This is a genomic window from Zoogloea sp. 1C4, assembly GCF_009469605.1.
In the GTDB taxonomy this organism is placed as follows: domain Bacteria; phylum Pseudomonadota; class Gammaproteobacteria; order Burkholderiales; family Rhodocyclaceae; genus Zoogloea; species Zoogloea oryzae.
On the sequence record NZ_SSXU01000001.1, the window covers coordinates 173,015 to 228,399 of the forward strand.

Below are 55,385 nucleotides of genomic sequence, written 5' to 3' on the forward strand. Positions count from 1 at the left end.
CCAGCGCACCGCGTCGATGATGTTCGATTTGCCGCAGCCGTTCGGACCCACCACGCCCACCAGATTGCCGGGCGTGAGCACGGTCGTCGGATCGACGAAGGTCTTGAAACCGGCGAGCTTGAGTTTGGCGAGACGCACTGGAATTCGGAAAAAGGCTGGGGAAAACGGAGCTGCAAGCACTTGCGCAGCACGCTTGCTGCACTGCCACATAAACGGCGGACGCTATAATAGCATTCGTTAAAAATCAGGCCACAGGCTTTGTCTTGCCCTGTCCTGCACCACCGCAACACGGCGATTTATCCTCTGCGCCCCGCCATCCGCGCCGGGCCGCCCCCAGGACGAACACAGGAAATCCCCCGAACGTGAACCCGCACCTCCAGGATCTTCACCCCTATCCCTTCGAAAAACTGCGCGGCCTCTTCGAAGGCATCGTGCCGCCGGCTGGCTATTCGGCGATCCGCCTGTCCATCGGCGAGCCGCAGCACGCCACGCCCGAATTCATCAAGCAGTCGCTCATCGACAACCTCGGCGGCCTCGCCAACTACCCGACCACCCAGGGCTCCGACGCCCTGCGCCAGTCGATCGCCGGCTGGCTGGAGCGCCGCTACGGCCTGCCCAAGGTGAGCGCCGCCACCCAGGTGCTGCCGGTCAATGGCTCCCGCGAGGCACTGTTCGCCTTTGCCCAGTGCGTGATCGACGGCAGCAAGCCGGATGCGCTGGTGCTCTCGCCCAACCCGTTCTATCAGATCTACGAAGGCGCGGCCTACCTGGCCGGGGCCAAGCCTTACTTCGTCAACAACCTGCCGGACAACCGCTTCGCGTCGGATTTCGACGCCGTGCCCGAATCCGTCTGGCAGCGCGTGCAGCTGGTCTTCGTGTGCTCGCCGGGCAACCCCACCGGCAAGGTGCTCTCCCTCGACGAGTGGAAACAGCTTTTCGATCTGTCGGATCGCTACGGCTTCGTGATCGCCGCCGACGAGTGCTACTCCGAGATCTACTTCGACGACGCCCACCTGCCCATCGGCGGCCTCGAAGCCGCTCATCGCCTCGGCCGCACGGATTTCCGCAACGTGGTGATGTTCTCCAGCCTGTCCAAGCGCTCCAACGTGCCGGGCATGCGCTCCGGCTTCGTGGCCGGCGACGCGGAGATCCTCAAGCGCTTCCTGCTCTACCGCACCTACCACGGCTGCGCCATGAGCCCGTCGGTGCAGGCGGCCTCCGCCGCGGCCTGGAACGACGAGGCCCACGTGGCCGAAAACCGTCGTCAATATCGCGAGAAGTTCGCCGTTATCACCCCCATGCTGAAACCCTGGCTAGACGTGGACCTGCCCGACGCCGGCTTCTACCTGTGGGCCAACGTCACCCGCCTGGGGGTTTCCGACACCGAGTTCGCCCGCCGCCTGCAGGCTGAATATAATGTGACGGTTCTGCCTGGCAGCTTCCTCGCCCGCGAGGCTCACGGGATCAATCCCGGTGCCGGCTTCGTTCGTATCGCGCTGGTTGCCGACTTGGCAGAGTGCGTCGAAGCGGCCAATCGAATCGTCGCCTTCGCCCAACAACTTTCGAACAATCCATGACCGTATTCGTACATATCATGCCCCATCACGAAAACCCCTTTGCCGCCCTCATTGAAGACCTCTGGGAGCGTCGCACCGAGCTGTCGCCCGCCACCGCCACCAGCGAACAGCTGCGCGCCATCGAGCACGTCATCGACGAACTCGACCAGGGCAAGCTGCGCGTTGCCGAGAAGATCAACGGCGAGTGGGTGACCCACCAGTGGATCAAGAAGGCTGTGCTGCTGTACTTCCGCACCCACGACAACAAGGTGCTGTCCGGCGGCGACACCCGCTACTACGACAAGGTGCCCACCAAGTTCGACAACTACACCGAGCACGATTTCCAGCACGGTGGCTTCCGTGTGGTGCCCAACGCCGTCGCGCGCAAGGGCAGCTTCATCAGCAAGGGCGTGGTGCTGATGCCCTCCTACGTGAACATCGGCGCCTACGTCGGTGAAGGCACGATGGTCGACACTTGGGCCACCGTCGGCTCCTGCGCCCAGATCGGCAAGAACGTGCACCTTTCCGGCGGCGTCGGCATCGGTGGCGTGCTCGAGCCCCTCCAGGCCAACCCGACCATCATCGGCGACAACTGCTTCATCGGCGCCCGCTCCGAAGTCGTCGAAGGCGTCATCGTCGAAGACAACTGCGTGATCTCGATGGGCGTCTACATCGGCCAGAGCACCAAGATCTACGACCGCGCCACCGGCGAAGTCACGTACGGCCGCGTGCCCGAAGGCTCCGTGGTGGTGAGCGGCAACCTGCCCTCCGCCGACGGCAAGTACAGCCTGTACTGCGCCGTGATCGTGAAGAAGGTCGACGCCCAGACCCGCGCCAAGACCAGCATCAACGAACTGCTGCGCGACTGACCCCGCGCCCGGGGCCGCCCTCAGGAACCCTCCGGGGTAATCCTGAAGCGGCCCAGCCTGCCGCCGGAGCTGACTGATGATCATCGACAAGCTGTTCGCCCTGATGGCCGAGAAGAAAGCCTCGGACATCTTCATTACCGTCGGCACTCCGATCCACATCAAGATCGACGGAAACACCCTGCCCATCAACCAGCAGGCCATGGACCCGACAATGGTCCACCGCATGGCCTACGAGATGATGTCGCCCGAGCAGGTCGAGCGCTTCGAGCGCACCCGGGAGATGAACCTCTCCTTCGGCCGGCGCGACATGGGCAACTTCCGCGTCAATATCTTCTGGCAGCGCAACAGCGTCGCCATCGTCGTCCGCTACATCTCGGGCGACATCCCGCGCCTCGAAAGCCTCGGCCTGCCGCCGGTGCTGGCCGACATCATCATGGAGAAGCGCGGCCTCATCCTGGTCGTCGGCGCCACCGGCTCGGGCAAGTCCACCACCATCGCCTCGATGATCGACCACCGGAACGAGAACCGCTCGGGCCACATCCTGACCATCGAAGACCCGATCGAATATCTGTTCAAGCACAAGATGTCGATCGTGAACCAGCGCGAGATCGGCCAGGACACCAACGACTGGCAGCAGGCCCTCAAGAACGCCATGCGCCAGGCGCCCGACTGCATCCTGATCGGCGAAATCCGCGACCGCGAGACGATGCAGGCCGCCCTGTCGTATTCCCAGACCGGCCACCTGTGCCTCGCCACGCTGCACGCCAACAACGCCTACCACGCCCTCAACCGCATCTTCAGCTTCTTCCCGATGGACGGCCGCGCGCTGCTGGCCCTCGACCTCGCCGCGACGCTCAAGTGCATCGCCTCCCAGCGCCTCGTCAAGAAGCCCGACGGCGGGCGGATTCCGGCGGTCGAGATCCTGCTCAACTCCCGTCAGGTTGCCGAGCTCATCGAACGCAGCGAGATCTCCGCGATCCGCGAGGCCATGGAACAAAGCCTCGCCCAGGGCTCGCGCACCTTCGAGCAGGATCTCTTCCGGCTCTACAAGGAAAAGGTCATCACCCTCGAGGAAGCCCTCACCAACTCCGATTCGCCCACCAACCTGTCCTGGCTCATCAACAACGCCCAGTTTGGCAACACCAACGAAAAGACCAGCCGCAACCAGTCGGCCATCGACTTCGAAAGCACCCAGCCGGACGGCTCGTCCTTCCGCGAGTTCACCCTCGAACTCGACGACGACTGAGCCCAGCACCACCCACCCCGCCGTCCATCCGCCCAGCCCCGGGGCGACGGCGGGTGCATCGCCTGCCCCAACCAAATACAAGACAACGCATGAACCCCACGCTCGAACTCACCCGCAGCCTCATCGCGCGCCCGTCGGTCACCCCCGAGGACGCTGGCTGCCTCGATCTCATCGCCAGCCGCCTGGCGCCCCTCGGCTTCGTCTGCGAACGCATTGATGGCGGCGGCGTCAGCAACCTGTGGGCCCGTCGTGGCACCGCCCGTCCGCTGGTGGTGTTCGCCGGCCACACTGACGTCGTCCCCACCGGCCCACTGGAATCCTGGACGTCCCATCCCTTCGAGCCCACCGAGCGTGACGGCCTGCTGTTCGGCCGCGGCGCCGCCGACATGAAAGCCTCGCTGGCCGCCTTCGTCACCGGCATTGAAGCCTTCGTCGCCGCCCACCCGGACCACGCCGGCTCCATCGCCCTGCTGCTCACTTCGGATGAAGAAGGCGACGCCACCCACGGCACCACGCTGGTCGTAGAGACCCTGCGCGCCCGCGGCGAAGCCCTCGACTTCTGCATCGTCGGCGAGCCCACCTCCACCAACACCCTCGGCGACACCATCAAGAACGGCCGCCGCGGCAGCCTGTCGGGCAAGCTCACCGTCAAGGGCGTCCAGGGCCACATCGCCTACCCGCACCTCGCGAAGAACCCCATCCACCTCGCCGCCCCGGCCCTGGCCGAACTCGCCGCCGAGAAGTGGGACGAAGGCAACGAATACTTCCCGCCCACCTCCTGGCAGATGTCCAACATCAAGGCCGGCACCGGCGCCACCAACGTCATCCCGGGCACGCTCGAAGTGCTGTTCAACTTCCGCTTCGCCACCGTGCACACCGCCGACCAGCTCAAGGCCCGCGTGCACGCCGTCCTCGACCGTCACGGCCTTGATTACGACCTCGCCTGGACCCTCGGCGGCAAGCCCTTCCTCACGCCCCGCGGCAGCCTCGTCGGCGCGATGGAAGCCGCAATCCGCGACACCCTTGCGATCAGCCCCGAGCTATCCACCACCGGCGGCACCTCCGACGGCCGCTTCATCGCCGACATCTGCCCGCAGGTCGTCGAGTTCGGCCCGGTGAACGCCACCATCCACAAGCTCAACGAATGCATCGCGGTGGACGCCATCCAGCCCCTGTCGGACATCTACCGTCGCACCCTCGAAAACCTGCTCACCGCATCGGACAAGGCATGAACGACCACCACGACGACCACCTGGAAGAAGACGAGCACGATCACGAACACGAGCACGGCCCCCTGGCCGAGCTCGTCACCGTTCGCGACTGGCTGCGCTATGCCGTCACCCGCTTCAACCGGGCCGGCTGTTATTTCGGCCACGGCCTGCCGGATGCCTACGACGAAGCGGTGTACCTCGTCCTGCACACCCTCGCCCTGCCGCTGGATCGCCTCGAGCCCTTCCTCGACGCCTGCATCCCCGGCGACGAACGGGAAGCCATCTTCGAAGTCATCGAGAAGCGCGCGGTGGACAAGCTCCCGGCCGCCTACATCACCGGCGAAGCCTGGCTGGGGGATTTCCGCTTTGAAGTGGACCCGCGGGTGATCATCCCCCGCTCGTACTTTGCCGAGCTGCTCGAGGACGGCTTTGCGCCGTGGATTCAAGACGCGGAAGAAGTCACCGCGGCCATGGACATGTGCACCGGCTCCGGCTGTCTGGCCATCCTGATGGCCCACGCCTTCCCCAACGCCCACATCACGGCGGTGGACATCTCCCAGGACGCCCTCGACGTGGCCGCCGCCAACATCGCTGCCTACGGCCTGGAAGATCGCATCACGCTGGTGAAGTCCGACGGCTTTGCGTCGGTGCCCGAGCAGCGTTTCGACTTCATCCTCAGCAACCCGCCCTACGTCACCCGCGAATCGATGGAATCGCTGCCGGCCGAATACCTCCACGAGCCTGGCATCGCCCTCGGCTCAGGTGAAGATGGTCTCGACCTGGTGCGCAAGCTGCTCGCCGACGCACCCCGTTTCCTGCAGCCGGAAGGCCTGCTGGCGATCGAAGTGGGGCACAACCGGCACATCGTCGACGAAGCCTTCCCGGCCCTCGCACCTACATGGTTGTCGTCCCCCGGCGGCGAAGATAAGGTATTTATCCTCCAAGCCGGTCAATTGTTGTAAAACCAAGCGCTTTTTGAGAATTAGGTCAACCCGGTCGCCTGCCTGCCGTACTTATCATCTTGCCTGAGAGGGAAAAGCGTCTTTCCCTCTCATACAAAAAATCTGGCAAAAACGATAAATAAGGTCAAGGAGTAGCCATGGCGACCGATCGCCCCATCCTTCTCGTCGAGGACAATCCCGACGATGAGGCACTTACGCTCCGCGCATTCAGCAAGAACAAGATTGCCAACCAGGTCGTCGTGGCGAGGGACGGCGTCGAAGCGCTGGACTACCTTTTCTGCACCGGTCAGTACAGTTCCCGCGATAGCCTGGTCATGCCGGCTTTCGTGCTTCTGGATCTGAAGCTGCCGCGCATCGACGGTCTTGAGGTGCTCCGGCGCATCCGCGCCGACGAGCGCACCGCCCTCCTGCCGGTGGTCGTGCTGACCACCTCGAAGGAACACCAGGATATTTTTGAAGCCTACCGGCTGGGCGCCAACAGCTACATCCGCAAACCGGTGGATTTCGAGCGTTTTCTGCAGGCCGTCGGCCAGCTCGGGCTGTACTGGCTGTCCCTCAACGAACCCTCCGACCCGACCGCCCGCTGAAGGCTAGGCCTAGAGCAGCGCCTCGATGTCTGCCGCCAGGGCTTCTGGCGTCGTCGTCGGGGCGTAGCGGCGGACCGGCGTCCCGCTGCGGTCCACCAGGAATTTCGTGAAGTTCCACTTGATGGCGCGACTGCCGAGCACACCCGGCAGGGCCGCCGTGAGATACACGAACACCGGATGGGCATCCGGGCCGTTCACATTCACCTTTTCGGTGAGCAGGAAATCCACGCCGTAGTTGCGTTCGCAGAACGCCGCGATCTCGTCTTCCGTGCCCGGCTCCTGCGCGCCAAACTGATTGCACGGAAAACCCACCACCACCAGCCCGCGCGGCCCAAGCTGCTGGTGCAACTGCTCCAGGCCCTTGTACTGGGGCGTGAAGCCGCAACGGCTGGCGGTATTCACCACCAGCAGCGCCTTGCCGGCGAAATCCGCAAAACGGATCACGCCGCCGCCAAGACGGCCAACCTCGAAATCGTGGATGCCCGGCATGGCGCGCGTCGCCTTCTTCAGGCCACTTCGTCGATCCAGGCCTGCTGGATCGCCTCAAGCACCCGTTCGCCGCAGTGCTTGGGGTCGTCGTTGAACTCGGGCAGCGCCATGACCCAGCGCATCAGGTCAACAAAGTTGAGCTTTTCCGGATCCACATCGGGATGCGCTTCGGACAGCTGGATGCCGATTTCCTGAACGTCAGTCCACTTCATCAGTGCTTGCCCTCCCGGGCCATGTTGATCGAGTACTTGGGAATCTCGACGGTCAGCGGCGTGGTGCCGACCACCGCCTGACACGACAGGCGCGAGTTGGGCTCCAGGCCCCAGGCCTTGTCGAGCAGGTCTTCCTCGAGTTCCTCGGCCGGCTCGAGGCTGTTGAAGCCTTCCCGCACGATCACGTGGCAGGTGGTGCACGCACAGGATTTCTCGCAGGCGTGCTCGATCTCGATGTCGTTGGCGAGCAGGGTGTCGCAGATGGTCTGGCCGGGTTCGGCCTCCAGCACCGCGCCCTCGGGGCACAGCTCCACGTGGGGGAGCACAATCAGGGTCGTCATGTTCGGTCTTAAATCTTGATGTCGTCGATCTTGTGGCCGGCCAGGGCCTCGCGGATGCTCTTGTCCATCCGGCGCGATGCGAACTCGTTGGAGGCACGGTTGAAGGCTTCCAGCTGGATCTTGATCGCCCGCACGTCCTGCCCTTCGGCAGCGGCGCGCAGCGCAGCGATGGCCACGTCCAGCGACGCCCGTTCGGCGGCGTTGAGCAGCCCGCCATCAATGGCCAGGGCCTTTTCGGTGGCCTCGACGACGCGGGCCGCCTCGACCTGCTGTTCCTTCAGGCCGCGCAGTTCCATGTCGCGCTGGGCGTGCTCGAAACCGGCCTTCAGCATCTCGGCGATCTCGTCGTCGGCAAGGCCGTAGGACGGCTTCACCTCGACCCGCGCCTCGACACCGGTGGCCTGCTCCCGGGCGGTGACCGACAGGAGCCCGTCGGCGTCCACCTGGAAGGTCACGCGGATGCGCGCGGCGCCCGCCACCATCGGCGGAATGCCGCGCAGTTCGAAGCGGGCCAGCGAACGGCAGTCGGAAACCAGCTCGCGCTCGCCCTGCACCACATGGAAGGCCATGGCCGTCTGGCCGTCCTTGAAGGTGGTGAAATCCTGGGCGCGGGCAGTCGGGATGGTGGAATTGCGGGGGATGATCTTCTCGACCAGCCCGCCCATCGTCTCGATGCCGAGGGACAGCGGGATGACGTCGAGGAGCAGCCATTCGTCCTCGCCCGCCCTGTTGCCGGCCAGCACGTTGGCCTGCATCGCGGCGCCCACGGCGACGACGGTGTCGGGATCGAGGTTGGTGAGCGGCGTCTGGCCGAAGAATTCGCCGACGGCCTTCTGAACGTGGGGCATGCGCGTGGCGCCGCCCACCATCACCACGCCCTTCACGTCGGCGGGGTCGAGGCCGGCGTCGCGCAGGGCTTTCTTGAGCGGGCGAATGGTCTTGTCCACCAGCGGCCGGGTGATGTCCACGAACACGTCGCGGGAAATGACGAGGTCCACCTCGTCACCGCTGTCGAGGGTCATGCGGATCGGCACGGATTCGTCGAGGGTCAGGCGTTCCTTCACCTCGCGGGCCTTCATCAGCATGCGCCGGGAGTCCCGGTCGGACGGCAGCGAAATGCCGGCGTTGTCGAGCATCCAGCAGAACAGGCGATGGTCGAAGTCGTCGCCGCCCAGGGCCGCATCGCCGCTGGTGGCCACCACCTCGAACACCCCGCGGGAGAGCCGCAGGATGGAGATGTCGAAGGTGCCGCCACCCAGGTCGTACACCGCATAGACGCCTTCAGAGGCATTCTCGAGGCCATAGGCGATGGCTGCCGCGGTGGGCTCGTTGAGGAGGCGGAGCACGTTGAGCCCGGCGAGCCGGGCCGCATCCTTGGTGGCCTGGCGCTGGGCGTCATCGAAGTAGGCGGGCACGGTGATGACCGCGCCGGTGAGCTCTCCGCCCAAGCTGCGTTCGGCGCGGATGCGCAGATCCTTGAGGATTTCGGCGGAGACTTCGACCGGGCTCTTCACGCCCTGGATGGTGCGCAGGCGGACCATGCCTTCGGTGTCGACGAAGTCGTAGGGCATGGTCTCGACGTGGGCCACGTCCTTCAGGCCACGGCCCATGAAGCGCTTGACCGACACGATGGTGTTGCGCGGATCGACCGCCTGGGTCGCCATCGCCTTGCGACCGACGACGATCTGGCCGTCGGGCAGGTAGTGCACGATGGACGGCAGCAGCATCTTGCCGTCTTCGTCCTGCAGGCACTGGGGGATGCCGTTGCGCACGGTAGCCACCAGGGAGTTGGTCGTACCCAGATCGATCCCCACCGCCAGCCGGTGCTGGTGCGGCAGGGTGGACAGGCCCGGTTCGGAGATTTGCAGCAGAGCCATCAGGATTCCAGCGCCGTCAAGGCGTCATTGATTTCGTGTTGCAGCTTTTCGAGGAATTTCATGCGACGGATGGTATCGGCGGCGGCGTCGAGATCGACGGTGTCGTCGAGCTGCTGGCCGAGTTCTTCCACCAGCGCCCGGGTGTTGTGGCGGATGCGCCGGGCGAGCTCGTCGAGCACGTCCTCGTCGGCGGCCTCACGGGCCTCGCCGAGGGCCTCGCGCCATTCCATCTGCTCCATCAGGAACTCGGCGGACATGGCGGTGTTGGTGTCGAACGCAGGATCGACACCGCGCTGCTCAAGCAGGTAATGCCCGCGGGTGAGCGGGCCCTTGAGGGTGCGGAAGGCTTCGTTGACGTGGGTCGCCCACTGCATCGACTGACGCTTCTCGGCGTCGGACAGGTGGGCAAAGCGGTCGGGATGGACCCTGCCCTGCAGGTCGAGATAGGCCTGCTCCAGCCGCTCCTCGTCGATGCGGAAGGCCGGCGTCAGGCCGAAGAGCACAAAGTAATCCTGCTTGAGATCGAGCATCGTGGACGTTCGCGCCTCAGACCGTGAAGCTTTCGCCGCAGCCGCACTGGTCCTTCACGTTCGGGTTGTTGAACTTGAAACCCTCGTTGAGGCCCTCGCGCACGAAGTCGAGTTCGGTGCCATCCATGTAGGGCAGGCTCTTCGGGTCAATCAGCACCTTGAGACCGTGGCTTTCGAAGACGATGTCCTCGGGCAGCACCTCATCGGCAAACTCGAGCTTGTACGCCATGCCGGAACAGCCCGACGTACGCACGCCGAGGCGGATGCCGACCCCCTTGCCGCGCTTGGCGATGAAGTTGCCGATGTGGGTTGCTGCCTTGTCGGACAGGGTTACTGCCATGATCGAACTCCTTGTCAGCCGTTGTGCTTTTTCTTGTAATCCTCGACCGCCGCCTTGATGGCGTCTTCGGCCAGGATCGAGCAGTGGATCTTCACCGGCGGCAGGGCCAGTTCTTCGGCGATGGCCGTGTTCTTGATCTCCAGCGCCTGGTCGAGGGTCTTGCCCTTGACCCACTCGGTGACGAGGGAGCTGGAAGCGATCGCCGAGCCACAGCCGTAGGTCTTGAACTTGGCATCTTCGATGATGCCGTCCTTGCCGACCTTGATCTGCAGTTTCATCACGTCGCCACACGCCGGAGCGCCGACCATGCCGGTGCCCACGCCGTCGTCTTCCTTGCCGAATGCACCGACGTTACGGGGATTCTCGTAGTGGTCCAGAACCTTTTCGCTGTATGCCATTTTTGCTCTCCTGTCAGTGCGCTGCCCACTGCACGGTATCAAGATCGATGCCTTCCTTGAACATGTCCCACAGGGGCGACAGTTCGCGGAGCTTTCCGACCTTGCGCTGCAGCAAGTCGATTGTATAGTCGATTTCCTCGTCCGTCGTGAAGCGGCCGATGGTGAAACGGATGGAACTGTGGGCGAGCTCGTCGTTGCGGCCCAGGGCGCGCAGCACGTACGACGGCTCGAGGCTCGCCGAGGTGCAGGCCGAACCGCTCGACACGGCGATGTCCTTGATCGCCATGATCAGGGATTCGCCTTCCACGTAGGCGAAGCTGATGTTCAGGTTGTGGGGCACGCGATGGACCATGTCGCCATTGACGAAGGTTTCCTCGATCTGACTGAGGCCCTTCAGCAGGCGGTCACGCAGGGCGCCGACGCGCTTGTTTTCTTCGGCCATCTCGAGGCGGGCCAGGCGGAACGCCTCACCCATGCCGACGATCTGGTGGGTGGCCAGGGTGCCGGAGCGCAGGCCGCGCTCGTGGCCGCCACCGTGCATCTGGGCTTCGAGACGCACGCGCGGCTTGCGACGCACGTACAGGGCGCCGATGCCCTTCGGCCCGTAGGTTTTGTGGGCAGAGAAGGACATCAGATCGACCTTCAGCTTCGAGAGGTCGATCTCGACCTTGCCGGTGGCCTGGGCCGCATCCACATGGAAGATGATGCCCTTCTCACGGCAGATCTCGCCGATCTCGGCGATGGGCTGGATCACCCCGACTTCGTTATTCACGAACATCACCGACACCAGGACGGTGTCCGGGCGGATCGCCGCCTTCAGCACGTCCAGATCGATCAGGCCGTCTTCCTTCACATCGAGGTAGGTGGCCTCGAAGCCGACGCGCTCAAGCTCGCGCACGGTGTCGAGCACGGCCTTGTGTTCGGTCTTGAGGGTGATGATGTGCTTGCCCTTGCCGGAATAGAAATGGGCTGCACCCTTGATCGCCAGGTTGTTCGATTCGGTTGCCCCGGAGGTCCAGATGATTTCCTTCGAGTCGGCACCCACCAGCGCCGCGACGTCCTCGCGGGCTTCCTCGACGGCCTTCTCGGCGGTCCAGCCGAAGGCGTGGCTGCGGGATGCCGGGTTGCCGAACAGCTCGGTGAGGTAGGGGATCATTTTTTCCGCAACGCGGGGATCCACCGGCGTGGTCGCCGAATAATCGAGGTAGATCGGAAACTTGAGCATCTTCATCTTCTCCGTACAGCAAAAATTTTAAACCGTTCAGAAACTTAGACCGCCATCGCGGCAAGCGTTCGGAGGCCGGCGAGGTTCTCGCCCAGGGCCGTCAAAAAGTCATCCACGTCGCGCCCGGTGCTGCCGGCGCCAAAGCTCACCCGCACCGCCGAGCGGGCAAGGCCTGCCTCAACGCCCATCGCCATCAGCGTGTGAGACGGCTCGGGATTGGCGCTGGAGCAGGCCGAGCCGCTCGCCACCGCAAATCCGGCCCGGTCGAGCTTGCCGACCAGGGTCTCGCCATCCACGCCGCCGATCGCGAAGAACGTGGTGTTGGGCAGGCGCCGTGCATCTGCCGCGAAAATCTGTGCGCCCATGCTGGCGAGCCCAGCTTCGAGCCGCTGCTGGAGCGCGGCCATCTGCATCGCGCGGGTTTCGACCGCCGCCGCGGCCAGCTCACAGGCCTTGCCGAAGCCGACGATGGCCATCACGTTTTCGGTGCCGGAGCGCAGGTTGCGCTCCTGGCCGCCCCCGGCCACCAGTGGCGCGAGTTCGACACGTTTGTCGATCACCAGCGCCCCGGCGCCCAGCGGGCCGTAAATCTTGTGGGCTGACAGCGTCAGGCCCTGCACGCCCAGGGCGCGAAAATCCACCTTCACCTTGCCCAGCGCCTGCACCGCGTCGCAGTGCATCCAGCCACCGGCAGCGCGCACTGCCCTGGCGTGCGCGGCGACATCCTGGATCACGCCGGTTTCATTGTTGGCAAGCATGATCGACACCAGCTTCGGCTTGCCGGCGAGGCAGGCCTCGAAAGCTACCGGGTCGATTCGCCCTGCCCCATCCACCGCGATCTCGTCAAACTGCCAGCCCTGGCGCACCAGCTGCCGGGCGGGCTCACGCACGCAGGGGTGCTCGATGGCACTCACCGCGATGCGGCCCGGTTTCATCAGCGCCGCAGCGCCCTTGATGAACAGGTTGTTGGCTTCGGAGCCGCCGCTGGTAAACAGCACCTCGGTCGGATGCGCACCCACGGCAGCGGCCACCTGGGCCCGCGCCTCGTCGATCGCCTTGCGCGCCGCACGGCCGTATTCGTGGCGGCTCGACGCGTTGCCGAAGCGCTCGCCGAACCACGGCCGCATGGCCTCACGCACCGCCGGATCGAGGGGCGTGGTGGCGTTGTGATCGAGGTAAACCGGCGCAAACACCGATCGCTCCTGTGAAATCAGGCCGTTGCCGGAACAACGCCCTTGGCGGACGCAGCCGAGCGCTCATCGTGAAGCACCGATACCTGTGCCGCCTTGGCCCGCTGCTGCTCGACGAGGTTGGCCAGCGTCACCGAGTGCAGGTATTCATACATGCGACGGTTGAGGTTGGTCCACAGCTCGTGGGTCATGCAGCGGTGCTCGTCCTTGCAGTTTTCCTTGCCACCGCAGGAGGTGGCATCCAGCGGCTCATCCACCGCGGCGATGATGTCGGCGACGGTGATCGACGCCATATCCCGGGCCAGCGCGTAACCGCCTCCGGGGCCGCGGACGCTGCTGACCAGCTCGAAGCGGCGCAGCTTGCCAAACAGCTGCTCGAGGTAGGAGAGGGAAATCTTCTGGCGATCGGCGATGCCCGCCAGCGTCACGGGGCCCTCGGCACAACGCAGCGCCAGATCAATCATTGCCGTGACGGCAAAACGACCTTTGGTGGTGAGTCTCATGGTGGCTCCTGGGGGCGGGCAAATTAATAGTTGAACGTTTCAGTCAAGAATACCAAACCCGACAAAAACGATCAACTATTTTCACACCCGCAACACAGGCCGCTCAATCCACCATCTTGCCGAGCCCTTGCGGGTCGAAGGCGTCTTCGGACTTGGCCGCTTCCTCCACCGAAATCCCGGCCTCGGCGAGCTTGTCGAGCAGCACGCGGATGCGCCGGTCGGTCTCGACGGCGTGGTCGAGCAGGCCGTGCAGCGCCTTTGAAACCGGGTCGTCCAGATCGCGGGTGACGCCGTAAGCGGTGAAGCCCATCTGCTCCGCCTTGGCCTCGCGGGCCCGGGCAGCGTCATCCTTGCCGGCCTCGATGACGCGGGCCGGATTGCCGACCGCGGTCGCCCCTGCCGGCACCGGCTTGACCACCACCGCATTGGAACCCACCTTGGCCCCGTCGCCCACCTCGAAGCCGCCCAGCACCTTGGCGCCAGCGCCGATCACGACGCCGCGCCCCAGCGTGGGATGGCGCTTGGTGCCACGGTAGAGCGAGGTGCCGCCGAGGGTCACGCCCTGATAGATGGTGCAGTCGTCGCCGATCTCGGCGGTCTCGCCGATCACCACGCCCATGCCGTGGTCGATGAACACACGCCGGCCGATGGTCGCACCGGGATGGATCTCGATGCCGGTGAGCATCCGCCCCACATGGCTGCTGAAGCGCCCGACCCAGCGAAAACCGTTGGTCCAGGCAAGATGGGCAAAACGATGCAGCCACAGGGCGTGCATCCCGGGATAGCAGGTGAGCACTTCCCACCTGGAGCGTGCGGCCGGATCTCGCTCAAGCACATTGGCGATGTCCTCACGCAGACGACTGAACATGAAAGGGAACTCCCGAAACGAATCGCGCTGTTTTCCGCCCCCGCCGGCCCGGGATGGAACCGGGCGGGAGATTTTTATTTCCGACTATTTTAGTCTACTTTTTTTCAAAGGCGGTCAGCATTCCACGCAGAATGTTGATTTCGTCCTTCTCGAGCTGGATCCGCCCGAACAGCCGGCGCAGGCGCGGCCACAGGCGCTTGGAGTTGCTCGGATGGAAGAAACCGCTGGCGGTGATCGCCCGGTCGAGGTGGCTGAAGAAGCCCTCCACCTGCTCGAAGGTCGCCAGCTCGGATTCGAGATTCGGCGGTTCGCCCGGATCGAGGGCCGCCATCCGCAGCTCGTAGCACAGCACCTGCACCGCCGCCCCCAGGTTGAGCGACGAGTATTCGGCGCTCACCGGGATCTTCACCGGCATGTGGCACAGGGCCACGTCCTCGTTCGAGAGCCCGACCGTCTCGTTGCCGAAGACCAGCGCCACGTCACCGAAGCTGGTGCGCGAAACGATGTCGCCGGCAGCGTCCCGGGCCCACTTCATGGGCACCGCGAGCTCGCGCCGGCGCGCGGTGAGCGCGGCGGCGAACACCGTGCCCTCCAGCGCCTCGGCCAGGCTGCCGACCACCCGCGCGTTGGCGAGGATGTCGTCGGCGCCCGCCGCACGGGCCGTGGCCACCGGATCGGGGAAGGAATGGGGTGAGACGAGCACCAGTTGCGACAGACCCATGGTTTTCATGGCCCTGGCCGCGGCTCCGATATTGCCCGGATGACTGGTACGGGAAAGTACGACTCGCACGCGCTCAAGCGCGCCATCGTGGTTCATATTAAAATGTGGGGTTTCCGAATTAGTGTCGACCGGTGGGGGCAATCCTGCCCGGGCCGGCCAACCTTGCCAGACACCCATGCATCCCACTCTGAACATCGCCATCAAGGCCGCACGCCGTGCCGCCGCCGTCATCAACCGGGCTTCGAACGACGTCGAACTCCTGCGGGTCGAATCCAAGTCGCCCAACGACTTCGTCACCGAAGTCGACCGGGCTGCCGAAGAAGCCATCATTCAAGTGCTGCGCGATGCTTATCCGACCCACGCCATTTTAGCAGAAGAGTCCGGCGAGACCGGTCCGGAGGCCGAGACCGAGTACCAGTGGATCATCGACCCCCTCGACGGCACCACCAACTTCATCCACGGTTTCCCGCAGTACGCGATCTCCATCGCCCTGGCCCGCCGCGGCGTGGTGGAGCAGGCGGTCGTCTATGACCCGAACCGCAACGAGATGTTCACCGCCTCCAAGGGCGCCGGCGCCTTCCTGAACGACCGCCGCATCCGCGTATCCAAGCGCCTGCGCCTGCAGGAAGCCCTGGTCGGCACCGGCTTCCCGTACCGCCAGTTCGGCAACGTCGACACCTACCTCGCCATCTTCAAGGAACTCACCCAGAAGACCGCCGGCCTGCGCCGCCCGGGCGCCGCGTCGCTGGATCTGGCCTACGTGGCCGCCGGCCGTCTCGACGCCTTCTGGGAATTCGGCCTGTCCCCGTGGGACATGGCTGCCGGCAGCCTGCTGATCAGCGAGGCGGGCGGTCTGGTGAGCGATCTGGCCGGTGAATCCGACTACCTCACCACCGGCAACATCGTCGCCGGCACGCCCAAGGTGTTCCCGCCGCTGATGCAGATCATCCAGGGCCACTGCGCCGACAAGATCTCCGCCTGATGCGCGCCGTCGCCCTCCTCCGCACCCTGCTGGCGAGCCTGCTGCTGATGGCGGCGCCCGCCTTTGCCGGCACGGTGCTGGTGTGGGGTGACAGCCTCTCGGCGGGCTACGGCCTGCGCCCGACCGAGGCCTGGCCGGCGCTGCTCGACAAGCGCCTCCACGAATCAAAGCCGCCCCACAAGGTGGTGAACGCCAGCATCAGCGGCGAGACCACTGCTGGCGGGCGCAGCCGGCTTCCTGCCGCGCTGCAGACCCACCGGCCTTCGGTGGTGGTGATCGAACTGGGCGCCAACGACGGCCTGCGCGGCCTGCCCATCCCGGCCATGAACGCCAACCTGCAGGCAATGATCGACGCCAGCCGCCAGGCCGGCGCCCGGGTGCTGCTGGTGGGCATGCAGATGCCGCCCAACTACGGCCCCGACTACACCGCGCGGTTCGCCAGGACGTATCAGGATCTCGCCCGGACCAACAAGGTCCGGCTCGTGCCTTTCATGATGGCCGGCTTCGCCGACAAGCCGGATCACTTCCAGCAGGACGGCATTCACCCCACCGCCGAGGCTCAGCCGAAGATCCTCGACACCATCTGGCGCGAACTCAAGCCGCTGCTGCGCTAGGTTCGCAAAGCCCGCTCAGGGCAGGCGCAGCGACGGATTGTGCCCCTTCACCGCGCAGATGCGCTGGATCACCGCCGGCTTAGGCTCGGCCACCTCGCCCTGCTCGTAGGCCAGCACCGTGCAGGTGTCGGCCACCCGTTCGAACAGCTCGTGGGAGCGCAACAGGAAATCCGGATTGCTCGGCTTGCCGAAGCGCTCGTTGCCCACCATGAAGGTCTCGTAGATCAGCACCCCGCCATGATTGAGCGCCGTCAGCAGCAAGGGCAGCCGCGGGCGGAAGAGGTAATTGGTGACGATGATCGCGTCGAAGTGACGCCCGGCGTAGGGCCACGGCCCTTCCTCGATGTCGGCCTCGCGGGTGGTGAGGTGCGGCACCCCGGCCAGCAGCTCGAGCGCCACGGCGTCCCGATCCACCGCCTCGACCCGAAACCCCCGACCCGCCAGCCAGCGCGCATGACGACCGCTCCCGCAGGCGAAGTCGAGCACTTCGCCGCCGGAGGTGATCAGTGAAGCAAAACGGGTGACCCACGGCGACGGGGTCAGAGAGGCAGCATGGCGCATCGGCAATCGGGCTCCCGAATCAGTATTGGAATGGCGTTCATTCTGTCAGATGGGCGCCGCGTCCGGCAGTTCCCGTGCGTTGCCGCCCGGCAGTTACGGGTAATTTAGTAAATCACCAGATTCTGATAGTCTTTCCCCGACCTAAAACCAGAACGAGGAGACATACATGAAAGGGAGATTCATCGCCGCCGGACTGGGGCTTCTGCTGGCCGCCGGCGGCGCGCTGGCCGCCGACCTGAAACGTGCCGAAGAGATCGTCGGCGGGCGCTGCTTCATCTGCCACGGCATGGAAGGCGAGGCCGCTTCGGCGCTCTACCCGCGCCTCGCCAGCCAGCACGCCGACTACATCGCCCGGCAGCTCGCCGACTTCAAGAGCGGCAAGCGCAAGAGCGAGACCATGGCCGGCATGGCCGCCGACCTGACCCCGGAAGAGATGAAGGCCCTGGGCGAGTTCTTCCAGAAGAAACCCGCCACCCACAGCCAGAGCGCCGATCCGGACCTCTCCGGCGTGGGCCGCTACATCTTCACCAAGGGCAACCAGTATTCCGGCGTGGCCGCCTGCGTGTCGTGCCACGGGCCCAAGGGTTACGGCACGCCGCAGCTGCCGCGCCTCGCCGGCCAGCAGGCGCTGTACATCGAGAACCAGCTCAAGCAGTTCAACACCCGCGAGCGCAACAACGACAACGCGGTGATGCACTCCATCGCCTCGAAGCTCTCCGAGCTCGAAGTCAAAGCCGTCGCAAGCTTCATCTCGACGCTGGAATAGGTGCCCAACGGTGGCCGGCAAGCCACGTGGGGAGCCTGCCACCACGGCAGCGTTTGACCTTGATCAGAACGCTGCCGATTAGTCCGACCGCCCCCGCGTAATCGCGCGAAAATCAATCGGGTATCTGCACCCAGGCCAGCCGGGGGCCATTTCAAGCCCGGCGCCCGAAGTTCACGATTGGAGACGTCCATGAAGCTCCACCGAACGCTTGCACTTGCTGCCGCCATCGCAACCCTTGGTCTGATCTCTGCCCTCCCCGCACACACGGCCGAAACACCCGTTGCAACGGCATCCAGGGAAGGCTGGTATCACCAGCTCGTGGATGCCGGCTTCGTCGCCGGCTATGCCGTCCTCCCAAAACCGGATGGCGTCCTGATCGTCGATTCACGCCCCACCGCCCGCAAGTACGATCCGGGGCACATCCCGACCGCCGTCAACATTCCGGACAGCCAGTTCGAGAAGCTCATCGACAAGCTCCCGGCCGACAAGCAAACCCTGCTGATCTTCTACTGCGACGGCTTTGAATGCCTGCTCAGTCACAACTCCGCCTTCAAGGCCGAGAAGCTCGGCTACACCCGGATTCACGTGTACGCCGCGGGCTACCCCGACTGGATCAAGCAGGGCCACATCGGTGCCGTCTCCGTCCCCTTCATCAAGAAGCTCCAGGACGAAGGCGCGCCCATGACGCTCATCGACTCTCGCCCCAAGGAGCGCAAGTACGACAAGGGGCACATCCCCGGCGCAATCAGCATCCCGGATCTGCAGTTCGACAAGCTCATCGACCGACTGCCCACCGACAAGACCAGTCCCCTGTACTTCTACTGCGAAGGCCTCGCCTGCACGCTGAGTTCAGACTCGGCCGCACGCGCGGTGAAACTGGGCTACACGCGAGTCAAGGTGGTGCCCGAAGGCTACCCCGAGTGGGTTCGCCTCTACGGCCCGGGCCCGACGTCCGAGACACCCGCCAGGCCCGCGATCCAGGTCGGGCGTGACACCAGCACGATCACCGTTGCGTCCTTCGAGCGGATATACCGACAGGCACCCGACACCATCCACCTGATCGACGTGCGTGATCCCGCGGAATTCGCCAAAGGCAGCTTCAAGGGCGCCATCAACTTCCCGATCAAGACCCTCGAAAGCCGGATCGCCGAACTGCCGTCCGACAAACCCATCGTGTTCTTCTGCGGTGCCGGCGGGCGCAGTGGCGACGCCCACGATCTGGCCAAGCAGTTGCGGCCCCAGCTGCAAACCTACTTCATCGACGCCGAGATCAAATGGACCGCCGACGGCGGTTACACCATCACGGAGTGATCTCCGCCAGCCCGGCGAAAAAAATCCGGCCACCTGGATCAGGTGGCCGGATTTTTCGTCGTGACTGCGGGTGAGGCTTACACCAGCATGTCGGCCCAGATGTTGCGGGCCCAGGCCATCGCGGCCTTGCCCTCGATCTCGTTGGCCGCCGCCGACACACCACCGGAGCCCGGCACCGGCAGCACCGTCTTCTTCTCTGCGTCGTACTGATGCACCGAGGTCACGTGGATCACGTTCTTCGAATCCACGAAGCTGTAGCAGGTGTTCATCACCACGGGCGCCGGGTTGGGCGCTTCGCCCGCCAGCAGGTTGAGGATCGCTGCCGCCGTCACTTTGGCGTGCTGGTTGGCCATGTGGCCAGACTTGGGCATGGTCGGCGCCGGGAAGATCGCGTCGCCGATCACATGCACGCCCGGGGTGTTCACCGATTCAAAGGTCTGCCAGTTGATGTCCACCCAGCGGCCGTTGATGAGCTTCACGCCAGACTTCGCCGCGATGTCGCCCGCGCGCTGGGGCGGCACCACGTTGAGCACGTCGGCCTTCACCTTGTCGAACTCGAGGATCGCGGTGCGGTTGGCGGCGTCCACCTCGCGCAGCTCGCTGTTCGGGCGGTATTCGAGGATGCCCGCGTACTTCTCGAAGGCCTTGGTGAACAACCCCTTCTTGGAGGTGATCTCCTCGTTTGCGTCGAGCACCAGCACCTTGGATTTCGGCTTCTTCTGCTTGAGGTAGTTGGCCACCAGGCACGCCCGCTCGTAGGGCCCGGGCGGGCAGCGGTACGGCGCCTTGGGGATCGACAGCGCGTACACGCCGCCGTCCTTCATGTCTTCCAGCTGCTTGCGCAGGGCGACGGTCTGGGCGCCCGCCTTCCAGGCGTGGAGCACCACCGCCTGGGCCGCCTCGGTCTCGAGGCCCGGCACTTGATCGAACATGAAGTCCACCCCCGGCGACATCACCAGCCGGTCGTAGCTCAGCACGCCGCCCGAGGCCAGCGTCACCTTGCGGCCGGCGGCGTCGATGGCGGTGACGCTGTCCTGCAGCACCTTCACACCCCAGGTGCTGCGCAGGCCGTCATAGCTCATCGTGATGTCGGCCATGGTCTTGTCGCCGCCGATCACCAGGTTGGAGATCGGGCACGAGATGAACTGCGGGTTACGCTCGACGAGGGTCACATCCACGCCCCGCTCGCTCCACATACGCAGGTATTTGGCCACCGTGGCCCCGCCGTAGCCGCCGCCCACCACCACCACATGGCCGCGGGGCCGGCTTCCGCCGAGCGCGCAGCCACCGAGCATCGGCACTGCGAGCGCTCCGCCAGCAAGGGCGGCCGTCTTCAGGAAATCGCGTCGATTCTGCATGGTTCCGGGCCCCCTCATTTCTGGGCGGCGAAGTACGCCGCGATCAGCTCGAGCTGGGCTTCGGTATAGCCCTTCGAGATCTGGTGCATGATCGTCGCGGGCTTGGCGCCGGACCGGAAGTCACGCAGCTTCTGCATGAGCTTGTCCTTGTCGACGCCGGCCAGCGCGTCATTGCCGGCGCCAGCCACCGCACGGCCGTTGGTGCCGTGGCAGTTGGCGCAGGTGGCGGCCAGATTGCGGGCCAGGTTCGGGTCGGGCTGGCCCGCGGCCTGGGCCGCACCGACCGCGCCGACCAGGCACAGGGCCGAAATCCATCGAAGCAGTTTCATCACTTCTCCTCCTTGAAGCCGCGGGCGCGGCGAGCAGTTGAGCCAGCTTATTGTTCTCCGTGACAGCCTGCATCGGCAAGCTGCCATGACCGTCGTGGTGCGGCCTTTCGTCAAAGCTTGTATCGCCGCGCGCGCTTCTGCACTGCAACAATATTAGCAATTGACTATATTAGTTTATGGTTATAAATTGTTTGAGATCAAGGGAGAAAAAAACTTAATGGCGCACGCCCCGATGCCCGCCTCCCTCGACACCGACCACTGGAACAAGGGAGAGACACACCCATGGCAGACCAGCCAACCCAGCGCGGACGCGTGCGCCCGGCGCCCGAGCACTTCCTGACCGAAGCGGACATCGCCGAGGTCAAGGACGGGCGCCGCGACTTCCTGCGCAAAGCCTTCCTCACCGCCTCCGCCGCCATGGCCGCCCCGGCCATCGTGCGCGCCGAGGACGGCGATCCCAACATCCTGACCCTACCGCCCTGGACCACCAGCCTCGGCCAGCCTGTCGCCGCCCGTCCCTACGGCCTGCCCTCGCAGTACGAGAAAGGCCTTCAGCGTCGGGAATCGCCGGGCCTCACGCGGATGTCGCAGGTGTCGGTGGCCTTCACGCCGCTGCAGGGCCTGTTCGGCATCATCACCCCGTCGGGCCTGCACTTCGAGCGCCACCACCAGGGCTGGAGCGACATCGATCCGTCGAAGCATCGCCTGATGGTGCACGGCACCGACGACGGCTTCGTGAAGCAGCCCAAGGTCTACACCGTCGATGACATCCTGCGCCTGCCGCCGGTGTCGCGGATGCACTTCATCGAATGCGGCGCCAACACCGGCATGGAATGGGGCAACGTGGCGGTGCCCACCGTGCAGTACAGCCACGGCATGCTCAGCTGCTCCGAATTCACCGGCGTGCCCCTGCGGCTGATCCTCGAAGACTGCGGCATCGACTGGAAGAAGGCGAAGTACGTGCTCGCCGAGGGCGCCGACGGCTCGTCGATGACCCGAACCATCCCCATCGAACTCGTGCAGTCCGACGAAGTGCTGGTCGCCTACGGCCAGAACGGCGAGATGCTGCGCCCCGAAAACGGCTACCCGCTGCGCCTCGTGGTGCCCGGCGTGCAGGGCGTGAGCTGGGTGAAGTGGCTGCGCCGCATCGAGGTGGGCGACAAGCCCTGGGCCACCAAGGACGAGGCGATCCACTACATCGACCTGATGCCCGACGGCCAGCACCGGCAATACACCTCCACCCAGGAGTGCAAGTCGGTCATCACCACCCCGTCCGGCGGGCAGATCCTGCTGGATAAAGGCTTCTACAACATCTCGGGGCTGGCGTGGTCCGGGCGCGGAAAGGTCAAGCAGGTTGACGTATCCACCGACGGCGGCATCAACTGGCGCCGGGCGCGGATCGAAGGGCCGGTCAATTCCAAGTGCCTGACCCGCTTCAACATCGACTGGGTGTGGGACGGCAAGCCCGCCATCCTGCAATCCCGCGCGATGGACGAGACCGGCTATGTCCAGCCGTCGTACGGCCAGCTGCGCGCGGTGCGCGGCACCAAGTCGATCTACCACAACAACGCCATCCAGTCTTGGAAGGTGGCTGAAAGCGGGGAGGTGAGCAATGTCCAGGTTCTCTAAATCGCTCACCCGCGTTGCGATGATCGCCCTGGCCGCCTGCGCCACTGGCGCGCTGGCCGATGGCAAATACGCCGGCGTCGGCCGGGCTGCCAAGCCGGCCGAGATCCACGCCTGGGACATCGACGTGCGCCCCGACTTCAAGGGCTTGCGCCCCGGCAGCGGCAGCGTCGATCAGGGCCAGGAAACCTGGGAGGCCAAGTGCGCGTCCTGCCACGGCAGCTTCGGCGAATCCAACGAGGTGCACACCCCGCTGATCGGCGGCACCACCAAGGACGACGTGAAGACCGGCCACGTGCTGTCGTTGGTCAAGGGCGACGCCCCCCAGCGCAGCGCGATCATGAAGGTCGCCACCGTCTCCACGTTGTTCGACTACATCAACCGGGCGATGCCCCTCACGACGCCCAAGTCGCTCACCAACGACGAGGTGTACGGGCTGGTGGCCTATCTGCTCAACCTGGCCGAGATCGTCCCGGGTGATTTCGTGCTGTCCGACAAGAACATCGCCGAAGCCCAGGCCCGCATGCCCAACCGCAATGGCATGACCACCAACCACGGCATGTGGCCCGGTGCGCCCGCCAGCAAGGGCGGCATCGGCAACGGCGGCAAGCCCGATGTGAAGAACACGGCCTGCATGAGCAACTGCAAGACCGAGGTGAAGGTCGGCTCCCTGCTCCCGGTGTATGCCGAGACCGCCCACGGCAACCTGGCCGAGCAGAACCGCCCGGTGGGCCCGGTGCGCGGCAAGGATACGTCGGGCAAGGCGCCGGCCGAGGTCAAGCCCGCGGCCCAGAGCGACAACGCCGCCGCGACCAAGCTCGCCAACGACAACGGCTGCATGGCCTGCCACGGGGTGGCGAACAAGATCGTCGGCCCCGGCTACAACGAGGTCGCGGCCCGCTACAAGGGCCAGGCCGACGCCGAGGCCAAACTGGCTGCAAAGGTGCGAGCAGGCGGCCAGGGCGCATGGGGGGCGATCCCCATGCCGCCCCAGAGCCAGCTCAAGGACGAGGACATCCGCCGCCTCGTGAAGTGGATCATGTCTGGCGCCAAGGCGCAGTAACCCAGGATCAACCAAGGAGAGAGACCCATGAACAACCAACGCCGTGAAATCCTGAAGGCAGGCGGCGGGCTCGGCCTGTTCGGCCTGCTGGCCGCCGCCGGCCTGATCACCCCGGGCGAGGCCCGCGCCGAATGGAACAAGGCCGCCTTCGACGCCAAGACCATCGACGAGACCCTCAAGGCCCTGGGCGCCACCGCGCCGGCCAACTCGGCAGACGTGCAGCTCACCGCGCCGGACATCGCCGAAAACGGCGCCGTGGTCCCGGTGGGCGTGGTGTCGACGCTGGCCGGTGTCGAGGCCATCGCCATCCTCGTCGAGAAGAACCCCAACCCGCTCGCCGCGAGCTTCATGCTCCCCGTCGGCACCGAGCCTTCGGTGCAGACGCGCGTGAAGATGGGCCAGACCTCCGACGTGTACGCACTCGTCAAGGCTGGCGGCAAGTTCTTCATCGCCAAGAAGGAAATCAAGGTCACCCTCGGCGGCTGCGGCGGCTGAGCCCTGCGCGCTTCATTACAGAAAGGAATCGAAATGGCAGATCCGATGAAGATTCGCGCAAGCGCGAAAGACGGCATCACCGAAGTGAAGGTGCTCATGAGCCACGAAATGGAGACCGGCCAGCGCAAGGATTCGTCCGGCAACCTGGTCCCGGCCCATTTCATCACCGAGATCACCGCCGAACACAACGGCCGCCAGGTGCTGGCCGGCCAGTTTGGCACCGCGATCTCGAAGAACCCCTACCTCGCCTTCAAGTTCAAGGGCGGCGCCAAGGGCGACAAGCTCAGCGTGAGCTGGGTGGATAGCAAGGGCGACAAGCGCACCGACGAAGTGCAGATCGCCTGAGGCGTCATTTCGCCCGCTGCCGCCGGCCACCGGGCGGCAGCGCCCCCGCAAGCTGACCACAGACCGCCCCAAGGCGGCAGGCCCCCCACCAGAAGGAGGAAGACACATGCAGCCCAACCTGCGCACCGCGCTGGCCACCGCCGCCCTCGCCCTCGCCGGCCCGGCCTTCGGGCAAGGCTCGACGATGGACGAGATCGCCCGATACCGGGAGATGCTGGCCGACGGCAACCCCGCCGAGCTCCTCGAAGCCAAGGGCGAAGAGCTCTGGAAGAAACCGCGCGGCCCCAAGAACGCCAGCCTCGAGCAATGCGACATGGGCCTCGGCCCCGGCAAGCTCGACGGCGCCTATGCCCAGCTCCCGCGCTACTTTGCCGACACCAAAAAGGTGATGGACGCCGAGTCCCGACTCGTCCATTGCATGGTGAGCCTGCAGGGCTTCACTGAAGCCGAGGCCACCAAACGCTGGTTCTCCAAGCCCGGCCAGGATTCCGACATCGAGGCGCTGGTCACCTACATCGGCGGCAAATCCAACGGCGCGAAGATCAACGTGCCGGCGCGCCACCCGGAAGAAGCGCGCATGGCGAAGGTGGGCGAGTACATCTTCTACCGCCGCAGCGGCCCCCAGGATTTCTCCTGCGCCATCTGCCACGGCCAGGAAGGCAAGCGCATCCGCCTGCAGGAGCTGGGCAACCTCACCACCCAGGCCGGCGCCGGCACCGCCATGAGCACCTGGCCGTCGTACCGCGTATCCCAGGGCGCGGTGTGGACCATGCAGCGCCGCCTGATCGACTGCATGCGTCAGGCCCGCTGGCCCGAGCCCAAGTACCTCGCCGATTCCGTCATCGCGCTGGAAGTCTTCCTCCAGAAGACCGCCAGCGGCACCGTGATGCAGACCCCCGGCATCAAGCGCTGAGCCCCGGAGACGACCATGAAAAACACCTTCATCGCCGCCCTCCTCGCCCTGGGCGCCACGGGCATCCACGCCGCCGATCCGATCGCCTTCCAGGCCGAACAGATCTTCCGCAGCAGCTTTCGCGCCGACAACCCCAGATACTGGATGACCCGCCTCGACCAGGACGAGGCCATGCGCCTGTGCAGCCAGTACAAGGACAACCCGCCCGCCAAGGTGCGCGCCCTCATTGAAAAGACCCAGCAGGCCACCATCCGCTACCCGGTCGAGGGCAAGCTGATCGGTGACTGGAAGGAAGGCGAGAAGCTCGCCGCGGTGGGCACCGGCGGCCACATCGGCTTCATCCAGCCCGACCCGCCCGGCCGCGTGCGTGGCGGCAACTGCTACGCCTGCCACCAGCTGGCCAAGAAGGAAGTCGCCTACGGCACCATCGGCCCGAGCCTCCAGCACTTCGGCAAGCTGCGCGGCAACAGCGACGAGATCGTCAAGTACACCTACGACAAGATCTACAACTCCAACGCCTTCACCGCGTGCACCAACATGCCGCGCTTCGGGCTGCACAACTGGCTGACGCCGGAGCAGATCACCCACATCGTCGCCTTCCTGGTCGATCCCGAATCGCCCGTGAACAAAGATTGAGAACGGAGTCCACCGCATGTCCATGAACCGTCGGGATTTCCTCCAGGTGCTGGCCGTCGCCGCGGCCGGCGGCCTGGCGCTGCACAGCAATCCGTCCGAAGCCGCCAAGGCCGCCGGGCGGATGTACGACCTGCCGCGCTTCGGCTCGGTGAGCCTGCTCCACATGACCGACTGCCACGCGCAGCTCCTGCCGATCCACTTCCGCGAGCCCGACGTGAACCTCGGCATCGGCCCGATGGCCGGCCAGGTGCCGCACCTGATCGGCGAGAACCTGCTGCGCCACTTCGGCATCCGCCCCGGCACGCCGGAGGCCCACGCCTTCACCTATCTGGATTTCGTGAAGGCCGCCAAGACGTATGGCAAGGTCGGCGGCTTTGCCCACCTCGCCACGCTGGTCAAACAGCTCAAGGCCAGCCGCCCCGGCGCGCTGCTGCTCGATGGCGGTGACACCTGGCAGGGCTCCGGCCTCAGCCTGTGGACCAACGCCCAGGACATGGTCGACGCCTGCAAGGCGCTGGGCGTGGACGTGATGACGCTCCACTGGGAAGCCACCTACGGCGAAGCCCGCGTGAAGGAGATCGAGGAAAAGGACTTCGCCGGCAAGGTGGATATCGTGGCCCAGAACATCAAGACCGCCGACTTCGGCGACCCGGTGTTCAAACCCTACGTGATCCGCAACATCAACGGCGTGCCGGTGGCCATCGTCGGCCAGGCCTTCCCCTACACGCCCATCGCCAACCCCCGCTGGCAGGTGCCCAACTGGAGCTATGGCATCCAGGACGACAACCTGCAGAAGGTGGTCGACGAAGCCCGCGCCGCCGGCGCCCAGGTGGTCGTCGTGCTGTCTCATAACGGCATGGACGTGGACCTGAAGATGGCGAGCCGGGTGCGCGGCGTCGACGCCATCCTCGGCGGCCACACCCACGACGGCGTGCCGGCCCCGGTGATCGTCAAGAACGCCGGCGGCCAGACACTCGTCACCAACGCCGGCTCCAACGGCAAGTACCTGGGCGTGCTCGATCTCGACGTGAAGGCCGGCAAGGTGGTGGACTTCCGCTACAAGCTGCTGCCCGTCTTCGCCAACCTGATCCCCGCCGACCCCACGATGGACGCCCTCATCAAGAAGATGCGCGCACCGTATGAGGGCAAGCTCGCCGAGAAGCTCGCGGTGAGCGAAGGCCTGCTGTATCGCCGCGGCAACTTCAACGGCTCGTGGGACCAGCTCATCCTCGACGCGCTGCTCGCCGAGAAGAACGCCGAGATCGCGTTTTCGCCCGGCTTCCGCTGGGGCACCAGCCTGCTGCCCGGCGACACCATCCGGATGGAGCACCTGCTCGACCAGACCGCCATCACCTACCCGTGGACCACCGTCACGATGATGAGCGGCGAGCAGATCAAGACCGTGCTCGAAGACGTCTGCGACAACCTCTTCAACCCCGACCCGTATTACCAGCAGGGCGGCGACATGGTGCGCGTGGGCGGTCTGCAGTACGCCTGCGATCCCAATGCCGCGATGGGCAAACGCATCACCGACATGCGCCTCGGCGGCAAGCCCATCGACGCCGGCAAGACCTACAAGGTCGCCGGCTGGGCGCCGGTGTCGGAAGACGCGAAGAACGCCGGCGGCGAAGCGGTGTGGGATCTGGTCGCTCGCTACCTCAAGGGCCAGAAGGTGATCCGCGCCCGGCCCCTCAACCTGCCCACCCTCAAGGGCATGGCCGGCAACCCCGGCATGGCCTGAAGGCCCGCGCAAACCCGATCAAGGAGACGACGATGAGCCGCGCCCACGCATCCCTCCCCGCCTGGCTGCGGGTCATCGTCGCCGTCCTTGTCCCGCTGCTCGCCGGGCTGGCCGCGGCGGCCGAACTCAAGCCCATCCGCGTCTCCGAACACGCCTGGTACGTGCTCGGCGATTCGGGCATGGCATCCGGCGCCAATCAGGGCTTCAACAGCAACGCCGGCTTCGTTGTCACCCGCGACAGCGTGGTGGTCATCGACGCCCTCGGCACCCCGCCCCTGGGCGAGGCGCTCCTCGCCGCGATCCGCAAGATCAGCGACAAGCCGATCCGCCGCGTGATCCTCACCCACTTCCACGCCGACCACTTCTACGGCCTGCCCGCTTTCAAGGCCGCGGGCGCACAGGTATGGGCCCACCGGGCCGGGCGCGACTACTTCACCAGCGGCGAAGCCGCCGCCCGCCTCGCCCAGCGCCGGCAGGATCTCTTTCCGTGGGTGGATGAATCCACCCGCCTCGTCGAGGCCGACCACTGGCTCGACGGCGACACCCGCTTCGAGGAAGGCGGGCTGCACTTCCGGGTGAGCTTTCTTGGCCCGGCCCATTCGTCCGAAGACCTGATGGTCAGCGTGGACGAAGACGGCGTGGTTTTCTGCGGCGACATCCTCTTCGCCGGGCGGATTCCCTTTGTGGGCAGCGCCGACAGCCGCCGCTGGCTCGTCGCCATCGACCAGCTCGCCGCGCTCAAGCCGAAGATCCTCGTCACCGGCCACGGCCGCCACTCCACCAACGCCGCCGCCGACCTCACCCTCACCCGCGACTACCTCACCTACCTGCGCGAGCAGATGGGCCGGGCGGTGGATGAGATGGTCCCCTTCGACGAAGCCTATGCCCGCACCGACTGGCGGCGCTTCAGCAATCTCCCCGCCTTCGAAGCCGCCAACCGCATCAACGCTTACGGCACCTATCTCACCCTGGAGCGCGAATCCCTCGCCCGCTGACCTGATGCGCGCCGGCCTGCTCGCCCTGATCCTCGCCTTCGGCCTCGGCCTGGCCGGCTCGCCCGCTTCCGCCAAGGGCCCGCTTGACTCGCGCCTGCACGATCCGGCCGCCCGGCCCGACGTGCTCTACGTCGTCCTCTTCAGCCTGCCCGACTGCCCCTACTGCGTGGCGATCCGCGACGCCTACCTGCCGGCCCTGCCCGACGACCCGCGCTTTCGCGAGCGGGTGCGCATCCGCGAGGTATCCATCAGCAGCCCCCGCCCGATTACCGATTTCGATGGCACCCCAGCGCGCCAGGCCGACATCGCCCGCCGCTACGGCGTCAAGTTTGCGCCGACGGTGCTCTTTCTCGACAAGGGTGGACAGGTGCGCGCCGAAGCGCTGCTGGGTGGCGACAGCGTGGGGCTATACGGCGGCTATCTGGAGAAGCGGGTGCTTCAGGGGCTCGATGCAGCGGCGGCCCACTGAAGCAGGCGCCGCTTTGGCGGCCTACTTGAACTGGTAGTAGCGGTGATTGAGCCAGGCGACCACGTCTTCCTCATCCTCGGGAAACCAGCCGGTCTTGAGCTGGCTGCTGCAAAAGCTCACCTGGGCGTGGAGCTGGGACAGGCTCTTCACCTTGCGGTCGCTGCGCAGGTAAAGCTTAGAGCCATCACCACCAATCAGGCGCTGGTGGCACGCGGCACAGTTTTTTTCGGTCACCAGCTTTTCGCCCGCGGCCGGACTGCCGGCCCAGGCGCCCGCGGCCACCGTAAGGCCGGCCGCCAGCATCAGGATTTGCGTTGCGTTCATGGTCTGCCTCTCCGGAGGTTGATCGGATGAAATCCACGGAGGAAGTATGAAACATTTTGCCGCCAGCGCCATGATCGCGCTGCTTGTCATCGGTCTTCCCCTGCCGGGCACGGCCCAGGTGGACCCCGCCAGTGTGCCCGAGATCAAGCGTAGCCGGCTCCAGCTCTACCTCACCGCCCGCGAAGCCCACGACATCTATTCCCGCGAACCGGCCCGAACCCTCTTCCTCGACGTCCGCACCCGCGCCGAAGCCATGTACGTAGGCATGCCCAGTGATGCCGACGCCCTCGTGCCCTACGTCGAACACCAGGAGCTGATGACCGACTGGGACGACCGCCGGGGCATGTACCAGCTGATGGCCAACAGTGATTTCCTGACCGAAGCCGAGACCCGCCTCAAGCAGAAAGGGCTCACCAGGACCGACCGGGTGATCCTCATCTGCCGCTCGGGTGACCGCAGCGCCCACGCCGCCGACCTCCTCGCCAACGCCGGCTACACCCGTGTTTACAGCGTGGTGGATGGCTTCGAGGGCGACGCCGCCAAGGACGGCCCGAAGGCCGGCCAGCGCATCGTGAATGGCTGGAAGAACGCCGGCCTGCCCTGGTCGTACAAGCTCGACAAGGCCAAGATGTACTTCCCGCGCTGATCGCCGCCGGCTCGGGCCGCTTGGCACCGCCGGCCCCGCGCCCGTAAGCTACGGGGCTCCGGCCTCTCCGCGTCCCCTGCCATGTTCCGAATCCGCACCCTTGCCGCGGCCACCGCCGCGCTCCTCGCCACCTTCGTCACGCCAGCCCACGCCGGCAAGACCCTCGACGCCATCAAGGCCAAGGGGCAGCTCGCCTGCGGCGTGAGCACCGGCGTGATCGGCTTCTCCGCCGCCGACAGCCAGGGCCAGTGGCGCGGGCTCGACGTGGACGTGTGCCGGGCGCTCGCCGCGGCGGTGCTGGGCGACCCGAACAAGGTGCGCTGGGTGCCCCTCAACTCCCAGCAGCGCTTCACCGCCATCCAGTCGGGCGAGGTGGACATCCTCTCCCGCAACACAACCTGGAGCCTGACCCGCGACGCCGGCCTGGGCCTGCACTTCACCGCCGTCACCTACTACGACGGCCAGGGCTTCCTGGTGGCGAAGAAGTCCAAAGTCACCAGCGCAAAGCAGCTCAAGAACGCCGAGATCTGTGTGCAGTCCGGCACCACCACCGAACGCAACCTCGCCGACTGGTTCCGCGCCCAGGGCATCAAGGTCAAGCCGGTGGTCTTCGAGAAGTTCGAGCCGTCCATCAAGGCCTTCTTCAGCGGCCGCTGCCAGGCCTACACCACCGACGCCTCGGCGCTGGCCTTCATCCGCACCAAGGAAGCCCCCAATCCGGACGACTACCTGGTGCTGCCCGAGATCATCTCCAAGGAGCCCCTCGGCCCGGCCGTCCGCCGCGGCGACGACGAGTGGTTTGCCGTCGTCAAATGGGTAGTCCAGGCGCTCGTCGAAGCTGAAGAGCTGGGCATCACCCAGGCAAAGGTGGACGCCCTCAAGGCCTCGCCCGACCCGGCCATCCAGCGCTTCCTGGGTGTGGGCGAAGACCTGGGCAAGAGCCTCGGCCTCGACCGGGAATGGGCCGCCCGGGCCGTCAAGGCCGGCGGCAACTACGGCGAACTCTTCGAGCGCAACGTGGGCGCCGGCTCGCCCCTCAAGCTGCCCCGCGGCCTCAACGCCCAGTGGAACAAGGGCGGCCTGATGTACGGCCTGCCGCTGCGCTGATTCCATCGCGGGCCCCGCGCCCGCGACACCTGCAATGCACGCAAAACAGCTCTCCCGCATCGCCGTCCAGGCGCTGATCGTCCTCGCCGTCGCCGGCCTGCTGGCGCTGCTCGCCACGACCACCGCCAGCCACCTCGCCCAGCGCGGCATCCGCAGCGGCTTCGATTTCCTGCTCGAGCCCGCCGGCTTCACCCTGGGCGAGAGCGCGATCCCGCTGGACGCCGGCGATTCGACCCTGCTGGCCTTCGCCGCCGGCCTCGCCAACACCCTGCGCCTGGCCCTGCCCGGCGCCGCGCTGGCCCTGGGGCTGGGCGTGCTGGTGGGCTTCGGCCGGCTCGCCGAGCATCCGCTCGTGCGCGGCCTCGCCCGCGCCTTCGTGAATGCCTTCCGTAACATCCCGCTGCTGCTCCAGCTGCTGGCGTGGTATTTCATCCTCACCGACCTGTTGCCCGCCTCCGACGCCGCGCTGCGCCTCGCACCCGGCGTGTTCCTCAGCAAATCCGGGCTGGCCCTGCCCTGGTGGGGCGAGGCCGGCTTCGAGATCCCCGAGCCCGCCGGCTTCGGCATCGATGGCGGCGCCCGCCTCACGCCGGAATACCTGGCGATGCTGATTGGCCTGGTGATCTACACCGCCGCCTACATCGCCGAGATTCTGCGCGCGGCGGTCGAGGCCCTGCCCCCCGGCCAGCGCCTCGCCGCGCTGGCGATGGGCATGACGCCGCGCCAGACCTTCCGCCTCGTGCTGCTGCCCCAGGCCTGGCGCGCCGCGCTGCCGCCCGTCACCAGCCAGCTCCTCAACCTGTTCAAGAATGCCTCCCTGGCGGTGGCCATCGGCTATCCCGATCTGGTCTCGGTGGCCGGCACCAGCCTCAACCAGACCGGCCGCGCCATCGAATGCCTCTCCATCGTGATCGCGGTGTACCTGCTGCTGTCGCTGGCGGGCGCGGCGGTGAGCCACCGGCTCGAACGGCACGTGCTGCGGGGCGGTGTCGCGTGATGGGCACCGTGCTCGCTCCGATCCGCCGCCGGCTGTTCGGCGACGCCCTCAGCACGGCGCTCACGCTGCTCGTGGTCGCCGCCGCCCTCGTGGCCTTGCCGCCGCTGCTGCGCTGGGCGGTGCTGAACGCCGTGTTCAGGCCCGACGCCGCCGCCTGCACCGCCCTCGACCACGCCGGCGCCTGCTGGGGCGTGGTGGCCGAAAAAGCACGCTTCATCCTGCTCGGTCGCTACCCCGGCGACGAAAGCTGGCGGCCCATCGCCGCCGCCGGGCTGATCGTCGCCAGCTGGCTGGCGGTCGCCTTCGGGCGCATCGGCGGACGCGCGGCATTGGTGGCGCTGGCACTCCCGCCCGTCGTCGCCGTGCCGCTACTGGGCGGCGGTTTTGCCGGCCTCGCCCCGGTGCCAACCGAACTTTGGGGCGGCCTGCCGCTGACCCTGCTCCTCACCGCCGGCGGCATGGCCGGCGCGCTGCCGCTGGGCATTGCGGTGGCTTACGGACGACGCTCGAAGCTGCCGGTGCTGCGCGGTCTGCTCACGGCCTATGTGGAACTCGCGCGGGGGATTCCGCTCATCGCCGCGCTGTTCGTGGCGTCGTTCCTGCTGCCGCTGTTCTTTCCGGACGGCGTGGCCCTCGACATGCTGTGGCGGGTGCTGATCGCCATCGTGCTGTTCGCCGCGGCCTATCTGTCGGAGATCATCCGCGGCGGCCTGCAGGCGATCCGCCCCGGCCAGCTCGACGCCGCCGCCGCGCTGGGCCTCTCGCCGTGGCAGACCCAGCGCTGGATCGTGCTGCCCCAGGTGCTGCGGGCCGCCGCGCCGTCGCTGGCCAACAGCGCCATCGCCCTGTTCAAGGACACGTCCCTGGTCACCGTGGTGAGCCTGTACGAGCTCACCGGCTCGCTGGGCCTCGCCCTCGCCGGCGATGGCGAATGGCGGCCGTTCTACCTGGAAGCCTGGCTCTTCATCGCCGCCATCTACTGGCTGGGCTGCGCGCTGCTGGCGCGGATCAGCGCCGCAATACCGCGACAGCCTTGATCTCGATGATGTAGCCCGGCGGGTCGCACCGATGGTGCTCCGCTGCAGCGGAGCACAGGCTCCCCTAAGCCGCAGCCCCCGTCGCCACCTCGGTCAGAATCTCCGCCAGCCGCCGTACGCCCGGGCCGGCAAAATCCGGATCGGCGATCACCAGGTACAGCGTCACCCGCCGCAGCTCGGCGCCGCCGAGGGGCAGCGGCTTGAGCCGCCCGTCGCCCAGCTCGCGCAGGATGTGGGCCTCCGGATACCACGCAAAGCCGTGGCCGGCGCAGGCCGCGGCGATCGACATGGCCATGCTGCCAAAGGTCCAGCGCTGCTCCACCTCCACGGTGGTGCTGCGCCGGTCGCGCACCGAGCCCGTGGCCCTCACCTGCAGGTGCCGCCACGGGCGCAGATCCTTCTCGCCCAGCTCGCGCCCCAGCCGATGGAGCGGATGATCCGGCGAGGCCACCGCCAGCAGCGGCATGTCGAGGAGCGGCGTACCCAGAAAGCCCGGCGGGATGTGGGGCGTCACCGCCACGTCGGCCTGCCCGCCCAGCAGCGCCTCGGCGGTGCCGCCCAGCACCGATTCGATCACCTCGATGCGCGTCCGCGGCGCCTCGGCGCCAAAGCGCGCCAGGGCCTCCAGCAGCAGATCCGGCGGAAAGAGCACCTCCGCCGCCAGCCCGATCTCCGCCTCCCAGCCCGCCGACAGCTTGCGCGCCGCCTGCTCCAGATCGCCCGCCTCGGCCACCAGCGCCAGCGCCCGGCGATACAGCATGTGGCCGGTGGGCGTGAGCACCGCCTTGCGCCCGTGGATCTCGAAGGCCTTCACGCCCAGCACGGTTTCGATCTTCTGCACCGCGTAGGTGACGGCCGACTGGCTCTTGAACAACGCCTCGGCCGCCTGGGCGTAGCCGCCGGCATCCACCACGGCGATGAGGGCCCGCCACTGGTCGAGGCTGAGATGGGGGGTGACGGTCATTGATCAGATCATTAGATATATTTAAACGAAATCTTCTACTTTTTTATCGCTCCGGTAAATCATTAAATAGACACATCCCAACACCACCGGAGCTCTCAAAATGACCACCCTGCTCAAGATCAACGCCAGCCTGTTCTCCAACCAGGGCCAGTCCAGCCAACTCGCCGACCGCTTCGTCGCCGCCTACGTGGCCGCACACCCCGGCGCCACCGTGATCGACCGCGACCTGGCCGCCAACCCCGTGCCGCACCTGGACGCCGAGCGCTTCCTGTCCTTCCTGGCCAAGCCCGAAGCACGCAGCGAAGCACAGCAAGCCGTCGTCGCCTTCTCCGACGCGCTGATCGACGAACTCCGCCGGGCCGACCAGATCGTGATCGGGCTGCCCATGTACAACTTTGGCGTGCCTTCCACGCTCAAAGCCTATTTCGACCACATCGCCCGCGCCGGCGTCACCTTCCGCTACACCGAGAACGGCCCCGAAGGCCTGCTCACCGGCAAGAAGGCGACCGTGCTCGCCGCCCGCGGTGGCAAGTACGCCGGCACCCCGAAGGACAGCCAGACCACCTACGTCCGCGACTTCCTCGCCTTCATCGGGATCACCGACGTGGAATTTGTGTACGCCGAAGGCCTCAACATGGGTGAGGAAAGCAAGTCCGCCGCCCTCGCCGCCGCCCACGCCCAGGTCGCCGAACTGGCCGCCTGAAAACCGGAGACCGCCATGACCACCCGCAGCCTGACCGCCATCATCCCCTCCATCCCGGTGTCCGACGGCGCCGGCGTCAAGCTGCGGCGCAGCCTCGGCCACAGCCAGCGCCTCGACCCCTTCCTGATGCTCGACGAGTTCGCCTCGGAGAACCCGGACGACTACATCGCCGGCTTTCCGCCGCACCCGCACCGGGGATTCGAGACCGTCACCTACATGCTCGCCGGGGATTTCGAACACCGCGACCACCTGGGCCACACCGGCCACCTGCGCGGCGGCGGCGCCCAGTGGATGACCGCCGGGCGCGGCATCATCCACTCGGAGATGCCGCTCCAGGACAGCGGGCGGCTCCACGGCTTCCAGTTCTGGATCAACCTGCCCGCCGCCGAGAAGATGAAGCCCGCCGGCTACCGGGACATCCAGCCCGAGGAAATCCCCGAGGTCGCGATCCCCGGCGGCAGCGTGAAGGTCGTCGCCGGCACCCTCGACGGCGTGGGCCACGCGCCGGTGCCGGGCCCGATCCAGGGCCTGTCCACCGCGCCGCTGTTCCTCGACGTGCGCCTTGAAGCCGGCGCGGCCTTCGCCCAGTCGGTCGAAGCCGGCCACACCGCCTTCCTCTACCCCTACGCCGGCAGCCTGCAGGTGGGCGACGAAGGCCGCACGCTGCCCGCCCGCCAGGCCGGCGTGCTGTCGGCGGGCGAGCGCATCGCGGTGACGGCCGGCAACGAGGGCGCGAGCTTCCTGCTGCTGGCTGCCCGGCCCCTGGGCGAGCCGGTGGTGCAGTACGGCCCCTTCGTGATGAACACCCGCGAAGAGATCGAGCAGGCCCTGGCCGACTACCGGGACGGCACCCTGGCCTGAAACATCGGCACACCAAAATCCCGAACACGGCGCTACGGCGCCGTGTCACATTCGGGAGATCGAAAACAGGAGCACACCATGGCCGGCTTTGAAAACTACGCCCAGGACACCCACGACATCGAACTCGAGATCGAACGCAAGGGCGTCGCCCTGGGCATCGACTGGACCAACGAAGACGCCGTGCGCGCCCTCGCCCGGGAGGCGCTGGATTTTGCCGGCGCCGCCGAGAAGGACAAGGAGCTCGACGCCAACCACCTCGACTACGCCCGCCTCGCCAAGCTGGAGCTCTTCGGCCTCGCCGGGCTGATGCTGCGCACGATGCAGGAGAGCGCATCCGCCGCCGGCTTCGAGAGCCACGGCGGCGACGCCTGGAAGGCCTTCGCCCGCGCCCTGTGGGCTGAGAAGAACCTCCGTCGCCCTGACTGACCGCTACCGCCCGCAAACTGTCGGATACCGTTCGTCGGTCTGCCAGAGCACGCCTTGATTTGCCAAATTGCATGTGCTTGACTGCACTGGCAGAGGCAGTCGATACAAGTGTTTTCCACCATCATCCTGACATGAGGGCATTGGTTTGCGCCTTGCCGGGCCGTGTTCCGCACGCGCCTCTCCGACGGCAGGGGCGCGACATGTTACCAAGCTGTTTCATCTCGTCGCCGAGGGTTTACGTTTCATCCGAATGGTGTAGATTGCATACGTAAACGCGGTGATCGGCAGCACGCAAGGCAAACCCCCAACTTTGCATCAATGGCCCAGTCAGGGAAGGCGATGAAATGTTTATAGCCGGAACAAGCGCCACCCTCCGACGCCTGATCGAGGATCAGCTCGTGGCCTCTGGTGGGCTCGACGGCTACGATGTCCAGCTGTTCTCCACCCGCAATTTCACCGGCACCATCACCAACAAGGTTGCGCTCTTCCTGTACCGCGTCGAGGTGGATGAATCCCGGCGCAACGTCGATCTCCCCCGCCTCGCCCCCAACGCGCCCCGCCGCCAGGCCCTCGGGCTCGAACTGCACTACCTGCTCACCGTGTGGGGCCAGCGCAACGCCGAAGGCGAGCAGGTGATGCTGGCGCGCTGCATGGACATCCTCGACCGCCACGCGCTCATCACCGGCCCGCTCCTCGACCCGGCCTACCCGTGGGAGCCCGAAGACAGCCTGCGGGTGGCCATCAATCACCTCTCCACCGAAGACATGCTGCGCCTGTGGGACAGCCTCGAGCCGCCCTACCAGCTGTCGGTGCCCTACGTCGTGCGTACCGCCCGGCTCGCCGCCCGCGACCGGCCCGACCCGGCCATCGCCGATTCGCGCACGCTGGTCTTCACGCCCCAGGTGCCGTGATGCTCGCCGCCTCCGATACGCCCCTCGGCTGGGCCGCCCGCCACTCGCCAGACCGCATCACCGCGGTCGGCGTGCTGGCCGTGAAGGTACGGCGCCACCTCACCGACGGCACCGACCCCGGCCTCACCCCCATCCCGGGCCTGCGGGTGCGCGTCGCCGGCCAGGCCGAACAGCCCCTGTGGCACCAATCCACCGGCCTCTATGGTTTCCTAGACATCCCGGCCGGCGAAGCCCGCGTCGAGATCGACGACCCCACCGGCCGCTACCAGCCCCAGGCCATCACCGCCACCGTGCCCGACCGGGCCGATCTCAAAGCCGCCCTCGAAGCCGGCGAAGCGCCCCCCGCCGTGCCCGCCCCGGCCTACCCGGAAGTCTCCCTGCGCCCCGGCCTGACCATGGCCCTGCCCCCCGGCACCAGCGCCCTGTGGGGCGTGCTGCGGGATGCCGGCCGGCCGATGCCCGGCGCGCTGCTCACCATCGCCACCGTGCAGGGCGGCGCCGCCGACAGCGTGACCGCCCTCAGCGGCCCCGACGGCAGCTACCTGCTGGTGCTGCCCTTCGAGGTCATCGACCGCAGCGTGACCCCGCCGCTGCGCGCCTTCGAACGCGCCCTCACCGTGTTCGCCCCGCGCCCGGCCCTGGCCACCGCGCTCGCGACCAAAGGTTTTCTGGCCGGACAACCGGCCAATGTCTTCGGACTCACCGCGGCCGCGCGCAATGCGCTGTTCCTGCCGCGCGACTTCCAACTGCGTGAAGCTGGCGGCACCCTGCACCCGCAGGTCGGCGGCCAGAATCCGCCCGCTTCGGTTTCGGTCGGCGCACGGGTCCGGCTGGATATCGAGTTGTTACCCTAGCCAAGATGGAGGCTCGAAATGCCTGAATACCTAGCCCCGGGAGTTTACGTCGAAGAAACCAGCTTCCGCGCCAAGTCCATCGAGGGCGTGGCGACCTCCACCGCCGGCTTCGTCGGCCAGGCCCGCTTCGGCCCCACCGCCGGCCTGCCGACCCTCGTCACCGGCTTCGAGGAATTCCAGCGCCACTTCGGCGATGGCAATGACCTGCTGCTGGGCGGCGTGCCCACCACCAACCAGCTCGCCCACGCGGTGCGCCTGTTCTTCGAGAACGGCGGCAAGCGGGTGTATGTGTCGCGCATCTTCGTTCCCACCGGCGGTGGCTCCGTCGAGGCCAGCCGCTCGGTCAGCAGCGCGATCTCGGTGCTCGGCACCGACCGCTTCCTGCGCGCCCGCTTCCCCGGCCGGGCCGGCAACGTGGTGGTCAAGATCGCCGCCACCCGCAGCGGCAACCTGCTCACCGGCACCGCCGGCAGCCGCCGTGTGATGGGCCTGCGTCTGGGCGACGTGGTCGAGGCCGGCGCGCTGAAGGAGAGCACCGTCACCGCCGCCGGCCCCAACGCCGTCACGGGCGCCAACATCTACAGCGTCAGCTTCGACGCAGCGGGCAGCCCGCTCCTCACCAACGCCGGCGGCACGCTTGACCTCAACGGCGCCGCCCTCGCCGCGGTGCAGAAGATCACCCTCGACATCAGCGTCGGCCCCAATCTGGATGGCTCCACCGGCAGTCGCAGCGAGCAGATCCAGCGCCTGTCGCCCCACCCGGATTCCGACCAGTTCGTCGGCCGCGTGCTGCGCCACGAAGACCCGGACGCCGGCATCGAACCGCCCGCCGACCGCAGCCAGCGCATCTACTTCGATGCCATGGTCGACCTGCCCAGCGTCGCCGCCCAGCGCACCACCTTCGCTCGCGATCTGCTCACCGGCCTCGTCGCCGCCTCGCCGATCACCCTCTCCGGCGGTAGCGACGGCATCGGGCCCGATGCGGCCGCCTTTTCCGGCGGCGGCAGCGGCCACGACGCCACAGGCCTTGCCGCGCTGGCCGAGATCGAGGACATCGCCATCGTCGCCGCGCCGGGCTCGGCGGCCCTCGCCTCGCCCATCGACCAGGCCGTACGCGACGCGCTCGTCAGCCATTGCGAAAACCTGCGCTACCGCTTCGCCATCCTCGCCGGCCCGCAGGACGCCGATCAGGCCACCATCCGCCAGGTTCGCGGCCAGCACGACTCCAAATACGCCGCCATGTACTACCCCTGGCTCGTCGCCAGCACCCCCGGCAGCGCCCGCGAAACCGTGCTCTACTCGCCCGAAGGCGCGATGGCCGGCGTCTACGCCCGCAGCGACATCGAGCGCGGCGTGCACAAGGCCCCGGCCAACGAAACCGTGCGCGGCGTGCTGCGCTTCTCGCGCAATGTGAACAAGGGCGAGCAGGACGTGCTCAACCCCGAAGGCATCAACTGCCTGCGCTTCTTCGAAGGCCGCGGCTACCGCGTGTGGGGCGCCCGCACCATCAGCTCCGATCCGGAATGGACCTACATCAACGTCCGCCGGCTGTTCATCTACCTGGAACACTCCATCGACCGCTCCACCCAGTGGGCGGTGTTCGAGCCGAACAACGAAGAACTGTGGCTGAAGATCCGCCTCACCATCGAAGGCTTCCTGTACGACGTGTGGCGCACCGGCGCCCTGCTCGGCGCCAAGCCCGAAGACGCCTACTTCGTGCGCTGCGACCGCACCACCATGAGCCAGTCCGACCTCGACAACGGCCGCCTCGTCTGCCTGATCGGCGTCGCGCCCACCAAGCCGGCCGAGTTCGTGATCTTCCGCATCGGCCAATGGACCGCCGACGCGTCCATCGTCTGAGCACCGATAACCGAAGCTTCAAAGGAGACCGGCAATGGCCACCCTGCGTGAAGACCCCTACGGCCCGTTCAACTTCAAGGTCACCATCAACCCGGCGAGCGGCGGCGAGTTTCGCGGCGGCTTCTCGGATGTCTCGGGGCTGAATACCGAGATCACCCACGCCGACTACCGCGAAGGCACCGACGCCTTCAACCGGCCCCGCAAGGTGCCGCTGATGTACAAGGCGGGCGACGTGACCCTCAAGCGCGGCATGATCGCCTCGCTCGATCTGTGGAACTGGGTCAATCAGGTTCGCCGCGGCAACATGGACGCCCGCGCCACCGTCGTGATCGAACTGATGAGCGAAGACCGGGGCAGCACCGTCGCCCAGTGGAAGCTCATCAACGCCCGCCCGTCCAAATGGACTGGCCCGACCCTGGCCGCCAAGGGCGCCTCCGACGTGGCGATGGAAGAGCTCACCCTGGTCTGCGAAGACCTGGAGTTCGAATAAGCCGCAGCCAGAACCGACCTGACCTGAGGCCCTTCTCATGACCGTCGCGCTGCTGGGCAGCCTGTGGCGTCCCGGGCTGCCGCCCGGCATCTACGAGGAACGCCCCGCCGTGGCCACCCGCCCGCGGGTGCGCCTGGATGTCGCCGCCCTGATCGGGCTCGCCGAACGGGGGCCGGTGAACACCCCGGTCGTCATCGACGACGCCCGCCAGTTCGAGGCGATCTTCGGTCGTGCCCTGCCCGGCCTGCAGCTGCCCCTGGCGGTACGTCTGTTCTTCGCCAATGGCGGCCGGCGCTGCGTGGTCGTGCGCTGTGTCGATCATGTGAACATCCGCACCACCCGCCTGCTGGTGCCCGGCTTCAAGGCCGTGCGCGGCAGCTCCCGCCGGCAGGTGCGCCTTGCCGCCCGCAACCCGGGTAGCTGGGGAAACCGGCTGCAGGTACGCGCCCAGCTCATCCAGCGCCCGGTGGCGCTCGGCTTCGATCCCATTACCCACGCCATCCGCATTCCGCCCGACCGCCCGGCCGTCGGCGCCACCCTGCGCCTCACCGGCCGGCCGACGAGCCCCGGCGCCGCGCCGCGCAGCCGCTTCTTCCGGGTTGCCCTCGACGCCGCCCGCCAGCCCATTCTGGTGCCGCCCCCCACCGCGCCCTTCCTCGACGCCGAACTGCTCACCGCCGCCGTCGAGCTCACCCTGCGGCTCGATGTCTTCCACGACGGCAAGCGCGTCGAAACCTGGGATGACGCCGCCCTCCACCCCAGCCACCCGCGCTTCCTGCCGCGCCTGCTGGGCCGCCGGGCCGCCAGCGAAGCCCTGCTGCCGCCCCGCACCGACACGCCCAACCCCGAAGACCCGGCCGCCGAGCCCGACCGCCTGTGGGGCAGCGCCGACGAGCCCTGGGGTTCCGACTACCTGCGCCCCAGCGCGCTCCTCGCCGACGCCTGGTTGCTGCCCACCAAGGCCCTGTTCGCCGCGCCCACCGGCACCCTGCTCTCGGCTGCCGAGATGCCCGCCTCCCGCCACGGCCGCGACGCCACCGCCAGCACCGGGCGCCATCATTTCTTCGAGGGCACCTCGATGGCGCTGGCCGACCTCATCGAGGATTCCGACCACCGTTTCGTCGCCTTCAACGCCCGCCCGCCGGCCCTCGACACCCTCGCCATGTGGGATCAGACGCACCCCTTCGAGCCGGTCGCGCTCGTCACCATGCCGGATCTGCTCCACCCCACGCCGCCCGATGCCGTGAGCGTGCCGCCGGCCCTGCCCGACGAGCTGTGCTTTGGCGCCCAGTGCAGCCGCGGCAAGGCCGACACCACCGCCAACGCCCTCGACTACCCGCTGCTCGGTTTTGATGCCAGCGCGCTGCAGGCCAGCCAGCTTGCCCTCGTCCAGCACTGCGAAGCCCTCGGCGCCCGCATCGCCCTGCTCGACCTGCCGCCGGGCCTGCGCGCGGGCGACATCGTGCAGTGGCGCCACGCCCTGGCTAGCCCCCGCGCGGCCCTCTACACCCCGTGGCTGCGGGTCGATGCCGACGGCACCGCCGCCACCGTGCCGCCTTCCGGCGCCGCCTGCGGCATCACCGCCCAGGTCGAGAACGACACCGGCGTGTGGGGCGCGCCCGCCAACCGCAACGTGCAGGGTGCCTTCGCCCGCGCCGACGACGCAGGCCTGCCCGAACCCGGCTTCCTGTTCGAAGAGCGCATCGACGAGATCCGCCGCACCGAGCGCGGGCTGATGCTCCTCGGCGCCCGCACCACCGCCACCGACCCAGACTGGACCCACATCCCGGTGCGCCGCCTGATCGACTGGCTCAAGGCCCAGCTCGCCGCCGATCTGGCCTGGGCGCCCTTCGAGCCCAACGACGCCGTGCTGTGGTCGGCCATGGCCGGCACCGCCCGCCGGCGCCTCAAGGCCCTGTTCAACGCCGGCGCCCTGGCCGGCCGCACCGACACCGACAGCTACTTCATCCGCTGCGACGCCACCACCCACACCCAGGGCGATCTCGATTCCGGGCGGGCGATCATGCAGGTCGGCGTTGCCCCCGCCGTACCGGCCGAATTCATCGTCTTCCGCCTGGTGCGCAGCGGCGCGGACGATCCCCGCATCGAGGTGTTCTGATGCCCGCCCAGGCCATGCTCACCCACTTCAACTTCGCCGTGCAGATCGAGCTCTCGGGCCTCGGCGGCGACGAAGGGCTCGCGCTTGGCGGGCGCAAGGGCGCCTTCTCCGAGGTGCAGGGCCTGGAGATCACCATGGAGCCGGTCAGCTTCCGCGAAGGCGGCTACAACCGCGGCGCCCGCCAGCTCGTCGGCAAAACCACCAACCCGCCGCTGGTGCTCAAGCGCGGTCTGTCCCTCGACCCGGCCTTCTGGACCTGGATCCAGCGCTGCATGGACGGCACCTTTCCGCTGCCCTACATCTCCGGGACGATCCGGGTGCTCCAGGCCGACAGCACCGCCGCCGACGCCGGCGTGTGGCGCTTCGAGAACGGCATCGCCACCAAGGTCAAGTGTGTTGACCTCAACGCCGGCAACGCCCGCGAAGTCGCCCTCGAAGAGCTCCACATCGTCCACGAAGGCCTGAGCCGGGAGCAGTCATGAGCACAGCCCAGTTCCGCCGTGCCAAGCTCGTCCCCTTCGACGCCGGCGGTCGCAACGTCGAGGAGAACCGCGCGATCCCCCTCGACTTCAACCCCGAGACGCTGACCCTCAAGGTCTCCGCTGGCGAGCAGCGCGACCGCAGCCGCCGCGGCCGCCAGCAGGTGCAGAACGTCGGCGCCTCCAAGGCCACCCTGTCCTTCGAGTGCTATTTCGACTCCACCCGCCCCCGGGACGACGACGCCAACGACGATGCCGGCGGCGAAGAGATGCTCGACGTACGCGCGCGCACCAAGCCCATCGCCGATCTGGTGCAGACCTTCGGCAGCGGGCGCGAGCAGGCCCCGCGACGGGTCCAGTTCCGCTGGGGCACGCTGCTCTTCAACGGCGTCATCTCGTCCCACCAGGAAGTCTTCGACTACTTCAGCCCTAGCGGCGTGCCGCTGCGCTCCAAGGTCCAGCTCACCCTCACCGAGCAGGAGTTCCGCTACGAGGTGAACGCCAGCGACGCCGCCCAGCGCCGCCAGGCCGTGGAGCAGGCGAGCGACGCCCGCAGCCAGGCCAGCGCGGCCGGCGCCGGCAGCCTGCTGGGCGATGGCGCCAACGGCGGGCTGGGCTTCGATCTCTCCGCAGGCTTCGAGCTGTCGGCCAGCCTCGACGTGAATCTGGACCTCAGCCTCTCTGCCCAGGTCGGGCTGTCGGCCAGCCTGGGCGCCTCGGCCGACATCGGCATGTCGGTGGGCGCCGGCATCAAGCTCGACGCCTCCGCCGCCATCGACGTGTTCGGCCCCGCTGCCCTCGGCACCACCGGCGACCTGGGCAAGAGCGGGCTGACGATCCCCAAGCCCTCGCCCGGCCTTGCCGCCGCCGGCGTCACCCCCAACCCGTGGGCGCCGGACGGCCCGGCCCCGGGCAGCAAGGCCGCCGGGCTCGCCGCAGTGGTGAGCGACCAGCGCGCCGCGGGCGCCGTGGCCACCCTGCCCAAACCCACCGGTGGCGGATCGGCCTCCGGTGCCATCGCCACAACCGAAAAGGCACCGCTGCCCGTGCGCGGCAGCCCGCCCCTAGCCCTGCGGCGCAGCCCGCCCGCCGGCAACCCGCTGTTCGCCACCCGCGGCGCACCCGTCGAGCTCGCCGCAGGCGAACGCCGCCCGCGCTGGGAAAGCCTGCCCGCCACCGCGGCGGCCGCTGTCACCACCTCGGCCTCCAACCATTCCACCTGCAGCTGTGGCTGCAACTGCGGCGGCGGCTGCGGTTGCCGCAGCGGCTCGGGACGCTGACCATGACCGTCACCATCGGCGAACTCTCCACCACCATCGAAACCCTGCCCGGCGAAGGCACCGAGCGGGGCAGCGGCGGCGGCGCACCAGCCGAAGACGCCGCCTTCGAAGTGCGCATCGAGGAGCTCCGCGCCCTCGTCCGCGCCCTGGTGGCCGAAGAACTCGAACGCCAGCTGCGTCACCGGAGCGATTGTCCATGAGCGACGCGCCCCTCCTCGCCAGCGCCCGCCCGCAGATCAAGGTGGATGGCCGACGCGCCGAGCGCCTCGAGACCGACCTGATCCGCCTCGAAGCCCGCGCCGACGCCGCCGGCGTGGCCTCGCTGGAGGCCGTGTTCCTCAACTGGGGCAGCCGCGAATCCGGCGATCCGGTGGATTACGTGCACTTCCACACCGCCGACATCGACTTCGGCAAGCGCCTCGCCATCGCCTTCACCACCAGCGGGCAGGCACAAACCGTGTTCGACGGCCTCATCACCGGCATGGGCGCGGCCTTTCCTGAGCTGCGCCCGCCCGAACTCACCCTGCTCGCCGAAGACGCCCTCGCGGGCCTGCGCTATCGCCGCCGCACCCGGCTCTCCGAAAACCAGAGCGACGGCGACATCGCCACCCGCATCCTGTCCGACGCCGGCCTCAGCCCGGATTCCGGCCGCAGCGGCGCCAGCCATGTCGAACTGCTCCAGGTGAACGAGGACGAGCTCTCCGCCCTGCGCAGCCGCACTGGCGACGCGCTCATCAGTCTTCGCGACGGCACCGCGCACATCAACGAAGCCTCCGCCCTCACCGATCCGCCGATCCGCCTCTCCCGCGAGAACGAACTGATCCGCTTCACGGTGCTGGCCGACCTCGCCCACCAGCGGGGCGAAGTGCGCGTCCATGGCTACGACGTGGCCGCCAAGGAAGGCATCCACGAAAGCGCCGGCGCCGACGCGATCCGCCCCGAAGCCGGCCCCGGCCGCCTGGGCCCCGAGATCGTCACCCAGGTCTTCCCCAACGCCGCGGACGACCTGCACCTGGAAGCCCCCGCTACCGGCGCCGAAGCCCGCACGCTGGCCGAAGCCGCCCTGCGCCGCCGCGCCCGCCGCTTCGTGCGCGGGGTCGGCGTCACCCGCGGCACGCCGCAGCTGCACGTGGGCTCGAAGGTCGAACTCGTCGATCTTGGCCCGTGGTTTGCCGGCACCTATCTGGTCACCGCCGTCACCCACCGCTTCGACCAGCAGGAGGGCTTTCGCACCGAGTTCGAGGCCCAGCGGCCCAACCTGGGAGAATCCTCATGATCCCCGGCGCAAGCGCCACCCCGGCCGGCGACCGCCCGCGCCTCTACGGCGTCTACCCGGCCCTCGTCACCGACGTTCAAGACCCGGACAACCAGGGCCGGGTACAGGTCAAGCTGCCCTTCGTCGAAGAGAGTGACGGCGGCAGCGCGCTGGCCTGGGCCCGCCTCGCGACGATGATGGCCGGCGGCGACCGGGGCACCTGGTTCATCCCCGAGGTGGACGACGAAGTGCTGGTCGCCTTCACCGCCGGCGACCCCCGCCGCCCGGTGGTGATCGGCGCCCTCTGGAACGGCGTGGACGCCCCGCCCGAGACGATGGACAGCGCCAACAACGTGCGCTCCGTCACCTCCCGCAGCGGCCACAAGCTCACCTTCGACGACACCGCCGGCGCCGAGAAGGTCGAGCTCAAGACCAAGGGCGGCCACACCTTCACGCTGGACGACGCGGCCGGCGGCACCGTCACCCTCACCCACAGCAACGGCGCCACCATCAAGATCGACGCCGTCGGCAACATCGAGATCACCGCCAACGTCAAGGTGAAGATCAACGCCCCGGCGGGCCTCGACGTCACCGCCGCGATGGTCACTGTCAACGCCGCCATGTCCAGCTTCTCCGGCGTGGTGAAGGCCGACACCGTCATCACCAACAGCGTGGTGTCGGCCAGCTACACGCCGGGCGCGGGGAACATATGGTAGCCAAGGCCCCCGCCGCGCGGCTCCTCGTCCCGGCCAACCGCAACCCCTCGCGGGAACACCTGTTTGCGGGCGAGCCCTACTTCCTGCGGCCCACCGGCGCGCTGCCCGTCGACGCCCGCCCGCGCATCCTCTCCTTCGAGAGCGATGCCTTCATGGACGACTTCCTGGCCATCGCCGCCGGCAAGCGCCCCGCACCGCCCAAGCTCCTCCCGTGGCGCGACTGGGCCGAGCCGCCCGCCGGGCTGGTGGATGTCGCCGGCGCGCCCCGCTACCCAACCACCGCCACCGGCATCGTGCGCCGCCCGCCCGACGCCGCCGACATCGAAGCCAGCACCGGCCCGGCGATGGACGGCGACGGCATCCCCCACGGCCTCGTGGCTGGCGAGAAAGCCACCACCCCGGCCTGGCTGCGCAAGCTCTACCTGCCCACCCACGAGCGCTTCAACCTCATCAGCTTCGACACCCACTGCGGCGCCGCCGGCTTGCCGCGGCTGGCCCGCAGCCGAGTGAAGGGCAGCGGCGCGGTGATCCGCCGGCTGGTGCCGGATGCGACCGCTGAGCGCTGGGAAGACTGGGTCGCCGTCGATGAAAAGCACGGCGCCTGGCTGCCGCTGCTGCCCGCCACCCTCCACACCGGCACGCCGGTCGACCCGGCCGCCATCACCCCGCCCGCCGGGCTGGAGGCGCGGCTGCGCACCCTGTTCGGCCTCGGCGCCGCCGACCCGCTGCCGCCCATCGCCCTCGCCAGCCAGCCCCTCCTGCTGGTGCCGCCCGACGCCGGCCACGCCGCCGAGCACTGCACCCTCTACGGCTACCTGCCGGTGTTCAGCGCCGCGCGGGAGATCCCCGCCGAACAGCTCAGCGGCAGCACCGCCGCCGAGATCGCCGCGGCCCTCGCCCAGCAGAGCGGCAACCGCCTCGCCGCGCTGTTCCAGAGCGCCGCCGACCTGCGCGACGCGGCCCGCCCGCAGCTGCGCAACCTGCTGGACGCCACGGTACTACCGTCGCGCCCCGGCGCCGCCGCAACCGCCACGGCCGAAACCTTCGCTGTCGGGCTCGCCGCCAGCGCACCGCCCGGTCTGGCGGCCGGACTGGTGAATGACGTGGTCGCCGGCAGCATCGACCTCGCCCTCTCCGAAGCCCTCGCCCGCCTGTGGCAGACGGTCACCGCCGCCACCACCGACGACGCCGACATCGCCGGCAACGTGAAGGGCGCCGACACCCTGTGGGCCGACAGCCACGCGGCCTCGGCCGCCACCGAGCCCGGCCTCTTCGACAGCCTGCCCGACTTCAGCCCCATCGCCGGCAACCAGACCGCCCAGTGGCTCGCCGCCAGCGGCCCCGCCGGCGCCTGGGACACCCTGCTGCGCCTGCGCCTGCACCAGCTGATGGACGCCTGGCTCGCCGGCACCGCCCTGCCGCCACCCGCTCAGGGCAGCTCCAGCCTCTTCAATCCCGGCCACCTGGCCCTGGTGGTGGTGATGGCCCTGCTGCGCCTGCGCGGCTGCCGGCTCGCCATCGCCGCCAGCATCAATCAGACCCTCTACGGCGACCGCAAGGCCACCGAGCTCAAGGCCTTCGCCGCCGACGGCAAACGCGCGCTGGGCCTGCCGGCGCTGGCCGAGCAGATCGAGGCCGTGCTGGCGATGGAAGCCGCCCGGGGCGACGTGACCGCCACCCCGCCGTGGCCGCCGGTGACGCTGCCGGCCCAGTGGATCCGCGACGTGCACGGCTACGGACAGGCCATCGCCAAAATCTACGGCCGCTTCGACGACGGCCTCGCCACCGCCGGCAACGGCGCGCTGGATCAGCTCAAGGCCCGCGCGGCCGACATCGAGACCACCCTCGACACCGCCCTCGGCGGCCTCAAGCCCGGTCTCGGCATCGGCGCCGCCCGCCTCAGCTTCACCGAGCAGCCCCTGTGCGGCCTGCTGGTGCTGCCGGGCATCCGCATCGACAACGCCGCGCTCAACGCCTTCCGCACCGCCGCCGGCGCCCGCTACACCGCCGCCCCCGAACGCGCCGCCCTGCCCGAAGCCCGCACCGCCGACGCCCAGCCGCGGCTGCGCTTCGACGCCGAGCACCTCTACGCCGCCTGGTGCTGGGTGCGCGTCGCCGGACGCACCCCCTGCGAGCCCGAACGCATCGTGTGGACGCAACGCAGCGAGCCCTTCTCCATCGCCGACCCCACCGACCTCCTCGGCGCCCGCCCGGCCAGCATCCAGATGCCCGACATCCCCAAGCTGCTGCGCGACATCCCGCGCATCGCCCGGGCCCGGGCCAAGCCCTTCGCCGGCATGGCCTCGCCGCCGGGCTCCGGGGTCGTCACCGGCGCCGACATGGCCGACACCCGCCGCGATTTCGGCATCGGCATGATCTGCAACTTCGGCATCCCCATCCTGACGATCTGCGCGCTGATCCTCTTCAAGATCATCTTCACCATCCTCATCGCGCTGCCCTCGTTCAGCTGGATGCTGTTCCTCAAGTTCTGCCTGCCATTTCCCAAGAGGGGACCATGAGCATCGACAAGCTCGGCACCGGCCTTCGTTTCCCGCTCGTCACCGGCGACGGCTTCGGCTGGATCTCCGGCGCCGGCGCGGTGGAGCAATCCATCCGCACCATCCTCCTCACCGAACCCGGCGAGCGCATCGCCCGCCCCAATTTCGGCGTCGGCCTGCGGCGATACCTCTTTGCGCCCAACAGTCTCGAACTGCGCACCCAGATCCGCGCCGCCGTCACCGACGCCCTGGCCCGGGATGAAGCGCGCATCCGCGTCGAATCCGTCGCGGTCAACACCGACCCGCGGGAAGCCACCGTGCTCTCCATCGCCATCCGCTACGAGATCCTCGGCGAACCCGGCGTGCAGAACCTCGTCTTCCCCTTCTACCTGAACGGGGGTAGCTGAGATGAAACAACGCCCCCCGACGCGCCTGCGGCGAGGAGGGCCGGCTTTGCACAGCCGGCCCGTTCGGCAGGCATGGCGCGGTGCGCCATGCATTCCCTGCCTCACCCCCCACTGGGCCACGGGCCGGCCGCTCCGGAGCGGCCGAGCGCGGCCGGCCCGTGGCCCGTTTCATGCACCGAGGGTGGCGCGCCGCGCAATGGAGAACTGACATGAAACAGCCCAACACTCGCGGCCTTTGTGCGCTCAGCGGCGCACCTCGCCGCCTCTCCACTCCAGGGAGGTGCTGAAATGGCCATCCTTCCTCCCCGCCTGGACGACCGCGCCTTCGACGATCTGCGCGCCGAACTGGTCCGCCGCATCCCGACCCACGCGCCGGAATGGACCGACCACAACGCCTCCGATCCCGGCATCGCGCTCATCGAGCTCTTCGCCGCCCTCGGCGACAACGTGCTCTACCGGCTCAACCGGGTGCCCGAAGCGGCGCGGCTGGAATTCCTGCGCCTGCTGGCGATTCCGCCCAAGCCCGCCCGCGCCGCCCAGGCCATGGTGAGGCTCGAGGCCCGCCGGAGTCCGGCCCCCGTGCCGGTGGATTTCGCCGTCGGCAGCCCGACCCTCGAATTCACCGCCGGCGACATCCACTTCCAGGCCCTCGACGAGATCACCGTGCTGCCCCTGGAGCTTTCCGCCTGGATCAAGCAGCCGTATTCGGGCCCGATCCTCGCCGGTGGCATCGAGAACGTCAGCACCCTGCTCGTCGACCACCTGGGCAGCGCGCCGTCCCTCGCCCAGTACCGGCCCTTCCCCCTCGAAGCGCCCAAGGGCGGCCGGCTGCCGGCACCCGTCTCGTCCGGCGCCAGCCTCGACGGGCGCATCTGGCTATGCCTTGCCGCCCCCGAAGCCACCTGGGCCGACGCCCTGAAGGCCGCCGGCAATGATGCCGCCGCCGCCCGCACCAATCTGCGCCGCGGGCTCTCCGGGCAGGTGCTCAACCTGGGCGCCCGCACCGACGACGCCCTGTGCGGCAGCACCGACCACCACCGCTGCCCCGACGCCGGCACCGACCCCGAACGCTGGCCCCTGCGCTGGGAGATCTCCACCGGCGGCTTCACCGGCGCCAGCGCCCAGGTGGACCGGGTGCGCTACCAGCGCCTCGCCGTGGTGGCCGACACCACCGACAACCTGGGCCGTCGCGGCACGATCCGCCTGCGCCTGCCCGACGCCAAGGCCGGCGCCGAGCCTTTCGGCGACTGGACCGCCGCCAGCTTCACCCCGGCCGACCCCGATCTGCTGGGCATCGGCGAGCTCCCCCCGCGCATCGACAACGACAAGCTCGCCCAGCGCGTGCTCGGCTGGATCCGCGTCAGCCGCGCCGATGCCACCCACCCGCCCATCCGCCTGCGCTGGATCGACGCCAACGTGGTGCGCACCGAGCAGGCCGTCACCGCCGCGGCCGAGCTGCTGGGCTATGGCGACGGCCGCACCGGCCAGCGCCACACCCTGTCGCGCACCCCGGTCATCCCGGGCAGCCAGCAGGTGCAGGTGGCCGGCCCCCTGGGCTGGGAGAACTGGCAGGTCGTGGACAACCTCGCCCTCGCCGGCCCGGACGACCCCTTCTACACGCTCGACCCTTCCGACGGCAGCATCACCTTCGGCGACGGCATCCACGGCCGCATCCCCCTGCCCGGCGAGGCGATCCGCTGCCTCACCTACAAGTACGGCGGCGGCGTTCGCGGCAACGTGGGCGCCGAGCGCATCAACCGGGTGTTCCGCGCCGCACCGCCGGCCGCCCTCGCCCTCAAGGCCGCCAACCCGCTGCCCGCCGAGTTCGGCGCCGACGCCGAGACCCTGCCCGAAGCCAGCGCCCGCATCCCCGAAGTCCTGCGCCACAACGACCGCGCCGTGGCCACCGACGACTTCGCCGCCCTGGCCCTCGAAACCCCCGCCGTGCAGGTGGGCCGCGCCCATGTGCTGCCCCGCCACAAGCCCCACGAGCGGGTGGACGGCGTGCCCGGCGTGGTCACCCTGATCGTGCTGCCCGCCTACGACCCCATGCAGCCCGACCAGCCCACGCCGGACAAAGAAATGCTGCGCCGCGTGTGCGCCTGGCTGGAGCCGCGCCTCCTCGTCACCACCGAGCTCTACGTCACCCCGCCCCAGTACGTGCGCCTGTCGTGCTCGGTGGCCGTCGAGCCCGATGCCGGCGCCGGCGAGGAAACCCTGCGCCGCCACATCGAGCTCGCCCTGCGCCAGCACCTCGCGCCGCTGCCGCCCTACGGCCCCGACGGCAAGGGCTGGCCCTTCGGCCGCGACGTGCGCGACCGCGACATCGAAGCCGCCACCCTGCGCGTGCAAGGCGTGCGGCTGGTGAACGAGGTGCTGGTGGTGGGTGAGGAGATCAGCCGCACTGGCGTGCGCACCGCCGTCGAAGAAACCGTCACCCTGCTGCCCTGGCAGTTGCCGGTGCTGCTGGAGGTGAAGGTCACCATCGGCGCCGACGCCACCGCCGAAGCCCTGCCGCCGCTGGATACCGAGGCCGACCCCACGCCGGTCACCAGCATGCCGGTGCCGGTGGGCAAGGAGGAATGCTGATGAACCCCCGCCGCACCGCGCCCTTCGCCGCCCGGTGCCCGGCATCGGAGACGCTGCCATGACCGGCCCGCGCTTCGCCCACCTCACCGGCCGCCCCATGTGGGAACGCTGCGACCACGTCGGCACGCGCATCGAAGGCACGCCCGCCGCGGTGGTGCTCGCCCCCAAGGGTGCCACCATTGACGGCAGCACGCCCCCAAGCCCGGCCGACTACGCCGCCTGGCTCGCCCGCCTGGGCAGCGCGGTGGTGCTGGCCTGCCCGCCGGACCAATGCACCGACGCCCACGTGGTGCTGGCCGAGCCCGGCAAACCGCTGTCCATCCGCACGCCCGCCGGCTGGCTGCCCATGCCGATGCCCCGGCCAGCGCCCGCAGCCACGCCAGCGCCGGGGCTGGATTTCACCCCCGTCGCACCGCCGCCCGTGCCCTCCGCGCCGGACGCCATCGCCCTCGACCCCCTTGGCCGCTGCTGGCTGCTCGACCGCATCGGCCGTCGCCTGCTGTTACTGGCGCCGGATTTCCGCGTGCAGGCGGTGGTGCCCATCCCCCACGACATCAAGCCCAACGGCTTTGCCTGCAGCGCCTTCGGCCTGGTGGTGAGCGATCTTGCCAGCCCGCGGCTGGTGGCGCAGCCCTGGGGCGGCAGCTGGCGGGGCTACGCGCCGCCGGATCTTGCCGACCGGCGCATCGTCGCCATCACCGCCGATCCCGCCTGGCCCGAGGCCATCGCCCTCGTCGAAGGCGGCCCCGAGCGCTGGCAACTGCTGCGCGTCGGCCCCACCGGGGCGGTGCTCCACACCCTGCCCATGGCCACCGCGCCGCTGCAGCTCATCCTCACCGCCGCAAACCGCCTGCTGGTGGGCGAAGTCTCCCACCGCCCCGGCGATCCGCTGCCTTACCTCTTCCGCGAATACACCCTGGCCGCAGACAGCGTCGAGGCCGAGCGGGGCTTTGCGGTGCGCAGCTTCGACGGCCGCGCCCTGTGGCTCGAGCGGGACTGCGACGGCACCCGGGTGATGGCCAGCACCGCCGCCGGCGCCCGCGCCCTCTACGCCCGCGAAGCCGAGCTCGATGGCAGCGGCGTGGTCGAAACCTGGGCACTGGATTCCGGCATTTTCGGCTGCCGCTGGCACCGGCTGTTCCTCGACCTGTGCCTGCCCGCCGACTGCGCGGTGAGCATCGAGGCCAAGACCGCCGACGACCTGCCGCCCTTCGAGATCCGCCGCGCCGCCCGCCTGCCCGCCGACCGGGCCGGCGACGTGCGCCCGGCGGCCATCGACGACCCGTGGCCGCCGCTGGGCTCGCGCATCGCTGACGAAACCGAAGGCTGGGTCGCCCTCGGCGTGGCCGACCGCCGCACCGCCCGGGCGGATGTGGCGCTCTCCGGCAGCGTCGGCGAGCGCCCGTCCGACGACCCGCTGGCCGCCGTCCGCCAGCCTGCCGCGCCCACACCCGCCGGCATGATCACGCTTGAATACCTGCTCACCCCGCCCGCCGGCCGCTACCTGTGGCTGCGGGTGCGCCTGTCGGGCAGCCGGCGCCAGGGGCCCAGCCTGTTCGCCCTGCGCGCCACCTTCCCGCGCCCGTCGCTGCTCGATTACCTGCCCGCCTACTGGCGCTCCGACCCCGCCGGCGCCGACGCCACCGAGCGCGCCCTGGCGCTCTTCGAGGGCTGGATGACCGAGATGGACCAGCGTATCGACGTGCTGCCCCAGCTCCTCGACCCGAACCTCGTGCCCGCCGAGGCGCTGCCCTGGCTGGGGGATTTCCTCGCCCTCGGCTTCGACGCCCGGGTGCGCGAAGGGGTGCGCCGCGAGCTGCTGCTGAACATCGCCGAACTGTATCGGGCGCGCGGCACGTTGCCGGGGCTCGGCAAGCTGCTGTCCATCCTCGCCGAGGCGCCGGTGCAGATCATCGAAGGCTTCCGCCTGCGTCGGCCCACCGCCGCCTTCGTCGGCACCGCACTGGTCGGCCCGGCGCTTGAGCTGGGCGGCAGCGAAAGCACCCTCGCCGCCGGCAGCCTCGAAGACTGGGAGCAGGAGCTCGCCGGCGCCCACGCCGCGCTGATGCTGCGCCGTGCGCTGGAAAACCAGCCCTGCCCGGCCCGCGACCCGGACGACCCGCTGCCCGACGACGCCCTCATCGCCTTCTACCGCCGCCACGCCCACCGCTTCACGGTGATCGTGCCCCGGGCCCGCTGCGACACCCTGGCCGCCGTCCTTGACCTGGCCATCGAACGCAACAAGCCCGCCCACACCCTTCACCGCCTGTGCTGGCTGGACGCCGGCTTCCGGGTCGGCAGCGCCAGCCTCGTCGGCATCTCGCACCTGGGGCCGGTGGACCGCGCCCAGCCGGCGGTGCTCGGCAGCGCCGTGCTATCCACTTTCACCACCCTCCACCGTGGCCGCCACGCCGAATCCGACGGCCGCTACCCGTACTTCAAACCCATGAACCCATGGGAGGCATCGCCATGAGCACCCCCACCGCCGCCAACGTCTTCGCCCCCCTCGACGACCTCGACCCGGCCACGCCGGGCGATCCCTTCGTCCGTCTGCGCTACAGCTACGGGCAGCTCCTCGGGGCCGAGGATTTCACCACCGAGCAGCGCTACTTCCTGCTCCGCAGCCGCCTGCACAACGCCGCCCTGCATGGCTTTGGCACAGTCTGGGGGCTGAAGGTGGGCAGCCAGGAGAGCGAGACCTCGCTCACCCTCACCTGCGAGACCGGGCTCGCCATCGACCCCCTGGGCCGCGAGGTGTACGTGCCCCAGAAGGTCTGCCTCGACATCACCGGCCTTGCCGCGTCGCCCTTCTGGGGCGAGCTCTCCGCTCCGCCGGTCGACCCGGCAGCACCCGCCTCCGACGCCATCGACACCCGCCGCCGGGTGTACGTGGTGCTGCGCTACCGGGCCTGCCTCACCGAGCAGGTGCCCGCCATCACCCAGCCCTGCTCCGGCGCCGATGCTGGCCTGTCGCCCTCCCGCGTGCAGGACGGCTACCGTCTGTGCCTCGAAGCCAAGGCCCCGGATCTCACCGGCCTGCCGATCCGCGACATCACCACCCGCGCCAATCCGGCGGGTGACCTCCGCACCCGCATCCTCGACCAGCTCATCGACCCGGACGTACCGCCCCCCGCCCGCCTGTGGAGCGGCGCCGACGACGCGCCCCTGCTCCTCGCCGTGCTCGACCTCGAACCCGTGGGCAACCCGGCCGAGCGGGTCAAGCTCGGCGGCGCCATCGACAACAGCGTGCGCGCCCTGCTGCCGGCGGTGCAGATGGTGGCCGACCTCGCCCTGGGCATCCACCTCGAAGCCGCCGGCGGCACGCCGCGCTTCCAGGCCGCCGGCCTCAGCGCCCACCCGGGCGACGGTGCCGATCTCGGCCACATGCTGATCGACGTGGGCACCACCCGCCCCATCCTCGCCGCCAGCATCGCCGAACCTTCGGTGCGCGTGCTGCGCTTCGACGAGCCCTCCAAGGCCTGGGTGAGCCTGCCCATCCTCGTCCAGACGCCCACGGCCACCGGTCTGTCCCT

59 protein-coding genes (2 of these 59 running past the window's edge) are annotated in these 55,385 nt (G+C 68.3%); 41 read left to right on the plus strand and 18 right to left on the minus strand.

What is annotated here, in order from left to right; translation table 11 throughout:
* Positions 1–138: the 5' portion of a chromosome segregation protein SMC gene (smc, locus tag GH681_RS00680; RefSeq protein ID WP_194271093.1), read on the minus strand. Its footprint begins 3,387 nt before the window's first position; only the first 138 of its 3,525 coding nucleotides appear in the window; the start codon lies at positions 136–138; its stop codon lies beyond the left edge, outside the window.
* A gap of 224 nt (positions 139–362) precedes the next feature.
* Here smc and dapC point away from each other — a divergent pair, with 224 nt between their 5' ends.
* The 6 genes from dapC to GH681_RS00710 all read left to right on the plus strand — a co-directional run bounded on the left by dapC (position 363) and on the right by GH681_RS00710 (position 6,431).
* Positions 363–1,577, plus strand: a complete 1,215-nt coding sequence (gene dapC / locus GH681_RS00685) for a succinyldiaminopimelate transaminase (RefSeq protein ID WP_153159533.1) — start codon at positions 363–365, stop codon at positions 1,575–1,577.
* Positions 1,578–1,594: 17 nt separating this feature from the next.
* Positions 1,595–2,425 carry a 2,3,4,5-tetrahydropyridine-2,6-dicarboxylate N-succinyltransferase gene (gene dapD / locus GH681_RS00690; protein ID WP_228111726.1) on the plus strand — a complete coding sequence of 277 codons (831 nt, stop codon included), beginning with the start codon at positions 1,595–1,597 and terminating at the stop codon, positions 2,423–2,425.
* 76 nt (positions 2,426–2,501) lie between these two features.
* The gene (locus GH681_RS00695; protein WP_153159535.1) at positions 2,502–3,671 is read left to right on the plus strand and encodes a PilT/PilU family type 4a pilus ATPase; all 1,170 of its coding nucleotides are present in this window, start codon (positions 2,502–2,504) and stop codon (positions 3,669–3,671) included.
* A gap of 89 nt (positions 3,672–3,760) precedes the next feature.
* A complete protein-coding gene (gene dapE / locus GH681_RS00700) occupies positions 3,761–4,903 on the plus strand; it encodes a succinyl-diaminopimelate desuccinylase (protein WP_153159536.1) in 1,143 nt (380 codons plus the stop codon).
* Entirely contained in the window at positions 4,900–5,844 is a 945-nt protein-coding gene (gene prmB, locus GH681_RS00705) for a 50S ribosomal protein L3 N(5)-glutamine methyltransferase (protein ID WP_153159537.1), read from the plus strand. Before dapE ends, prmB begins: the two co-directional genes overlap by 4 nt.
* 137 nt (positions 5,845–5,981) lie before the next feature.
* A complete protein-coding gene (locus GH681_RS00710) occupies positions 5,982–6,431 on the plus strand; it encodes a response regulator (protein WP_153159538.1) in 450 nt (149 codons plus the stop codon).
* Between the two features lie 9 nt (positions 6,432–6,440).
* Here the strand turns inward: GH681_RS00710 and GH681_RS00715 are convergent, their stop codons facing one another.
* The 12 genes from GH681_RS00715 to GH681_RS00770 form a co-directional block, all read right to left on the minus strand.
* Positions 6,441–6,920, minus strand: a complete 480-nt coding sequence (locus tag GH681_RS00715; protein WP_153159539.1) for a glutathione peroxidase — start codon at positions 6,918–6,920, stop codon at positions 6,441–6,443.
* A gap of 17 nt (positions 6,921–6,937) precedes the next feature.
* The gene (iscX, locus tag GH681_RS00720) at positions 6,938–7,132 is read right to left on the minus strand and encodes a Fe-S cluster assembly protein IscX (RefSeq protein WP_153159540.1); all 195 of its coding nucleotides are present in this window, start codon (positions 7,130–7,132) and stop codon (positions 6,938–6,940) included.
* The gene (gene fdx / locus GH681_RS00725) at positions 7,132–7,473 is read right to left on the minus strand and encodes an ISC system 2Fe-2S type ferredoxin (RefSeq protein ID WP_153159541.1); all 342 of its coding nucleotides are present in this window, start codon (positions 7,471–7,473) and stop codon (positions 7,132–7,134) included. Before fdx ends, iscX begins: the two co-directional genes overlap by 1 nt.
* Before the next feature lie 8 nt (positions 7,474–7,481).
* Positions 7,482–9,350: a Fe-S protein assembly chaperone HscA gene (gene hscA, locus GH681_RS00730; RefSeq protein ID WP_153159542.1), complete on the minus strand. Its 1,869-nt coding sequence runs from the start codon at positions 9,348–9,350 to the stop codon at positions 7,482–7,484.
* Positions 9,350–9,880, minus strand: coding sequence for a Fe-S protein assembly co-chaperone HscB (gene hscB, locus GH681_RS00735; protein WP_153159543.1), 531 nt, complete (start codon positions 9,878–9,880; stop codon positions 9,350–9,352). Before hscB ends, hscA begins: the two co-directional genes overlap by 1 nt.
* 16 nt (positions 9,881–9,896) lie before the next feature.
* Positions 9,897–10,220, minus strand: coding sequence for an iron-sulfur cluster assembly protein IscA (iscA, locus tag GH681_RS00740; RefSeq protein WP_153159544.1), 324 nt, complete (start codon positions 10,218–10,220; stop codon positions 9,897–9,899).
* Positions 10,221–10,234: 14 nt separating this feature from the next.
* A complete protein-coding gene (gene iscU, locus GH681_RS00745; protein ID WP_153159545.1) occupies positions 10,235–10,618 on the minus strand; it encodes a Fe-S cluster assembly scaffold IscU in 384 nt (127 codons plus the stop codon).
* A 13-nt stretch (positions 10,619–10,631) separates the two neighbouring features.
* Positions 10,632–11,843 carry an IscS subfamily cysteine desulfurase gene (locus GH681_RS00750; RefSeq protein ID WP_153159546.1) on the minus strand — a complete coding sequence of 404 codons (1,212 nt, stop codon included), beginning with the start codon at positions 11,841–11,843 and terminating at the stop codon, positions 10,632–10,634.
* A 44-nt stretch (positions 11,844–11,887) separates the two neighbouring features.
* On the minus strand, positions 11,888–13,036 hold the full coding sequence (locus tag GH681_RS00755; protein WP_153159547.1) for a cysteine desulfurase family protein: 1,149 nt from the start codon (positions 13,034–13,036) through the stop codon (positions 11,888–11,890).
* 17 nt (positions 13,037–13,053) lie between these two features.
* Positions 13,054–13,536 (minus strand): Fe-S cluster assembly transcriptional regulator IscR, encoded by a 483-nt coding sequence (gene iscR / locus GH681_RS00760; RefSeq protein ID WP_153159548.1) that lies wholly within the window; start codon positions 13,534–13,536, stop codon positions 13,054–13,056.
* Between the two features lie 103 nt (positions 13,537–13,639).
* The gene (cysE, locus tag GH681_RS00765; protein WP_153159549.1) at positions 13,640–14,404 is read right to left on the minus strand and encodes a serine O-acetyltransferase; all 765 of its coding nucleotides are present in this window, start codon (positions 14,402–14,404) and stop codon (positions 13,640–13,642) included.
* Positions 14,405–14,498: 94 nt separating this feature from the next.
* Complete coding sequence (locus GH681_RS00770) at positions 14,499–15,221, minus strand: RNA methyltransferase (protein ID WP_153159550.1); 723 nt, start codon at positions 15,219–15,221, stop codon at positions 14,499–14,501.
* A gap of 79 nt (positions 15,222–15,300) precedes the next feature.
* Between GH681_RS00770 and GH681_RS00775 the strand changes: the two genes are divergently transcribed.
* A complete protein-coding gene (locus tag GH681_RS00775; protein WP_153159551.1) occupies positions 15,301–16,107 on the plus strand; it encodes an inositol monophosphatase family protein in 807 nt (268 codons plus the stop codon).
* Positions 16,107–16,721, plus strand: coding sequence for an arylesterase (locus GH681_RS00780; RefSeq protein WP_153159552.1), 615 nt, complete (start codon positions 16,107–16,109; stop codon positions 16,719–16,721). Before GH681_RS00775 ends, GH681_RS00780 begins: the two co-directional genes overlap by 1 nt.
* 15 nt (positions 16,722–16,736) lie before the next feature.
* Here GH681_RS00780 and GH681_RS00785 read toward each other — a convergent pair whose 3' ends face one another.
* A complete protein-coding gene (locus tag GH681_RS00785; RefSeq protein ID WP_153159553.1) occupies positions 16,737–17,282 on the minus strand; it encodes a bifunctional 2-polyprenyl-6-hydroxyphenol methylase/3-demethylubiquinol 3-O-methyltransferase UbiG in 546 nt (181 codons plus the stop codon).
* A 166-nt stretch (positions 17,283–17,448) separates the two neighbouring features.
* On the opposite strand from GH681_RS00785, the gene GH681_RS00790 reads away from it, so the two are divergent.
* Complete coding sequence (locus GH681_RS00790; RefSeq protein WP_153159554.1) at positions 17,449–18,048, plus strand: cytochrome c; 600 nt, start codon at positions 17,449–17,451, stop codon at positions 18,046–18,048.
* A gap of 189 nt (positions 18,049–18,237) precedes the next feature.
* Positions 18,238–19,359, plus strand: a complete 1,122-nt coding sequence (locus GH681_RS00795) for a rhodanese-like domain-containing protein (RefSeq protein ID WP_153159555.1) — start codon at positions 18,238–18,240, stop codon at positions 19,357–19,359.
* 77 nt (positions 19,360–19,436) lie between these two features.
* Here the strand turns inward: GH681_RS00795 and GH681_RS00800 are convergent, their stop codons facing one another.
* Entirely contained in the window at positions 19,437–20,717 is a 1,281-nt protein-coding gene (locus GH681_RS00800; RefSeq protein ID WP_153159556.1) for an NAD(P)/FAD-dependent oxidoreductase, read from the minus strand.
* Between the two features lie 14 nt (positions 20,718–20,731).
* Positions 20,732–21,046, minus strand: coding sequence for a c-type cytochrome (locus GH681_RS00805; RefSeq protein ID WP_153159557.1), 315 nt, complete (start codon positions 21,044–21,046; stop codon positions 20,732–20,734).
* 282 nt (positions 21,047–21,328) lie between these two features.
* Between GH681_RS00805 and soxC the strand changes: the two genes are divergently transcribed.
* The 9 genes from soxC to GH681_RS00850 all read left to right on the plus strand — a co-directional run bounded on the left by soxC (position 21,329) and on the right by GH681_RS00850 (position 29,329).
* Complete coding sequence (soxC, locus tag GH681_RS00810; RefSeq protein ID WP_153159558.1) at positions 21,329–22,675, plus strand: sulfite dehydrogenase; 1,347 nt, start codon at positions 21,329–21,331, stop codon at positions 22,673–22,675.
* Entirely contained in the window at positions 22,659–23,735 is a 1,077-nt protein-coding gene (locus tag GH681_RS00815) for a c-type cytochrome (protein ID WP_153159559.1), read from the plus strand. The genes soxC and GH681_RS00815 overlap by 17 nt, the downstream gene beginning before the upstream one ends.
* 27 nt (positions 23,736–23,762) lie before the next feature.
* On the plus strand, positions 23,763–24,230 hold the full coding sequence (soxY, locus tag GH681_RS00820; protein ID WP_153159560.1) for a thiosulfate oxidation carrier protein SoxY: 468 nt from the start codon (positions 23,763–23,765) through the stop codon (positions 24,228–24,230).
* A 33-nt stretch (positions 24,231–24,263) separates the two neighbouring features.
* On the plus strand, positions 24,264–24,575 hold the full coding sequence (soxZ, locus tag GH681_RS00825; RefSeq protein ID WP_194271094.1) for a thiosulfate oxidation carrier complex protein SoxZ: 312 nt from the start codon (positions 24,264–24,266) through the stop codon (positions 24,573–24,575).
* A gap of 106 nt (positions 24,576–24,681) precedes the next feature.
* Positions 24,682–25,488: a sulfur oxidation c-type cytochrome SoxA gene (gene soxA / locus GH681_RS00830; RefSeq protein WP_153159562.1), complete on the plus strand. Its 807-nt coding sequence runs from the start codon at positions 24,682–24,684 to the stop codon at positions 25,486–25,488.
* A 15-nt stretch (positions 25,489–25,503) separates the two neighbouring features.
* A complete protein-coding gene (soxX, locus tag GH681_RS00835; protein WP_153159563.1) occupies positions 25,504–26,124 on the plus strand; it encodes a sulfur oxidation c-type cytochrome SoxX in 621 nt (206 codons plus the stop codon).
* Positions 26,125–26,140: 16 nt separating this feature from the next.
* Positions 26,141–27,865: a thiosulfohydrolase SoxB gene (gene soxB / locus GH681_RS00840; protein WP_153159564.1), complete on the plus strand. Its 1,725-nt coding sequence runs from the start codon at positions 26,141–26,143 to the stop codon at positions 27,863–27,865.
* Positions 27,866–27,897: 32 nt separating this feature from the next.
* Complete coding sequence (locus tag GH681_RS00845; protein ID WP_153159565.1) at positions 27,898–28,860, plus strand: MBL fold metallo-hydrolase; 963 nt, start codon at positions 27,898–27,900, stop codon at positions 28,858–28,860.
* Positions 28,861–28,864: 4 nt separating this feature from the next.
* Positions 28,865–29,329 carry a thioredoxin fold domain-containing protein gene (locus GH681_RS00850; protein WP_194271095.1) on the plus strand — a complete coding sequence of 155 codons (465 nt, stop codon included), beginning with the start codon at positions 28,865–28,867 and terminating at the stop codon, positions 29,327–29,329.
* A 21-nt stretch (positions 29,330–29,350) separates the two neighbouring features.
* Here GH681_RS00850 and GH681_RS00855 read toward each other — a convergent pair whose 3' ends face one another.
* Positions 29,351–29,653, minus strand: a complete 303-nt coding sequence (locus GH681_RS00855) for a c-type cytochrome (RefSeq protein WP_153159567.1) — start codon at positions 29,651–29,653, stop codon at positions 29,351–29,353.
* 46 nt (positions 29,654–29,699) lie between these two features.
* On the opposite strand from GH681_RS00855, the gene GH681_RS00860 reads away from it, so the two are divergent.
* From GH681_RS00860 to GH681_RS00875, 4 genes are all read left to right on the plus strand, one after another.
* Positions 29,700–30,299, plus strand: a complete 600-nt coding sequence (locus tag GH681_RS00860) for a rhodanese-like domain-containing protein (protein WP_228111727.1) — start codon at positions 29,700–29,702, stop codon at positions 30,297–30,299.
* Positions 30,300–30,380: 81 nt separating this feature from the next.
* On the plus strand, positions 30,381–31,406 hold the full coding sequence (locus GH681_RS00865; RefSeq protein ID WP_153159568.1) for an amino acid ABC transporter substrate-binding protein: 1,026 nt from the start codon (positions 30,381–30,383) through the stop codon (positions 31,404–31,406).
* Between the two features lie 34 nt (positions 31,407–31,440).
* Complete coding sequence (locus tag GH681_RS00870; protein WP_153159569.1) at positions 31,441–32,403, plus strand: ABC transporter permease subunit; 963 nt, start codon at positions 31,441–31,443, stop codon at positions 32,401–32,403.
* Positions 32,403–33,440: an amino acid ABC transporter permease gene (locus GH681_RS00875; protein WP_153159570.1), complete on the plus strand. Its 1,038-nt coding sequence runs from the start codon at positions 32,403–32,405 to the stop codon at positions 33,438–33,440. The genes GH681_RS00870 and GH681_RS00875 overlap by 1 nt, the downstream gene beginning before the upstream one ends.
* A 64-nt stretch (positions 33,441–33,504) precedes the next feature.
* Here the strand turns inward: GH681_RS00875 and GH681_RS00880 are convergent, their stop codons facing one another.
* Complete coding sequence (locus GH681_RS00880; RefSeq protein WP_153159571.1) at positions 33,505–34,404, minus strand: LysR family transcriptional regulator; 900 nt, start codon at positions 34,402–34,404, stop codon at positions 33,505–33,507.
* A 100-nt stretch (positions 34,405–34,504) separates the two neighbouring features.
* Between GH681_RS00880 and GH681_RS00885 the strand changes: the two genes are divergently transcribed.
* From GH681_RS00885 to GH681_RS00970, 18 genes are all read left to right on the plus strand, one after another.
* A complete protein-coding gene (locus GH681_RS00885; RefSeq protein ID WP_153159572.1) occupies positions 34,505–35,107 on the plus strand; it encodes an FMN-dependent NADH-azoreductase in 603 nt (200 codons plus the stop codon).
* 15 nt (positions 35,108–35,122) lie between these two features.
* The gene (locus tag GH681_RS00890) at positions 35,123–35,968 is read left to right on the plus strand and encodes a pirin family protein (RefSeq protein WP_153159573.1); all 846 of its coding nucleotides are present in this window, start codon (positions 35,123–35,125) and stop codon (positions 35,966–35,968) included.
* 78 nt (positions 35,969–36,046) lie between these two features.
* Positions 36,047–36,394: a hypothetical protein gene (locus GH681_RS00895; RefSeq protein WP_153159574.1), complete on the plus strand. Its 348-nt coding sequence runs from the start codon at positions 36,047–36,049 to the stop codon at positions 36,392–36,394.
* Positions 36,395–36,738: 344 nt separating this feature from the next.
* Positions 36,739–37,305, plus strand: a complete 567-nt coding sequence (locus tag GH681_RS00900) for a DUF4255 domain-containing protein (protein ID WP_153159575.1) — start codon at positions 36,739–36,741, stop codon at positions 37,303–37,305.
* A complete protein-coding gene (locus tag GH681_RS00905) occupies positions 37,305–38,159 on the plus strand; it encodes a hypothetical protein (protein WP_153159576.1) in 855 nt (284 codons plus the stop codon). The genes GH681_RS00900 and GH681_RS00905 overlap by 1 nt, the downstream gene beginning before the upstream one ends.
* Before the next feature lie 18 nt (positions 38,160–38,177).
* Positions 38,178–40,019 carry a phage tail sheath subtilisin-like domain-containing protein gene (locus GH681_RS00910; protein ID WP_153159577.1) on the plus strand — a complete coding sequence of 614 codons (1,842 nt, stop codon included), beginning with the start codon at positions 38,178–38,180 and terminating at the stop codon, positions 40,017–40,019.
* A 34-nt stretch (positions 40,020–40,053) separates the two neighbouring features.
* Positions 40,054–40,509 (plus strand): phage tail protein, encoded by a 456-nt coding sequence (locus tag GH681_RS00915; RefSeq protein ID WP_153159578.1) that lies wholly within the window; start codon positions 40,054–40,056, stop codon positions 40,507–40,509.
* Positions 40,510–40,546: 37 nt separating this feature from the next.
* Positions 40,547–42,628, plus strand: a complete 2,082-nt coding sequence (locus tag GH681_RS00920) for a phage tail sheath C-terminal domain-containing protein (RefSeq protein ID WP_153159579.1) — start codon at positions 40,547–40,549, stop codon at positions 42,626–42,628.
* On the plus strand, positions 42,628–43,110 hold the full coding sequence (locus GH681_RS00925; RefSeq protein WP_153159580.1) for a phage tail protein: 483 nt from the start codon (positions 42,628–42,630) through the stop codon (positions 43,108–43,110). The genes GH681_RS00920 and GH681_RS00925 overlap by 1 nt, the downstream gene beginning before the upstream one ends.
* Positions 43,107–44,387 (plus strand): hypothetical protein, encoded by a 1,281-nt coding sequence (locus GH681_RS00930; RefSeq protein ID WP_153159581.1) that lies wholly within the window; start codon positions 43,107–43,109, stop codon positions 44,385–44,387. The genes GH681_RS00925 and GH681_RS00930 overlap by 4 nt, the downstream gene beginning before the upstream one ends.
* 2 nt (positions 44,388–44,389) lie before the next feature.
* The gene (locus GH681_RS00935; RefSeq protein ID WP_153159582.1) at positions 44,390–44,587 is read left to right on the plus strand and encodes a hypothetical protein; all 198 of its coding nucleotides are present in this window, start codon (positions 44,390–44,392) and stop codon (positions 44,585–44,587) included.
* Positions 44,584–45,663, plus strand: coding sequence for a phage late control D family protein (locus GH681_RS00940; protein WP_153159583.1), 1,080 nt, complete (start codon positions 44,584–44,586; stop codon positions 45,661–45,663). The genes GH681_RS00935 and GH681_RS00940 overlap by 4 nt, the downstream gene beginning before the upstream one ends.
* Positions 45,660–46,358 carry a phage baseplate assembly protein V gene (locus GH681_RS00945; RefSeq protein ID WP_153159584.1) on the plus strand — a complete coding sequence of 233 codons (699 nt, stop codon included), beginning with the start codon at positions 45,660–45,662 and terminating at the stop codon, positions 46,356–46,358. Before GH681_RS00940 ends, GH681_RS00945 begins: the two co-directional genes overlap by 4 nt.
* Entirely contained in the window at positions 46,352–48,877 is a 2,526-nt protein-coding gene (locus tag GH681_RS00950; protein ID WP_153159585.1) for a hypothetical protein, read from the plus strand. The genes GH681_RS00945 and GH681_RS00950 overlap by 7 nt, the downstream gene beginning before the upstream one ends.
* Positions 48,874–49,263 carry a GPW/gp25 family protein gene (locus GH681_RS00955; protein ID WP_153159586.1) on the plus strand — a complete coding sequence of 130 codons (390 nt, stop codon included), beginning with the start codon at positions 48,874–48,876 and terminating at the stop codon, positions 49,261–49,263. Before GH681_RS00950 ends, GH681_RS00955 begins: the two co-directional genes overlap by 4 nt.
* Before the next feature lie 288 nt (positions 49,264–49,551).
* On the plus strand, positions 49,552–51,852 hold the full coding sequence (locus GH681_RS00960) for a putative baseplate assembly protein (protein WP_153159587.1): 2,301 nt from the start codon (positions 49,552–49,554) through the stop codon (positions 51,850–51,852).
* A gap of 58 nt (positions 51,853–51,910) precedes the next feature.
* Positions 51,911–54,325, plus strand: coding sequence for a phage tail protein (locus tag GH681_RS00965; protein ID WP_153159588.1), 2,415 nt, complete (start codon positions 51,911–51,913; stop codon positions 54,323–54,325).
* Positions 54,322–55,385, plus strand: the 5' portion of a protein-coding gene (locus tag GH681_RS00970; RefSeq protein ID WP_153159589.1) for a hypothetical protein. Its footprint extends 181 nt past the window's final position; only the first 1,064 of its 1,245 coding nucleotides appear in the window; its start codon is at positions 54,322–54,324; its stop codon lies beyond the right edge, outside the window. Before GH681_RS00965 ends, GH681_RS00970 begins: the two co-directional genes overlap by 4 nt.

Bases quoted from the DNA above. Each gene is read 5' to 3' on its own strand.
- GH681_RS00870 (WP_153159569.1), top strand. From the start codon at position 31,441: ATGCACGCAAAACAGCTCTCCCGCATCGCCGTCCAGGCGCTGATCGTC.
- GH681_RS00965 (WP_153159588.1), top strand. From the start codon at position 51,911: ATGACCGGCCCGCGCTTCGCCCACCTCACCGGCCGCCCCATGTGGGAA.
- prmB (WP_153159537.1), top strand. From the start codon at position 4,900: ATGAACGACCACCACGACGACCACCTGGAAGAAGACGAGCACGATCAC.
- GH681_RS00940 (WP_153159583.1), top strand. From the start codon at position 44,584: ATGAGCGACGCGCCCCTCCTCGCCAGCGCCCGCCCGCAGATCAAGGTG.
- soxX (WP_153159563.1), top strand. From the start codon at position 25,504: ATGAAAAACACCTTCATCGCCGCCCTCCTCGCCCTGGGCGCCACGGGC.
- GH681_RS00695 (WP_153159535.1), top strand. From the start codon at position 2,502: ATGATCATCGACAAGCTGTTCGCCCTGATGGCCGAGAAGAAAGCCTCG.
- GH681_RS00805 (WP_153159557.1), bottom strand. From the start codon at position 21,046: ATGAAACTGCTTCGATGGATTTCGGCCCTGTGCCTGGTCGGCGCGGTC.
- GH681_RS00945 (WP_153159584.1), top strand. From the start codon at position 45,660: ATGATCCCCGGCGCAAGCGCCACCCCGGCCGGCGACCGCCCGCGCCTC.
- iscR (WP_153159548.1), bottom strand. From the start codon at position 13,536: ATGAGACTCACCACCAAAGGTCGTTTTGCCGTCACGGCAATGATTGAT.
- GH681_RS00875 (WP_153159570.1), top strand. From the start codon at position 32,403: ATGGGCACCGTGCTCGCTCCGATCCGCCGCCGGCTGTTCGGCGACGCC.
- GH681_RS00885 (WP_153159572.1), top strand. From the start codon at position 34,505: ATGACCACCCTGCTCAAGATCAACGCCAGCCTGTTCTCCAACCAGGGC.
- soxA (WP_153159562.1), top strand. From the start codon at position 24,682: ATGCAGCCCAACCTGCGCACCGCGCTGGCCACCGCCGCCCTCGCCCTC.
- soxZ (WP_194271094.1), top strand. From the start codon at position 24,264: ATGGCAGATCCGATGAAGATTCGCGCAAGCGCGAAAGACGGCATCACC.
- GH681_RS00795 (WP_153159555.1), top strand. From the start codon at position 18,238: ATGAAGCTCCACCGAACGCTTGCACTTGCTGCCGCCATCGCAACCCTT.
- GH681_RS00880 (WP_153159571.1), bottom strand. From the start codon at position 34,404: ATGACCGTCACCCCCCATCTCAGCCTCGACCAGTGGCGGGCCCTCATC.
- GH681_RS00860 (WP_228111727.1), top strand. From the start codon at position 29,700: ATGAAACATTTTGCCGCCAGCGCCATGATCGCGCTGCTTGTCATCGGT.
- GH681_RS00850 (WP_194271095.1), top strand. From the start codon at position 28,865: ATGCGCGCCGGCCTGCTCGCCCTGATCCTCGCCTTCGGCCTCGGCCTG.
- GH681_RS00920 (WP_153159579.1), top strand. From the start codon at position 40,547: ATGACCGTCGCGCTGCTGGGCAGCCTGTGGCGTCCCGGGCTGCCGCCC.
- GH681_RS00930 (WP_153159581.1), top strand. From the start codon at position 43,107: ATGAGCACAGCCCAGTTCCGCCGTGCCAAGCTCGTCCCCTTCGACGCC.
- GH681_RS00905 (WP_153159576.1), top strand. From the start codon at position 37,305: ATGCTCGCCGCCTCCGATACGCCCCTCGGCTGGGCCGCCCGCCACTCG.
- GH681_RS00915 (WP_153159578.1), top strand. From the start codon at position 40,054: ATGGCCACCCTGCGTGAAGACCCCTACGGCCCGTTCAACTTCAAGGTC.
- dapD (WP_228111726.1), top strand. From the start codon at position 1,595: ATGCCCCATCACGAAAACCCCTTTGCCGCCCTCATTGAAGACCTCTGG.
- GH681_RS00710 (WP_153159538.1), top strand. From the start codon at position 5,982: ATGGCGACCGATCGCCCCATCCTTCTCGTCGAGGACAATCCCGACGAT.
- GH681_RS00855 (WP_153159567.1), bottom strand. From the start codon at position 29,653: ATGAACGCAACGCAAATCCTGATGCTGGCGGCCGGCCTTACGGTGGCC.
- soxB (WP_153159564.1), top strand. From the start codon at position 26,141: ATGTCCATGAACCGTCGGGATTTCCTCCAGGTGCTGGCCGTCGCCGCG.
- GH681_RS00865 (WP_153159568.1), top strand. From the start codon at position 30,381: ATGTTCCGAATCCGCACCCTTGCCGCGGCCACCGCCGCGCTCCTCGCC.
- GH681_RS00790 (WP_153159554.1), top strand. From the start codon at position 17,449: ATGAAAGGGAGATTCATCGCCGCCGGACTGGGGCTTCTGCTGGCCGCC.
- iscU (WP_153159545.1), bottom strand. From the start codon at position 10,618: ATGGCATACAGCGAAAAGGTTCTGGACCACTACGAGAATCCCCGTAAC.
- GH681_RS00960 (WP_153159587.1), top strand. From the start codon at position 49,552: ATGGCCATCCTTCCTCCCCGCCTGGACGACCGCGCCTTCGACGATCTG.
- iscA (WP_153159544.1), bottom strand. From the start codon at position 10,220: ATGGCAGTAACCCTGTCCGACAAGGCAGCAACCCACATCGGCAACTTC.
- dapE (WP_153159536.1), top strand. From the start codon at position 3,761: ATGAACCCCACGCTCGAACTCACCCGCAGCCTCATCGCGCGCCCGTCG.
- GH681_RS00890 (WP_153159573.1), top strand. From the start codon at position 35,123: ATGACCACCCGCAGCCTGACCGCCATCATCCCCTCCATCCCGGTGTCC.
- GH681_RS00845 (WP_153159565.1), top strand. From the start codon at position 27,898: ATGAGCCGCGCCCACGCATCCCTCCCCGCCTGGCTGCGGGTCATCGTC.
- GH681_RS00955 (WP_153159586.1), top strand. From the start codon at position 48,874: ATGAGCATCGACAAGCTCGGCACCGGCCTTCGTTTCCCGCTCGTCACC.
- GH681_RS00775 (WP_153159551.1), top strand. From the start codon at position 15,301: ATGCATCCCACTCTGAACATCGCCATCAAGGCCGCACGCCGTGCCGCC.
- GH681_RS00785 (WP_153159553.1), bottom strand. From the start codon at position 17,282: ATGCGCCATGCTGCCTCTCTGACCCCGTCGCCGTGGGTCACCCGTTTT.
- soxC (WP_153159558.1), top strand. From the start codon at position 21,329: ATGGCAGACCAGCCAACCCAGCGCGGACGCGTGCGCCCGGCGCCCGAG.
- GH681_RS00715 (WP_153159539.1), bottom strand. From the start codon at position 6,920: ATGCCGGGCATCCACGATTTCGAGGTTGGCCGTCTTGGCGGCGGCGTG.
- cysE (WP_153159549.1), bottom strand. From the start codon at position 14,404: ATGTTCAGTCGTCTGCGTGAGGACATCGCCAATGTGCTTGAGCGAGAT.
- GH681_RS00900 (WP_153159575.1), top strand. From the start codon at position 36,739: ATGTTTATAGCCGGAACAAGCGCCACCCTCCGACGCCTGATCGAGGAT.
- GH681_RS00815 (WP_153159559.1), top strand. From the start codon at position 22,659: ATGTCCAGGTTCTCTAAATCGCTCACCCGCGTTGCGATGATCGCCCTG.
- GH681_RS00925 (WP_153159580.1), top strand. From the start codon at position 42,628: ATGCCCGCCCAGGCCATGCTCACCCACTTCAACTTCGCCGTGCAGATC.
- GH681_RS00910 (WP_153159577.1), top strand. From the start codon at position 38,178: ATGCCTGAATACCTAGCCCCGGGAGTTTACGTCGAAGAAACCAGCTTC.
- soxY (WP_153159560.1), top strand. From the start codon at position 23,763: ATGAACAACCAACGCCGTGAAATCCTGAAGGCAGGCGGCGGGCTCGGC.
- GH681_RS00750 (WP_153159546.1), bottom strand. From the start codon at position 11,843: ATGCTCAAGTTTCCGATCTACCTCGATTATTCGGCGACCACGCCGGTG.
- fdx (WP_153159541.1), bottom strand. From the start codon at position 7,473: ATGACGACCCTGATTGTGCTCCCCCACGTGGAGCTGTGCCCCGAGGGC.
- iscX (WP_153159540.1), bottom strand. From the start codon at position 7,132: ATGAAGTGGACTGACGTTCAGGAAATCGGCATCCAGCTGTCCGAAGCG.
- hscB (WP_153159543.1), bottom strand. From the start codon at position 9,880: ATGCTCGATCTCAAGCAGGATTACTTTGTGCTCTTCGGCCTGACGCCG.
- GH681_RS00800 (WP_153159556.1), bottom strand. From the start codon at position 20,717: ATGCAGAATCGACGCGATTTCCTGAAGACGGCCGCCCTTGCTGGCGGA.
- GH681_RS00895 (WP_153159574.1), top strand. From the start codon at position 36,047: ATGGCCGGCTTTGAAAACTACGCCCAGGACACCCACGACATCGAACTC.
- GH681_RS00935 (WP_153159582.1), top strand. From the start codon at position 44,390: ATGACCGTCACCATCGGCGAACTCTCCACCACCATCGAAACCCTGCCC.
- GH681_RS00950 (WP_153159585.1), top strand. From the start codon at position 46,352: ATGGTAGCCAAGGCCCCCGCCGCGCGGCTCCTCGTCCCGGCCAACCGC.
- hscA (WP_153159542.1), bottom strand. From the start codon at position 9,350: ATGGCTCTGCTGCAAATCTCCGAACCGGGCCTGTCCACCCTGCCGCAC.
- GH681_RS00780 (WP_153159552.1), top strand. From the start codon at position 16,107: ATGCGCGCCGTCGCCCTCCTCCGCACCCTGCTGGCGAGCCTGCTGCTG.
- GH681_RS00770 (WP_153159550.1), bottom strand. From the start codon at position 15,221: ATGAACCACGATGGCGCGCTTGAGCGCGTGCGAGTCGTACTTTCCCGT.